Consider the following 57,671-nt stretch of genomic DNA (forward strand, 5'->3'; position numbering starts at 1 on the left):
CCAGCGCCTTGAGCACCGTGCCGACGTTCTTGTCGTGGTCGATCATGGTGTCGTGGTAGGGGCTCTGCCAGCGGCCGGCCTGCCCGATGCTCTCGGGTTTGGTGTGCGTGCGCAGGTGCATGTGGGTGAAGTTCACCCAGAGGAAGACGGGCTTGTCGGCGGCCTTCTGCCGCTTCAGAAAGTCCACCGCTCGCTCGGCGAAGTCGTCGTCGCAGGTTTCCATCCGCTTCTTGGTCAGCGGGCCGGTGTCCTTGATTGTCTGCTTGCCGATCTTGCCGAAGCGCGGATCCACCGTCGGGTCATCTACGTCAGTCGCTTTGCAATCCAGGACACCGCGTGGTCCGTAGTTCGCAAAGAAGTTCGGGAAGTCCTTCGATTTCGGGTAGTCCGGCAGTTCGGGTTCCTCGGAGGCGTTCAGGTGGTAGAGGGCGCCATAGAACTCGTCGAAGCCGTGGACGGTCGGAAGGTGCTCGTTTCGGTCGCCGAGGTGGTTCTTGCCGAACTGGGCCGTGGCGTAGCCCTGTGCCTTGAGCAACTGGGCGATGGTCACATCGCGGGCCTGCAGGCCCTGCGCGGCGCCTGGCATGCCTACCTTGGTGTTGCCCGTGCGGAATCCGCACTGTCCGGTAATGAACGAAGAGCGACCGGCTGTGCAGCTCTGCTCCGCGTATGAGTCGGTGAATCGTATTCCTTCGCTGGCGATGCGGTCGATGTTTGGGGTTCGGTAGCCCATCAGCCCGTCCGAATAGGCACTGATGTTGCTCTGGCCGATGTCGTCGCCCCAGATGATCACGATGTTTGGCTTCTTGCTCATTTTAGTCCTCCGGTTGGCATCAAGTCGTTTCGTGCGAGTCGTGCGGGTCTCTGCGCGAGTTGGTCGCAACGCGTTTCTTCTTTTGCGGAACTTCCCTTGTTGACATCGGCCGCCTCCTGGATCTGCCGTCCGTGGGTTCACCCGAACGGGCCGACCTCGAACAGCATGCTGACGATGGCGAAGATGCCGATCGCCAGCAGAATGATCGCCGTCAGCAACGTGAGTGAAACCGGGAATTTGCTTTCGCCATGCACCAGCCCCCCGGTGATCATGGTTTTTCTCTGCTCGCGCAGGTGCAGCATGAACTGAAGATGATAGGCGATGCCGCCGATCAGCATCACGATGCCGAGCGCAACCAGCGCCACGCCGAAGTTTCGTGGCGCCGCCGCGTGAGCCAGCGTCCCGGCATCCTTCAGCTTCTCGAAGAACTGGAAGATTGTGAAGCCGAAACCGATCAGCGACAGCGAGGTACGGATCACCGACATCAGCGTGCGGTCCGCGCTCATGCGCGTGCGCTGGAATGACATGCCGGTGCGGCGGGATGACAGCTCGACCGACACGTCGTCTGGTGGTGATTTTGCGGCGACAGTGTTCATCCTTCCGGCCCTTTTGAGACAGTGCGCTGACTGCACAGTGCATCGATTGCGATTCTCTGATCAGTAATGCAACGCAGGATCAGAGCAGAAGACTCGCGACAGATTTCCAGATTTCATCGAGGGGGAATGCCAGCAGAACCACCGGCACAAATGGCAGCAGGATTGCCGCCGCAAGCATGATCAGGTCCTTGATGCCCACCGGCACGAAGCGGATGGCGTGAACGTTCGCCACAACCGCATAGAGATCGTTGACGGCGGAGAAATCCGGATTCTCCAGCAGGCTGCCGCGATCGGCTTGCGGCGCCCCGAGCCATTTGTGCTCGAAGGCATGCCCGGCTTCGTCGGCAAGGGCGCCATAGGCGAGCGCACCCCGCCGCCATACGCGCGTCAGCGTCGGCGTAAATACCAGGAGCGGGGCGAGGAACAGCGCCATGAGGCTCAACATCAGGCCAAAGTTGAAGGCGAGTTGCGGCGTTGGCAGTCCGCTGCCGGACAACACCATGTAAGCGGAGCGGCCGGCGGCGACGGCCGCGAGGGCCATCGCAACAGGAGCGAAGGCGCGCAGGGACTGTCCAAGGAAGCCGAGCCCTGCGCAGTGGTCAGGGTGTGACGCCACCAGCCGCAGGTCGAACGTTGAGATCAGCCAGAGCAGCCGCGTCCACACGGCCAGTCGCCACAGCCAGCCGAAGATGAGAACCAGCAGCAACGGCAGGCTGACCAGCATGTGCCACCAGCCGGCGGGAGACAGAAACGGCGTGATGCCGGCCGATACGGCCTAGGCCGGCAAGTCTTCACGCTGATACGAGAGGATCGTCGCCAGCACGATCAGGTAGGCACACACGAATGTGGCGACTTCCGTGCTTCGCGATTGCAGAAGAATGCGCGTGGACGACAGCGCATCCGTGAACCGGCTCTGGTCGTTCGGGCGCACCATGCCGCTTTCGGCGAAGTGCCGCGTTATTGTGTTGATCTGCGGGACACACCACGCTTCCGCCAGCACCAGCAATGGCACGGCGGCGAGATAGCGCGCGTGCACGCCGACCTGGACGAGAAGGGGCGTAACGTGGTCCGCATGCAGCCACAGGCTTTGCGCGATCGCGAACAGGAAAAGCGGCAACCATGCGACCAGGGCGAGCAGCAGGGCGCGCCGTCCGATGTTGAGCGCGTGCGGCTTGGCCAGGCCGAGCCATTGCTGCACCGCCAGCGGCGGCGCCTGTTCGAACAGGGCGGCGTTGTCGCTGCCGCTCATCGGCTGGCTTCTGCCGTCGGTCGTGGAATATGCGAGGGTGGCTGACATCTTTCGACCCTCAGCCCGTTGCCCTGCGCGCGAGCCACCAGCGCGCGAGCATTTCGACGATCCATCGGAAGATGAAATAGGGGATGACTGCGAGCAGGATCGCGATCACCGCCGCCTCCGCCGGATAGAACGCGTCGAGCTCCTTGAATTGGTAGATGACATCCATGCAGATGCCGAGCAGCAGCACGCGTGCAACCGACGTCAGCCCTTCACGCAGGCGGCCGGTTGGTTGTGTGTGATCGAACCACGCCGTCCAGAAGAAGGATTTGTGCCCTTGACGTGCGTCCCTGAGGCCATCGTGGACGGCGGCAAGCGCGGCCATGGTCGGCTGCAGGAAAAAGCGAAAGGTCATCGGCCCACCGAAGCGGGCGAAGATGTCGCCCCAGAAGCGCTGGTGCACATCGAGCGAGAAGCCGTGCATGGCGATGCCAGCGATGAGCAGAGCCGCCGTGAGGCCGACCACTCCCCATGTGAAATAGGAGGCTCTGGGAGAGGGAGTATCGGTGGTCATGCGGCCCGGCCTCCCTTTGCCTACGTCTATCCGCCGTTCCGCTGCCTGAGCACGCAACGGAAGCCGACATGGCTTGTGGATGTGTCCACCGGCTCCGCATGACGCGCGGCCGGTCGATAGCGGCGGCAGTAATTCGGCGCGCACAGGTGCGAGCCGCCTTTCAAAACCTTTCGTGGAATCCTGATCTGCGGCTGACAGGGGTCGTAGCTGTCTTCTTCACGTCCGCCGCGCGGGTTTTCCGGAATGCAGCAGGCCTTCTGCGCGTCGCCTTCATGCTTTGGCGTGTACCAGTCGCTCGTCCACTCCCAGACATTGCCGATCATGTCGTGGATCCCGTAGCCATTCGGCGGGAAGGCGGTGACGGGGGAAGTGCGCGCAAAGCCGTCGCTGCACAGATTCTCCTGCGGGAAGTTGCCCTGCCAGGTGTTGGCCATCTGCTGGCCGTCCGGCGTGAGTTCATCGCCCCAGGCGAACTCCGCCTCTTCCAGTCCGCCGCGTGCCGCGAATTCCCACTCGGCTTCCGTTGGCAGATCCTTGCCAGCCCAGCACGCATAGGCGAGGGCGTCGGAATAGGCGACATGCACGACGGGGTGATTGTCGAGGCCGTTGATGTTGCTCTTGGGTCCGTAGGGATGGCGCCAGTCGGCGCCCTTCAGGAAGGTCCACCACTGCGACCAGTCGCGCAGATCGACAGGATGCTTCGGCGGCGAGAATACCAGCGATCCTGCATACAGCATGTGCGGTAACGCCCCGGGATAGTCCTTCGCGTCCGGCACGATCTCGGCGACCGCGACGTGTCCCGTTGCGCGCACAAAATCTCTGAATTGCCGATTGGTGACAGGCGTGCGGTCGATGAAGAAAGGGTCAACACTGACATGATGAACCGGCGCCTCTTCTGGGTAATGCCGGTCCGAACCCATGCGAAACGTGCCGCCGGGCACAAGGATCATGTTGGAGCGAATGCCGCTCTCACCGTCCGCTCGTTCAACGTTACTGGACTCTGTATTCAGCAGGGTCATTGCAATTGACTTCGCACGCAACAGGACTTCGGCAGCAATAATAAGAATCGAGATGACAACAGGAAACGTCAGAGAAGGGTCGAATGGGTCAGTGTTCCTGACACAGATTTAAATCAAGTGCGGAATACTCACGCATCCGATTGAAGTGCCCACACAAAAAGCTATCATAATTTTTTCTGAACGCTAGCGTTCGCGTGCGATCATGACATCGCTTCCCTTTGTGTCGCGCGTTCACATTTGCGTGTGCGATCAAGTCATCCGCACGCGTAGTGCGTCCCGTATTGACTCGCTGCGGGTACTGACCACCAATTGCGCAACATGATCTGAAACGTCATCGATCACGCCAGCGTGCGCGTCCGGGGAGGGTGAGATGAAATCCATCGCCTCGTTTCTTGCCTCGTTTCTTGCCGCCGCAGTCATTTCAGCAATTTCCAGTTTTCCGGTCCTCGCCCAGAATACCTCCCAGAGCGGAAAGCCGCCGCTGAAGGCCGAGGAGCTTGACCAGTTGGTCTCGCCGATCGCGCTCTATCCGGACAATCTGCTGTCGCAGGTGCTGATCGCGTCGACCTATCCGCTGGAAGTCGTGCAGGCGGATCGCTGGGTGAAGGACAACAAGTCGCTCAAGGGCAGCGCACTGAAGGCGGCCGCCGACAAGCAGGGCTGGGACGACAGCATCAAGTCGCTCACCGCGGTGCCCGATGTGCTGACCATGATGTCCTCGCAGCTCGACTGGACGCAGAAGCTGGGCGATGCCGTTCTCGCACAGCAGCCGGACGTGATGGATGCGGTCCAGCGACTGCGGGCAAAGGCGGATGCGAACGACAAGCTCAAGACCACGCAGCAGCAGAAGGTTTCGAAGAGTTCTCAGGGCGGGAAACAGACGATCGTGATCGAGCCGACGGTGCCGGAGACGCTCTACGTTCCCTATTACGATCCCGGCGTCGTTTATGGGGCGTGGCCCTACGCCGAGTATCCGCCGTACTACTTCCCGGCGCCAGGCTATATCGCCAGCGGGGTGATCGCGACCGGCATTGCCTTCGCAACCGGCGTTGCGGTTGGCGCGTGGGCCGGGCGCGGAAACTGGTGGGGCGGCAGCTTCAACTGGGGCAACAACAACATCAACATCAACAACGATATCGACATCAACAAGCGCAACAACTGGGTTCACAATCCGGATCACCGTCACGGCGTGCGCTACAACAACGATGCGGTGCGCAACAAATTCGCCAAGGGCGATGGCGGCAACCGCGAGAACCGCATGGACTTCCGCGGCCGCGACGGCCAGCAGGTGCTGAAGCCGGACAGCCGCGATCTGAAGCCCGGAGATGCCAAGCCGGGCGCGCGCGATCGGCCGGACACGGGCAAGCGCCCCGGCGGCGGAGATCGGCCGGATGCCGGCAAGCGTCCCGGCGGTGGCCACAAGCAGGCCTCACGCCCCGGCGGAGACAAGGCCGGGCAGCACCGGCCGGATCGTGACCGGCCATCGTCACGCCCGAGCGGAAGTCGCGATGGGGCCATGTCGCATATCGATCGCGGCGCGCATGAGCGCGCCAGCGGCAATCGCGGTCGCGCCAGCGCAGGACACATGGCCGGCGGACCGCGCCCGGGCGGCGGCATTCAACGCGGCGGCGGCCCGCGTCCGGGCGGAGGCATTCACGCTGGCGGACGCCCCGGCGGCGGTGCCGCGCGCGGCGGCGGCGGACGCCGCCGGTGACACAGGACGCGGAGAGCGAGATGCAGACCTTCATCAAGAGTCACATGAGGCCGCTCGCCCTGTGCGCGATCATCGTGCTCACGCTTGTGGGCGGAATGGATATCGCCCAGGCCCAGCAGAAATTCGCATCGCCGGACGAGGCGGTGACCGCGCTGGTCGCGGCCGCGCGCGCCAACAATGACCGCGACGTGGTGCGCATTCTCGGAGACCGCGAGCTCGTTTTTTCCGGCGATCCGGTGGCGGATGGCCAGCGGCGGCAGGCGTTTCTGCTGGCCTATGACGCACGCCATCAGCTCAACAAGCAGGGGGACAGCAAGGCCGAACTCGTCATCGGGCCGAACGACTGGCCGTTCCCGATCCCTCTGGTGGAGAAGAACGGCTCATGGTGGTTCGATACGGCAAGCGGACGTGAGGAGGTTCTCTATCGCCGCATCGGACGCAACGAACTCGCCGCGATCCAGGTCGCGCTCGCCTATGTCGATGCGCAGAACGACTACGCATCCATGAATCCGACCGGCGGGAAAGTCGACAGTTACGCGCAGCGCTTCTTCAGCACGCCGGGAAAGAAAGATGGCCTGTACTGGCCGTCCGCCGCGAATGAACCGCGCAGCCCCCTCGGCGAGACCGTCGTGCTCGCCACCGCCGAAGGCTATCGTTTCGGCGAGGGGCAGATCCCGTATCACGGCTACTACTACAGGATATTGAAGTCACAGGGGCCGAACGCGCCGGGCGGCGCCGTGAACTATGTCGTCAACGGCAACATGATCGGCGGCTTCGCGCTCGTCGCCTATCCGGCCGAATACGGCAATTCCGGCGTGATGACGTTTCTCGTGAACAATGCCGGCGTCGTCTTCCAGAAGGATCTCGGGCCGAAAACGTCGCGGATTGCCTCGCGCATGACCGCCTTCAATCCTGATCACACTTGGCGGAAGGTCTCTGCCGAAGATCTGGCGGTGAGATGAAAGGCGCCGGCGGCTCTCAACGCTTGTTTGGTTCACGCCGCTACGTCAGATCTGTTGCTGGCAGACACCCCAGCATCCGTTGCAAGCTGGAGGGCGGAACGTACCGCGATTGCCCTACCGTCGGTTGCCCGTCTCCGTTCCGCCACACCTCTCCGGAAACACCTGCGGCCCAGTAAGTTCCTGTTAACCACCCCCCGGCCTAATAGAGTAATTGTAGAGTGGGAGGGCGACTCGTGGCCGGCCGCTGGGCTTGCTCCACTCTTTCCATTGCCGCTCTGGTTGCCGGTCTTGCCGGACCGGGGATGCTTGCCCGTGCCCAGGTTTTCGATTCCCTGCCGATCGCGACCGACGCCCGCCTGGCCGGCGACGACAAGGAAACGCGGCTCATCGTCGATCTGACCCGCAAGATGGATGTGCGGGCCTTCACGCTCTCCAATCCCTACCGCGTGGTCGTGGACCTGCCGCAGACCGTCTTCCAGTTGCCTTCGAAAGCCGGTGAGACCGGGCGGGGCCTGATCAAGGCCTTTCGCTACGGCCTGGTGATGGCCGGCGGCTCGCGCATCGTGGTCGATGTCACGAAGCCCGTGCGGTTGGACCGCCTCCATGTGCTGGAGGCGCGGGAAGGGCAGCCCGCCCGTCTGGTCCTCGACCTCGCTGCCACCGACCGCGAAAGCTTCATGCGCAACATGGTCCAGCAGGCCAGGGCCTTGCCGCTGAGCGATCCGCGCAAGACAGACGCGGCGATGCCCAGGCCGGCCGGCGATCCGCGCCCGCTTATCGTCATCGATCCCGGCCATGGCGGCCCCGACACCGGCGCCAAGGTCGCCGACGGCGAGATCATGGAAAAGCACATGGTGCTGGATTTCAGCATCACGCTGCGCGACCAGCTCGAGAAGAGCGGCAAATACCGGGTGGTGATGACCCGCACCGATGACACCTTCATTCCGCTGGCCGAGCGCGTGAAGATCGCGCGCCAGCGGCAGGCCTCACTCTTTATTTCCATCCATGCCGACTCGCTGCCGAAGGCCGAGGGCGACGCACAGGGGGCCACCATCTACACGCTATCCGACAAGCCGTCCGACAGCGACGCCGCCAAGCTCGCCGAAGAGGAAAACCGCTCGGACGTGGTGGCAGGCATCGACCTCTCGCGCGAGCCGGGTGACGTCGCCGATATCCTGATCGATCTCGCCCAGCGCGAGACCAAGGGCTATTCCCATCACTTTGCCCGCACCCTGGTGGGCGAGATGAAAACCGCCATGCGACTCCACAAGAAACCGCTGAAATCGGCGAGTTTTGTGGTGCTCAAGGCGCCGGACGTGCCGTCCGTGCTGGTGGAACTCGGCTATATGACCAACAAGCAGGACCTGAAACTGCTGGTGTCGGAGAACTGGCGCACCAAGGCGGCCGATAGCATGGTACAGGCCGTCGACGCTTTCTTCCGGACCCGGATCGCGGGGGCGGATGCAAGCGCAGCGCGGCGATGATGGGCGGTAAGGGGAGGCGGAAAAGCCTCAGTTTGACCATAAAATCACGCGACGAGGGAGGCTCCGGCGCGTGCGAGCGGCGAGTGGGCTTTTGCCGATAGAGACGATTCACAACGGGGTGCGGCGGGACTTTCAGCGTCCGCCGAAGCGGTCTTAACGTATGAAATTGATGCTCCGCTTTTTCGGGTTTCTGTTCGCCGCCGGAACCATTCTGTTCCTGGTCGGCATTGCCGGCGTCGCCGGCCTGATGTGGCATTTCTCCAAGGACCTGCCGGATTATTCCCAGTTGCAGGATTACGAGCCGCCGGTGATGACCCGGGTGCATGCGGGCGACGGGTCGCTGGTTGCCGAATATGCGCGCGAGCGGCGTCTGTATCTGCCGATCCAGGCGGTGCCGAAACTCGTGATCAATGCCTTCCTCTCGGCCGAGGACAAGAATTTCTACGAGCATGGCGGCCTCGATTTCAACGGCATTGCGCGGGCCGGTATCCTCTATCTGCAGAACCTCGGAAGCAGCCGCCGCCCGCAAGGCGCCTCCACGATCACCCAGCAGGTCGCAAAAAACTTCCTGCTGACGAACGAGTTGTCCTTCACGCGCAAGATCAAGGAAGCGCTGCTCGCGATGAAGATCGAGCGCACCTATACAAAGGACAAGATTCTCGAACTCTATCTGAACGAAATTTATCTGGGTTTTTCCGCCTACGGCGTCGCCGCCGCATCGCTTCTTTATTTCGACAAGTCGGTGCACGAACTGACAGTGCCGGAAGCGGCCTATCTCGCCGCGCTTCCGAAGGCTCCGACCTATCTGCATCCCTTCCGTCAGCGCGAGCGCGCGATCGAGCGGCGCAATTACGTGATCGACCGCATGATCGAGAACGGCTTGGTCAAGCCGGCCGACGGCGAAAAATTCAAGAAAGAGCCGCTCAACGTGACCGCGCGCCCGACCGGTGCGCATATCTTCGCCGCGGAATATTTCGCGGAGGAAGTGCGACGCGAAATCTACGAGCGTTATGGCGAGAAGAAACTTTATGAGGGCGGGCTCTCGGTACGCACCACGCTCGATCCGAAGATGCAGATCCTGGCGCGCCAGGTGCTGGTCGACGGGTTGCTCAAGTACGACGAGAAGCACGGCTATCGCGGGCCGGTGCAGAAGCTCGACATTTCCGGCGACTGGGGCGTCAAGCTCGCCGACGTGAAGGCGCTGAACGATATCGGCTGGAAACTCGCCGTCGTCCTGGAAACGTCCGACCAATCGGCGCGTATCGGTCTGCAGCCCGGGCGCGAGCCGGGCGGGGCGGTGGTGAAGGCGCGCCAGGTCGGATTGATCGGCATCGACGGTGTGAAATGGGCGAAAGCCGCGAGCGGTCCGACCCGCGGCAAGACGCCGACCAAGGTCAGCCAGGTGCTGGAGCCGGGCGATGTCATTTACGTCGATCCGCTCGTCGGGAAGGACGGCAAGGAAGTCGGCGAGAACCAATATCGCCTGCGGCAAGTCCCTGAAATATCCGGTGCCATCACCGTCATGGACCCGTATACCGGCCGCGTTCTGGCGATGGTCGGCGGCTTCTCGTTCGATCAGAGCCAATTCAACCGCGCGACGCAGGCGCTGCGGCAGCCGGGCTCCTCATTCAAGCCGTTTGTCTACGCCGCCGCTCTCGACAACGGTTATACGCCGTCAACGGTTGTCATGGATTCGCCGATCGAAATCGATCAGGGCCCCGGCCTTGGCGTGTGGCGGCCGGAAAACTATTCCGCCGGAAAATATTACGGGCCGCAAACCCTGCGCTTTGGCATCGAGCATTCGCGCAACGTGATGACGGTGCGGTTGGCGCAGGATGTCGGCATGCCGCTGATTGCGGAATATGCCAAGCGCTTCGGCGTCTATGACGATCTGCCGCCGTATCTCTCCTTCGCGCTCGGTGCCGGTGAAACGACGGTGCTGCGCATGACCGCGGCGTATTCAATGTTCGCCAATGGCGGTCGCCGCATCAAGCCGACGTTGATCGACCGCATCCAGGACCGTTACGGCCACACTATCTACAAGCACGACCAGCGCGAATGCCGCGGCTGCAATGCCGATCGCTGGGCAGACCAGCCGGAGCCGACCTTGGTCGACCGGCGCGAGCAGGTCATCGATCCGATGACCGCGTATCAGATCACGTCGATGATGGAAGGCGTGGTTCAGCGCGGCACCGCAACGGTGGTGCGTGAGGTGGGCAAGCCGGTGGCCGGCAAGACCGGCACCACCAACGACGAGAAGGACGTGTGGTTCATCGGCTTCTCGCCCGATCTCGCCGTTGGCGTCTATCTCGGCTACGACAAGCCCAAGCCGCTTGGACGCGGCTCCACGGGCGGCCATATGGCGGCGCCGATCGTGAAGGATTTTCTCAAAGTGGCGCTTGCCGACAAAGCCGCGGTGCCGTTCCGTGTGCCGGCCGGCATCAAGCTGATCCGCATCGATGCCAAGAGCGGCCTGCGTGCCGGTCCGGGATCCGAGCGGGTCATTCTCGAAGCCTTCAAGCCAGGTACCGCGCCGCCCGATTCGTCCTCCGTCATCGGCTACAGCGACGCCGATGGACGTTTCTTCGGTCCTGTCCCGGAAGAATCCGGCCGCGCCGTGCGCTCAGGGACCGGCGGGCTTTACTGACATAGCCGTTGCCATCGCAGGGGCGGCCCGCTACATCCGGGCGGCCTCGTTCCGTGGCTGCAGCGGTTGTCGCTGCACGCATCCTCAAGAATTCCGGTGTCATGCGCGCTGAAGTCGAAAACATTGTCGAAGAGATCAAGCGGTCAGTCGGGCTGCTGAGGAGGCATCTTTGACCTCGATACGGCAAATGTCCGGCTCGCGGAGCTGAATCAGCAGGCGGAAGACCCCGAGCTGTGGAATGATCCGCAGCGCGCCTCCAAGGTCATGCAGGAGCGCAACGCGCTCGAAGACCAGCTCAAATCCATCGGCCGCATCGAACAGGAACTGGACGATCTGGTCACGTTGATGGAGCTTGGCGAAGCCGAGAACGATCAGTCGACCATCGCCGAAGCTGAAGAGGGGCTGCGCAAGCTCAAGGCCGATGCCGCGCGCCGCGAGCTCGAGGCCCTGTTGTCGGGCGAGGCCGATCTGCTCGACACTTATCTTGAAGTCCATGCCGGTGCCGGCGGCACCGAGAGCCAGGATTGGGCCAGCATGCTCATGCGCATGTATACGCGCTGGGCCGAGCAGCACGGCTTCAAGGTCGAGTGGCTGGAAGAGACGGAGGGGGAAGAAGCAGGGATCAAGTCTGCGACGGTCATGATCAAAGGCCGCAATGCCTACGGGTGGTTGAAGACTGAAAGCGGCGTCCACCGGCTGGTGCGCATCTCGCCATTCGATTCGAATGCGCGCCGCCATACCTCGTTTGCGAGCGTTCAGGTCTATCCGGTGATCGACGATCGCATCCAGATCGACATCAACGAAGCCGATGTGCGCATCGACACGCTGCGTGCCTCAGGTGCCGGCGGCCAGCACGTCAACAAGACCGAATCCGCGATCCGGATGACGCATATTCCGACCAACATCGTGGTCTATTGCCAGAACGATCGCTCGCAGCACCGCAATCGCGCACAGGCCTGGGACATGCTGCGCGCCCGGCTCTATGAACGGGAACTGAAGAAGCGCGAGGAAAAGGCCGCCGCTGAACAGGCCGCCAAGACCGATATCGGCTGGGGCCATCAGATCAGGTCTTACGTCCTGCAGCCCTATCAGATGGTCAAGGATTTGCGCACCGGCGTGTCGACATCGAACACGGGCGGCGTGCTCGACGGCGATCTCGATCCCTTCATGGAAGCGGCACTTGCCCAACGCGCCTTTGGCGGCGGACCCGAGCAGGTCGAAGACGTGGACTGATACGTCGAAGACGTCGACTGATAGATCCCCGTCACCGCGCTTATTCTCTGACGACGATAGACATGCCGGGAGGGTCGAAGCGGGGCCTCGCCTCACTGATGCGGCCCCAGGCGACCGCTCCCGGAATGCCGTCCGCGGGTGTAGCCGCTACGTTGAGGCCCGAACGATTGCCGCAACGATTGTCGCGGCATCCTGCATCGGTGGTTCCATTCCAACCTCCGATTTTTCAAGCTACGCCGGTTTGCCGGCAACGCCGCTCCTTGGCAGGATCAGCACAAGAATCGTGTTGCCAGGGACCGGCAGTGTCAAGAGAGGACGTATTCACATCTGATGAATCTGTGGATCAAAGTGCTTATGAATCTGTGGATCAATGTGCGGGGGTATCGGACGCATCGGTTCCAAGGCGCAAAAATTGTTGCTGACGCTGTTGGAATGACGCCGCTATACTTTTTTCAGCGGGTTCCTTTATGCGAATTCTCACCCGGAAGATCGTAGTTTTTGCTGTTGCTGCGATGCTCGCTGTTGCGGGTGGTTTCACGCCGCGACATGCGCAAGCAGGACTGCATGCGCATGCAGCGCCGGTGATGACGGGCAAGACATACCATCATCAGGATGGGCAGACGGCGCATCATCATGGAGAGAAGGTGGAGCACGCGGCAGCTCAGGCGCCTTGCCACAATGACAATCAGGGCACCCAGCCGAATTCACCGCTCCACAATTGCTGCGTGACGTCCTGTTCAGTCGCGGCCTTTATTTTTGCCAGTGTCAGCTTCAATAAGCCGCTTCCGAACGCCGATTACGTTGCCTTTCCTCCAACCCAGCCGACGCGGGCACCGTTGACGTCTGCCGACCCACCGCCTCGCTAAGACGTCGCAGGGGAGGACTCTGTCCGCAGCAGCGCGCTGGCGGCATGCGGCGGCCTCTCCGGCCGTGCAACGTCGCGGGAGCGTATTCTCCGCGGCAAACACGCAAGTGGAACTCAACGTGGTCAAGCCTGGCGCCGGTAACGGCATGGGCGATCGCAAGACATTTTTGATAGGAGAGACATCGATGCGTTCAAACCTTGCAACGGGATTTGTTGTCATGGCGGCAGCTCTTTCTGCCGCGCCAGCCATTGCGGATTCAGGCCACAGCCATGCGGCCTTTTCAGCCGGCGAACCGGGAAATCCGAAGCGGCCCGCCCGTGTTGTGCAGGTCGCCATGGAAGAGGGCGACGGCAAAATGCTTTTCGTTCCCGACCGCGTCGAGGTGAAGCGTGGCGAACAGGTCAGGTTCGTTCTGCGCAACGACGGCGAGCTGGACCATGAATTCGTTCTGGCGACGGCGGAGGAAAATATCAAACATGCAGATCAGATGATGGAGAATCACGAAATGGCGCACACCGATCCGAATGCGCGAAGGCTGGCGCCGAAAAAATCCGACGAAATGGTGTGGCGTTTCACCAAAGCCGGCACATTTGAATTTGGCTGCCTGATTCCCGGCCACCGGGAGGCTGGCATGATCGGCACCATTGTCGTCAAGTAAGCAGATGCCAACCACAACTCGATGAAATGGCGGGGAATTCAGTACGCACCCAGCCTGATGCCTGCGCGCAGATATTTCTGCGGGTCGACCGGATCGCCATCCACGCGCGTCTCATAATGGAGATGCGGGCCGGTGGAGCGGCCGGTCGAACCGATGCGTCCGACGATCTGGCCGATGCGAACGGATTGGCCGGCCTTCACATCGATTGCTGACAGATGGGCGTATCGCGTGGTCAGGCCGTTGCCGTGATCGATCTCCACCATCTTGCCGTAACCACCGTTCGGACCGGCATGCGACACGGTGCCGGTCGCAGTCGCACGCACGGGGTCGCCGGTGTCGCCGCGCATGTCGAGACCGGTATGCATGGCGGGGCTTTTCAGAAACGGATCGGCGCGCATGCCGAATCCGGATGAGAAATCGATCTCGCCATCCACCGGCTTGCGCACCGGTACGGCCGTCAGAGTGCGATTGAGCCGGTCGACATGCCCGCGCGCGATGTTGATCCGGTAAAGCTGTCGCTCGAAGGCCTCCTTGGGCGCATTGGCCGGTACGAACGGCCCGCCTGTTCCCGACGCGGCGGCGGGCATCTTGCCGAGATTGATGCCGAGATCGGCGAGCACGCCGCGGATGCGGCGGGTGCGCGAGTCATAGGAGTCTTCGAGCGCGTTGAGGGCGGCCACCTGTTTCTGCTCGACACGGTCGAGCGCCTCCTGCATCCGCGCCAGCATGCCGTCCATGCCGCCGCGAGTCTTTGCCGCGGTGCGTGCATTCATCACCGGCGTCTGCCGCGATTCCAGGCGCGCTTCCCGGTCGGGCGGTGCGCGGAAGATCACGGTGTCATTGATCGGAGACGGCTTGAGCGGCGCCGCGCGGGTCGGGTCGGCGGTGCCGCGCGCGGGGTGCCGGATCGAGCCGGTCGGCGTCATATCGGGCAGGTTCGACAGCGCGGAGGCGCGTGATTCGAGCGTGGCCTGTTTGCGGGCGATTTGTTCGAGTTTCTGCTCGAATTGTTCCTGATCGAGCAATTGGCGGCTGGTGACTCGGTCAAGCTGGGCGCGCAATTCGGCGATGCGGTCCTCGTAGCCGTATTGCATCTCGGCCTGACGGGCGATCAGCCGTTTGAGGACGTCGTCGTGGAACGCGAAATAGGTGCCGGTCAGCAGGGTCCAGCCGGCCATGATGACCAGCGCACCGACGGCGATCCAGAAAGCGACTGGGCCGAGCCGCACCTGCCGGCCGGCATGCAGGAGGGTATAGTCGGCCGGATTGCGGCCGCGGCGAGGTGTTTGCGCGGTGGCCGGAGCGCGGTGCTGGGCATGTTTGGCAGGCGCGGCGGCATGGGCATGGTGGGCGGGGTATTCATAAGCCCACCCCTCGGGGTAATGGGACGCGTCACGGCGCGGGGGATGGGAACTGGACCGGTAGGACATCGACGCCTTCCTGCCGGACCAGGCGGGCCGGACTGACCCGCCGATTTCAGCCGTCCATGGTTAATTTTCCGCAAATAGTTGCATGTTAAGCGTTATTTCAGCGCCTTCGCAGCTTCGAGAACCTCATCGGCATGCCCCGCGACCCTCACCTTGGACCAGATCCGCTCGATCTTCCTGTCGCGGCCGATCAGCAGGGTGGTGCGCTCGATCCCCATGAATTTCCGCCCGTACATCGACTTCTCGACCCAGACCCCGTAGGCCTTGAGCGTCGTGAGGGCCTCATCCGAGGCGAGGGAAATGCCCAGGCCGTGCTTGTTGCGGAAACTGTCCAGCTTTTTGACCGGGTCGGCCGATATGCCGAGGATATCGGTTCCGGCTTTCCGGAAAGCCTTGGCGAGGTCCGTAAAATCCAGTGCCTCCCGGGTGCAGCCTTCGGTGTCGGCCTTGGGGTAGAAATAGACGATCAGCTTGCGGCCCTTGAAGTCCGACAGCGAAACCTCGCCGCCGCCGGCTTCGGGCAGCGTGAATGCGGGGGCAAGCATGCCGATCTTCACGCCGGCCTTGGTGCCTTGCCTGGGAGGTGCCGGCATATGCCTTCCTTTCGTCGCTTTCAGAGGGTCAACGTAAAAATTCCATACCGCGTGGGGGCACCGGCGGGAGGGCGTCCGCGGGCGCCCATGAGATACTTTAGCCGCGCCGATTGCACCGACGAAATCGTTACGTCGAGGGTCACGGCCCAGGGGACGCCCGCACTGGCATGACCGAACTGAAGCACGGTCCACGATCTGAAGCCCTCCGCGCGCTGGAAGACACTTTCCTCCAGCATTGTTCTGCGCGAGCGAAAACGTCGGAATCGCAGGAGCAAATCCGGCAGCGCCGCGCCGCCTGGTGGCGCATCCGTGGCGGTCTGCATCGTCCGCTGGTCCGCCGCCTGCTGATTGTTGGGAGCGTGTCCATAGCGGTCGCCGGCCTTGCGGTCGGCGGGCTTTGGCTGCGTCTGATGGCAGGCCCGATCGAGATCAATCTCGCGTCTCCCTTCCTCGCCGCTGCGATCGAGGAAAATATCGGGCGCCATCACAACGTTGAGATTGGCGGCACGCAGATCGAGCGCGACGAGAACGGGCGGACGTCGTTGCGCATTCGCGACATCCTGATCCGCGACGCGGACAAGAATATCGTCGCCAGCGCACCGAAAGCCGAGGTGTCGATTTCGGGATCGGCCTTGCTGACCGGACGTGTGCGCGCCAAACGCGTCAGTCTGGTTGGCGCGGAATTGTCCGTCCGCATCGAACAGGATGGTCAGGTCACCATTTCGACGGGCGCGGAGCGGCGCCCGCTTGCCGTCACACCCGCCATCGTGAAACCGGGAACGGCCCTCGCGCCGGAATCGTCCGAGCAGCAGGCCGGGGGCACCGCTGTTCCCAACGGTGCGGAACGCTTTGTCGCTTTTGTCGGATGGGTGGACAGGCTGTCGGCGCTTGGCCTTGACGGCGACGGGCTCGGCGAGATCGGTCTCAAGGACGGCACGCTCAAGGTCGACGATCTGCGTACCGACAAGCACTGGACCTTCGACAAGATCAATTTCAGCGTGAACCGTTTTGGCGGTGGCGCGATCGCGGTTACGCTTGGGTCCGATAACGAGGAACGTCCGTGGCTGCTGACGGCTTCGGTGCGGCCGAGCGGCTTTCAGCGCCGCAACATTCAGATCGAGGCGCGCAAGGTCTCGACCAAGGATTTGTTCTTGGCGACGAGGCTCGATGAAGGCCAGTTCCAGTCCGACATTCCCCTGTCGGGCATTATCCGCGCTGAGATCGGCCCGGATTCCCTGCCGACGATTGTTGAGGGCCGTCTTGTCGCCGAGGCCGGATTGATCGGAGACCCCGCGGATGTCGACGGTTCGTTCCAGATCGACAAGGCTGAGGTTACGCTCGACTGGGACGCCAATCGCAAATCGCTGCTTGCGCCGCTGCAAATCCAGTCCGGCGCCAACCGCATTACGCTGCTGAGCCGCTTTGATGCGCCGGGACAGCCGAATGCGCCCTGGCGCATGACACTGACCGGCGGCTCTGTGGTGCTTGCGGCGAGCCACACCGATCCGCAGCCGCTCGTGCTCAACCGGATTCTGATCCGCGCCAATTGCGATTTTACGCGGCGACGTCTCGAAGTGGTGCAGGGAGACATCGGCGGTTCCGGCGTGCGGGGCGCGCTGAACGGAAGCGTCGACTTTTCCGAAGGCGAGCCGCGGCTTGCCGTCGGACTCGCTCTTACGCCGATGTCCAGCGCGGCTGCGAAAAAAGTCTGGCCGGTCTTCATCGCATCGAAAGTCCGCACCTGGGTGCTGGAAAATCTGCAAAGCGGCGAGATCGAGCGTGTGGATATCGCGACCAATGCGCCGATCGACACGTTGAAGGAGGGCGGTCCGCCCATTCCTGCCGACGGTCTTTCGGTTGAGGTGACCGTGCGCAATGCCGTGATCGCGCCGGTCGACGGATTGCCGGCGATCAGCGAGGCTGATCTGAAGACGCAGATCAAGGGCCGCAATGTGGTCGTCACGGTCAATCGCGGCGTCGTCGAAATGTCGAGCGGCCGCAAGCTCGTTCTCAGCAACGGCGTCTTCGAAATTCCCGATACCCATCCGAAATCGCCGCCGGCGCGGGTGCGGTTTCGGATAGACGGTCCGGTGCAGGCCGCGGCCGAACTGTTGTCGCTTGAGCGGTTGCGCGACCACGCCGGATTGCCGATCGATCCGGCGACCAGCAAGGGCAATGTCAGCGGTCAGGTGACGCTCGGTCTGCCGATCATGAAGGATCCGCCGAAGGGCGCGACCAGCTATGCCATGGCCTTCGACATTGCCGGCTTTGGCGCCGACAAGATGATGATGGGCCAGAAGGTCGAGGCGCAGGCGCTGAAGGTGGCCGCCACCAATCAGGGTTATCAGATCCGCGGCGACGTGCGGATCAACGGAACGCCCGCGGCGCTCGATTTTCGCAAGAATGCCGATTCTTCCGACGCCGAAATCCGCATTCAGGCCATTCTGGACGAGGCCGCGCGTGCACGTCTCGGCTTTGAAAAGGCAGTTGAGTTGAGCGGTCCGGTGCCGGTGAAGATTGCCGGCAAGTATTCCGGCGACAAGGAGATGCGCCTGTCGGTGGAGGCGGACCTCACTCAGGCGAAGATCGACAATTTGCTGCCGGGTTGGGTCAAACCTGCAGGCAAGGCCAATCGTGCGACTTTCACGCTGGTCAGCAAGGAGAAGGCTTTACGATTCGAGGATCTGGTCATCGACGGATCCGGTGCCAATGTGCGCGGCAGCATCGAGCAGGATGCATCGGGCGATCTGGTGAACGCGAATTTTCCGGTCTTTGCGTTGTCGGAGGGCGACAAGACCACAATGCGCTTAGAGCGAACATCTGAGGGGACGCTGCGGGTCGTCATGCGCGGCGAAGTTTATGACGGCCGAAACTTGGTGAAATCGGCCATGGGCAGCAGCGATGCCGAGCGGAAGCCGAAGCGCTCCGGTGACTTCGACCTCGATCTGAAGCTCGGTACTGTTATCGGATTTAACGGCGAAACCTTGCGCGGCGTCGATCTCAAGGTAACGCGCCGGGCCGGACATATTCGCAGCTTCTCGCTGAATTCCAAGATCGGTCGCGATACGCCCTTCACCGGCGATCTGCGTGGTGCGGCGGGGCGCGGCCGCAATGTCCTCTATTTCGAGACGCTGGATGCCGGCGCGCTATTCCGCTTCACCGATACCTATCCGCGCATGTTTGGAGGTCAGATGTGGGTCGCCATGGACCCGCCGACGCCTGATCATGCACCGACCGAAGGCATTCTCAATATTCGCGATTTCAAGATTCGCGGCGAGGCGGCGCTGAGCCGTGTTGTCGGGCAGGCGCAGAATACGTCCGCCGGAGTCGATTTCACGCGCATGCGCGTGGATTTTACCCGCGCGTCAGGCAAGTTGACGGTGAAAGAGGGCGTGGTGCGCGGTCCGACGGTCGGGGCGACCGTCGACGGCCATATTGACTATGCCAACAACGAAGTGCGCATGCGCGGCACCTTCGTTCCGCTCTATGGTCTCAACAACGCCTTCGGCCAATTGCCGATCGTCGGGCTGTTCCTGGGCGGCAGCAACGAAGGCCTGGTCGGCATCACCTATGAGGTGGTTGGCTCGCCCGGCACGCCGGTCTTGCGGGTCAATCCGATTTCGGCTGTCGCACCGGGGCTGTTGCGCAAATTCTTCGAATTTCCGGGCGTCAACACTCCAGCGACGACCAGCACCACCGGTTTCCGCGAGGACATGCCAGCGTCGACAAGTTCGACGCGCTGAGGCTTTAAAGTTGACGCGCGAGCACAGATAATTTTGCGCAATCTGCGCAAGCTTGATTGCTCCGCAAACCCGGTTCCGACTTTTGCTGGTCACGTTATACGGGCTTCAGCAAGGCGTGCCGCTTCTTGCCCAGCGAGAGCTTGATCACGCCCGCGGGTGTCAGATCTTTTCCCGACAGCGCCATCTTCTCGTCGACGACCGTTGCGTCGTTGACCTTCAACCCGCCGCTCTTGATCTGACGCCGCGCTTCGCTCGTGGAGGTGACGAAGCCCGCTTGTACGAAGGCCGTGAGCACGCCGATGCCGTTGTCGAGTTCGGCTTTTCCGATCGCGATGGTCGGCAGCGTTTCGGCGAGTGCGCCTTCCTCGAAGGTGCGGCGCGCCGTTTCCGCCGCCTGTTCGGCAAGCTCGCGCCCGTGCATCAAGGCCGTGGCTTCGGTCGCGAGAATTTTCTTTGCCTCGTTCAACTCCTGTCCCTTCAGCGCGCCGAGGCGGGCAATCTCGTCCAGCGGCAGCAAGGTGAACAGCTTGAGGAAGCGTTCGACGTCGCCGTCCTCGGTGTTGCGCCAGAATTGCCAGTAATCGTAAACCGGCAGCATGTCGGCGTTCAGCCACACCGCGCCGGCCGCGGTCTTGCCCATCTTGGCGCCGGAGGACGTCGTCAGCAGCGGGCAGGTCAGCGCATAGAGCTGATGCGTGCCCATGCGGCGGCCAAGATCGATGCCGTTGACGATATTGCCCCACTGATCCGAACCGCCCATCTGCAGATTGCAGCTATAGCGCCTGGCCAGTTCGACGAAGTCGTAGGACTGGAGGATCATGTAGTTGAATTCGATGAACGACAATTCCTGCTCGCGCTCGAGGCGCAGCTTCACCGAATCCATCGTCAGCATGCGGTTGATCGAAAAGTGACGGCCGACCTCGCGCAGCATCTCGATATAGTTGAGCGTCGTCAGCCATTCGGCATTGTCGGCCATCACCGCGTCACGTTTGCCGGAACCGAATTTCAGGAACTTCGAAAAAGTCGCCTTGATCGATTCCTTGTTGGCGTCGATCTGCTCATAGGTGAGGAGCTTGCGCGTCTCGTCACGGCCGGAAGGATCGCCGACCCGCGTCGTGCCGCCGCCCATGAGTGCGATCGGCTTGTTCCCGGTCTGCTGCAGCCAGTGCAGCATCATGATGGAAAGAAGGTGCCCGATATGCAGCGAAGGCGCCGTGCAGTCATACCCGACATAGGCCACGACCTCCGACCGTACCGCGAGCGCATCAAGCCCCTCGGCGTCGGAAATCTGATGGATGAAGCCGCGGCGCGACAGGATATTGAGGAAATCGGATTTGAAGGCAGTCATCGGCGTACAGGAAAAGTGTAGGGGGCCGGGCTCGCTCGCCCGGGCCTGGTGGTGTAACAGGTCCGGCGAGGGATTCAAACTGCGGGGGCAGAGTGGCACTTTTCCGGGCGATCGGGCTGATGAGCGGGACGTCGATGGACGGAATCGACGTGGCGGTGCTGGAAACGGACGGTGAGAGCCATCTGCGCTTCGGCCCCTCGGCGCTGCATTTTTACCGCGACGAAGACGAGGTGTTGCTGCGCAAGGCCATGGAGGCCGCGCGCACGCAGACCGACCGCAATGCGCGCCCCGGCATCATCGCCGACGCGGAACAGAGACTGACCTCATTGCATGCCGAGGCGGTGCGGGCATTTCTTGACACCAATGCCATTGATCCGGGAACGATCGACGTTGTCGGCTTTCACGGACAGACCGTCCTGCACAAGCCCGAGCGCAAGCTGACCATCCAGATCGGCGACGGACCGGCGCTGGCGAAACAGCTTGGGCGTCCTGTGGTGTATGATTTTCGCGCCGCCGATGTCGCCGCCGGCGGGCAGGGTGCGCCGCTGGTCCCGGTCTATCACCGCGCGCTGACCGAGGGGCTCGACCGGCCACGTCCGGTGGCGGTGCTCAATGTCGGCGGCGTCGCCAATATCACTTATATCGACGACATTCCCGATCCCTTCGCCTGCGACACCGGTCCGGGCAACGCGCTGATCAATGATTTCATGCGCGCGCGTGCCGGACATGCTTTCGATGCAGCGGGTGTGAATGCGGCCCAGGGACGCGTCGATGACGACGCCGTCGCGCGCGTTCTGGCGCATCCGTTCTTTACGCAAAAGCCGCCGAAATCGCTGGATCGCAATGAGTTCCGGAGCTTTGTCGCCAAGGAGGCCGCGCTTGCCGACAAAAGCCTTGAAGACGGCGCGGCGACCCTGACGGCGATCACAGCGGGGTCGGTTGCGGCGATCGTCGGATTGCTGCCCGAGCCGCCGAGGACCTGGATCGTGGCCGGCGGTGGCGTGCACAACATCACGCTGATCCGCATGCTGGCGGAAAGACTCGCGCCTGCAAAGGTGGAAACTGCCGACACGGTCGGGTGGAACGCCGACGCCATTGAAGCGCAGGCATTTGCCTATATGGCGGTGCGCAGATTGCGCGGTTTGCCGATTACCTTTCCGACGACGACGGGCGTTGCGAAGCCGATCTGCGGTGGCGTGCTGGTGAAGCCGTAGCGTGCGCGGGATCTGCATTCTGTCATGCCCGCGCAAGCGGGGCATCCGGTGATTGTTGACAGCCAAAAGGTGCTGGGTCGTCCGCTTCGCGACGATGACATCGTCTATTGTTGCACCAAATCCCGGATCACCCGCTCCATGCCTTTGACGACGCGCGCGAGCTTCTCGTAGTCGATCTTGTCCGGTGTGTCGGTCGGCCGGTGGTAATGCGGATAGCGGAACGGCGCGGTGTCGGTGACCATCACCGCCTGGAATCCGTATTGCGCAAAGGACCAGTGATCCGACCATGCAATGCCTGGAATAAAGCCGGGCGACACGCCGCCAATAGTCGGAAACGAGGTGTGCGAGCGGAAGGAGCGCATGGTGTCCTGCACCAGCGGGCGCGAATTCAGCATGCCGACGAAGCAGATGAAATCGCCCTTGTCGGCGAAGAATGTCCCAAAAGGTTTTGGATATTTCTGGCTGCCGGGCTGGTCGGAATAATAACCGATTGTTTCCAGCGAATACATTGCGACCACACCTTCGCCGCGCTCATGCAGCAGGCGGGCGAAATTCAGACTGCCCATCTCCGGCGTGCCGTAATACGGGCGCTCTTCGTTGACGAAGAGGACAAGGCGGATGCGCTTCGCAGCGCTGTCCTTCAGGTCATGCAGCAGGCGGGCGAGTTCCAGCACCGCGGCTGTGCCGGTCGCATTGTCATTGGCGCCCGGTGTTCCCTGCACGCTGTCGTAGTGTGCACCGATAACAATGACATCGATATCCTTCTTCGGCGCTTCCAGCACAACGTCGATATTGCGCACGTCCTTGCCGCGCGAACGAAAGACCTGACGGGTGACAGGATAGCCATAGGATTCGAGTACGCCTTCGATGTAACGCGCGGCTTTTTCGAGCTCGTCATAATGCTCGACATTGTGTTCGGCGGCCGCAACCACCTCGACATGCCGTCGCAAGCGTGCCGCAAGGTCGCGTTCCTCAGGCGTGAGCGGCGGCAGCGCGCCCTGATGCGGCGTGCCCGGAACACTCAGCATGTAGTGATAGGCGCCGTAAACGACGGCCAGGAGCAGGACAAGGGTGAGGGCGATCGTCAGCACAGATCGCCTCACCATCGCGGGTTACGCCGCCGTGGTCTTGATCTTCAGGCGCTTGTCGAGATAGCCGTTGACCGACTGCATCAGCGTTTCGATCTTGCCGTCGAAGAAGTGGTTGGCACCCGGCACGACTTTTTGCTCGATCACGATGCCTTTCTGTGTCTTCAGCTTGTCGACGAGGCCGGTGACGTCCTTGTAGGGAACCACCGCGTCCTTGTCGCCGTGGATGATCAGACCCGACGATGGACACGGCGCGAGGAACGAGAAGTCATACAGGTTCGCGGGCGGCGCGACCGAAATGAAGCCTTCGACTTCCGGACGCCGCATCAGCAATTGCATGCCGATCCAGGCGCCGAACGAGAAACCGGCAATCCAGCAGGAACGCGCTTCCGGATTGATGGTCTGGGCCCAGTCGAGCGCGGCAGCGGCGTCCGACAATTCTCCGACGCCGTGATCAAAGGTGCCCTGGCTGCGGCCGACGCCGCGGAAATTGAACCGCAGCACCGAAAAATTCCGATGCACGAAGGAGTAGTACATCTGGTAGGTGATCTGGTGATTCATCGTCCCGCCGAATTGGGGATGCGGATGCAGGATCAGCGCCAGAGGCGCGTTTTTCTGGGACGCGGGATGGTAGCGGCCTTCGATCCGTCCGGCGGGGCCTGCGAAGATAACCTCGGGCATGTCGGCTTAGTGTCCTCGACTGGCGCTGCGCGCGATGGGACGCGTGGCAGCCTCAGAGTGCGCTTGACGGCAGCGGCGAGCGCGCGTAACTATTTGGAACCATTCTAAATTATGGGAGCGGCTTCCGGCACCGGCCGCCGCAAAGGGCCGAAAGGACGCGACGAAAGGCTTTCTACCACAATTGCCGGGGCGAATTGCAAGCTTGCCGTGATTGTGTTGGTGGTAGGATCATTCTGCCGTCAGGGGAGACGGTATCGAGGTATTGATGCCTGAGCGGGCCTATCTGGACTGGAATGCCACAGCGCCCCTGCGCCCCGAGGCGCGGGTGGCCTGTATCGAGGCATTGGGTCTGATCGGAAACCCGTCGTCCGTTCATGGTGAGGGCCGTGCGGTCCGTCGGGTGATAGAGGCGGCACGCGCCAAAGTCGCGGTACTTGTCGGCACAGACCCTGCCCAGGTGATTTTCACCTCAGGCGGGACCGAAGCGAACATGCTGGCGCTGACCCCGATGATTGAGGACGGAACCAGCAAGCAGCATCGCGATCTGCTTCTGGTGTCTGCCATCGAGCATCCCTCGGTCAGCCATGGCGGCCGGTTTCCACGCCATCAGGTGGGCGAGGTACCGGTGACGGCAGCCGGCGTGATTGATCTCGACATGTTGCGGCGAATGCTGAAGCCGGGCGCATCCGCGCTGGTGTCGGTCATGCTGGCCAATAACGAGACCGGGGTTATTCAACCGATCCGTGAAGCCGCTGACATTGTGCATGAAGCCGGCGGGCTGCTGCATGTCGACGCCGTTCAGGGACCCGGTCGGATCGCTTTCGACATCAAGGCACTGGGCGCAGACCTTCTGACCCTGTCGGCCCACAAGCTGGGCGGACCCAAGGGGGCCGGGGCGCTGGTCCTGCGCGAGGGCCTGCATATCGCTGATCCGCTGATCCGGGGTGGTGGGCAGGAACGCGGCGCGCGGGCCGGAACCGAAAATGTCGCCGCCCTTGCCGGGTTCGGCGCCGCGGCCGAGGCGGCCGCGGGCTCGCTGGAGGCCGACGCCGTTCGTATGGCGGGATTGCGCGACCAGCTTGAAGCGGGGGTCAGGGCCCGGACGCCCGATGCGGTCATTTTCGGTGCCGACGCTCCAAGGCTGCCGAATACAACCCTGTTTGCCGTTGCCGGCATGAAGGCCGAGACGGCGGTCATCGCCTTTGATTTGGAAGGGGTTGCGGTGTCGTCGGGCGCCGCGTGTTCCTCGGGCAAGGTGCAGCCGTCGCATGTCCTGGCCGCCATGGGGGTCGATAAGACCCTGGCGCGCGGGGCCGTAAGGGTGAGTTTGGGGGCTTTGACCACTGAATCCCAGGTCGGGGCCTTCCTCAAAGCTTGGAATAAGTTATCGGAATCATTAGGTAAGGAGCGACGTGGAATAGCCGCTTGAACAGCCTCAAGGAGGTTCGAGAGGGAACACGACGACACACCATACCGACAGATCCAACCCGCGGTCCTTGAAACCGCGACGGAGGAGAGAATGCCGGCCGTACAAGAGACCGTCGAGCACGTTCGCCGTATCGACGTTGATCAATACAAATACGGGTTCGAAACCCTTATCGAAACCGAAAAAGCCCCCAAGGGCCTGTCCGAAGACATCGTCCGTTTCATTTCGGCAAAGAAGAACGAGCCCGAATGGATGCTCGAGTGGCGGCTTGAGGCCTATCGGCGATGGCTGACCATGCGCGAGCCCACCTGGGCGCGGGTGCGCTATCCGAAAATCGATTTCCAGGACATCTACTATTACGCCGCGCCGAAGAAGTTTAAGGCGCCGAAGTCGCTCGAAGAGGTCGATCCCGAAATCCTGCGCACCTACGAAAAGCTCGGAATTCCGCTGCGCGAGCAGGAAATCCTCGCCGGCGTGTTGCGCGAAGATGGCTCTACGCCCTCGCGCGTCGCCGTTGATGCCGTGTTCGACTCGGTCTCGGTTGCGACCACCTTCAAGGAAGAACTCAAAAAGGCTGGCGTGATCTTCATGCCGATCTCCGAGGCTCTGCGCGAGCATCCGGACCTCGTGAAGAAATATATCGGCTCCGTGGTGCCGATCACCGACAACTTCTATGCGACCCTGAATTCGGCGGTGTTCTCGGACGGCTCCTTTGTCTACGTGCCGCCGGGTGTGCGTTGCCCGATGGAGCTGTCGACCTATTTCCGCATCAACGAGAAGAACACCGGCCAGTTCGAGCGCACGCTGATCATCGCCGACAAGGGCTCGTATGTGAGTTACCTGGAAGGCTGCACCGCGCCAACTCGCGATGAGAACCAGTTGCACGCCGCAGTGGTCGAGCTCGTGGCGCTGGAAGGCGCCGAGATCAAATATTCGACGGTGCAGAACTGGTATCCGGGCGACGCCGAAGGTCGCGGCGGCGTGTTCAACTTCGTCACCAAGCGTGGCGATTGCCGGGAGAAGAACGCGAAGATTTCCTGGACTCAGGTCGAGACCGGTTCGGCAATTACCTGGAAATACCCAAGCGTTATCCTGCGCGGCGACAATTCACGCGGCGAATTCTACTCGATCGCGATTTCGAACGGCTACCAGCAGGTCGATTCCGGCACCAAGATGCTGCATCTGGGCAAGAACACGACCAGCCGCATCATCTCCAAGGGTATTTCCGCCGGCAAGTCGCAGAACACCTATCGCGGTCTCGTTTCGGCTCACCGCAAGGCATCGGGCGCGCGTAACTTTACCAATTGTGATTCTTTGTTGATTGGCAACAAATGCGGCGCCCACACGGTGCCGTATCTTGAAGCAAAGAATTCCTCGGCCGTGTTCGAACACGAAGCCACGACCTCGAAGATTTCCGAGGACATGCTGTTCTATTGCCGCCAGCGCGGGCTGTCCGCCGAAGAGGCAACGGCGCTTGTGGTCAATGGCTTCGTCAAGGACGTGCTGCAGCAATTGCCAATGGAATTTGCCGTCGAGGCGCAGAAGCTGATTTCGATCTCGCTGGAAGGCTCGGTCGGTTAGGACGATTATTATGTCGTTCAAGAAAGATCTGGAAAAGCGACAGAAGGCCGCCGAGGACGCGCTGTCCGAAGACGCGGCGGCGCAGGAGCGTCGCCTGGCCCGTATGGAGGGGCGCGCCATCGATCTGGAAAAGCATCTGAACGGCAAGCGGATCAGGTCGGTGGGCCTCGACATGACGCGGGAAGGGCCCCGCATCGTGCTCAAGCATGATCGTTATCAGATCAATATCGACACTGACGTCGAACACTATGACGTGGCGAAACTGGTGCTCCGGCAGCAGGGCGCCTTCAACCTCATGACCGCGGTGGAGAAGAAGCGGGTGGCGAGCCTGGATGAAGTCGATCAGGCGATCCTCGCAATTCTCGAATCGCAGTGACCAGGAGTGGCTATGTCTTTGCTTGAAGTGAAAAATCTGCATGTCGAAATCGACGGCAAGAAGATCCTCAACGGCCTCGATCTGACGATCGAGAAGGGCAAGGTGCATGCGATCATGGGCCCGAACGGGTCCGGCAAGTCGACGCTCGCCTATGTGCTCGCCGGCAAGGAAGACTATGATGTCACCGAGGGTGACATTCTCTACAACGGCGAGAGCGTCCTTGCGATGGAGCCGGACGAGCGCGCGGCGAAGGGCATTTTCCTCGCCTTCCAATATCCCATCGAGATCCCTGGCGTCGCCACCATGACCTTTCTGCGTACCGCGCTGAACGCGCAGCGCAAGGCGCGCGGCGAGGACGAATTGTCGACGCCGGAATTCCTCAAGCTGGTGCGCGAGAAATCGGGTGAACTTGGCATCAGCCAGGAGATGCTCAAGCGCGCAGTCAATGTCGGATTTTCCGGCGGCGAGAAGAAGCGCAACGAGGTCCTGCAGATGGCGATGCTGCAGCCGAAGCTCGCCGTGCTGGACGAGACCGATTCCGGCCTCGACATCGACGCGCTCAAGATCGTGGCCGATGGCGTCAACCGCCTGCGTTCGCCCGATCGCGGCTTCGTCGTGATCACGCACTATCAACGTCTGCTCGATTACATCGTGCCGGACGTTGTGCACGTCTTGTCGAAGGGCCGGATCGTGAAGACGGGCGGCAAGGACCTGGCGCTTGAGCTCGAAGCCTCCGGCTACTCGCAGTTTCAGCAGGAAGAGGCGGCCTGATGAACGCCGAGATCCGCCAGATCAAGACCGCGGCCGAGCAGGGGCTTGCCGACGCGTTCTCCCGCGTCAGGGCCTCGCTGCCCGGCGCCGGCGCTGTTGCCGCCCTGCGTGAGAAGGCGTTTTCGGACTTCGAGGCGCGCGGCCTGCCTCACCGGCGCGTGGAGGAGTGGAAATATACCGACCTGCGCGCGCTGATGCGCGACGCCAAGCCCTTGGCCGCACCGCCTGACGCGCAGGCCAAAGAGCGCGCAAAACAGGTCGATACTTTGGTTGGCGATATCGATCGCCGCCGCATCGTCTTCGTTGACGGCGTTTTTGCGCCGGACCTGTCCGATTTCTCCGATCTCGAAAGCGGCCTCAGCATCCGTCCGATGGCGGAAGCGCTGGCGCAGGGCGATCCGCTAGTGACGGCTCATCTCGGCAAGGTCGCTGCCAATAACGACGTGGCCGTGGCGCTCAACACCGCCTTCATGGGCGACGGCGCGGTGATCCGCATCGCCGAAGGGATCGTGGTCGAACATCCAATCCATCTTGTGTTCATCACTGCGGGCGAAAAGCCTGCGGCCGCATTCATGCGTTCCCTGGTCGTGGTGGAGCGCGGCGCGCGCGCCATGCTGATGGAAAGCTATGTCGGACCGGCCGCTCCGGACTATCAGATCAATTCCGCGCTGGAACTTGTCATCGCCGACAACGCCCATGTCGATCTCATCAAGCTGATCGGCGAGGGCGCAAATGCCCTGCATATTTCCAGTCTGATGGCCTCGGTCGGTGCGCACGCCCGTTTCAACGATTTCACCTTCACGACGGGCGGCCTGACGGTCCGCAATCAGCTCTTCGTGCAGTTCAACGGCGAGGAGGCCATTGCGCGCGTTCACGGCGCCAATCTGCTCAAGGGCCGTCAGCACGCCGATACGACGCTGGTGGCGACGCACGCCGTCGGCCATTGCCAGAGCCGCGAAATATTCAAGTCCGTGCTGGATGACGAAAGCCGCGGCGTCTTCCAGGGCAAGATCATCGTGCAGCCGCACGCGCAGAAGACCGACGCCAAGATGCTGGCCAATGCGCTGCTCCTGTCGGAGGCCGCCGAGGCGGATGCCAAGCCGGAGTTGGAAATCTTTGCCGACGATGTGGTCTGCGGCCATGGTGCGACCGCCGGTGCACTGGATGAGGACCTGCTGTTCTATCTTCGCGCCCGCGGCATCCCGCCCAAGGAAGCGGAAGCGCTGTTGATCCAGGCCTTTATCGGCGATGCCGTCGAAGGAATCGAGCATGCCGGTCTGCGCGAAGTGCTGATGGAGAGTGTCGTCGCGTGGCTGGCCGCGCGCGGCTAGCGGAACAGATGAACAGGCCCGTGACCATAGACGCCTATGATGTTGCCCGCATCCGGGAGGATTTCCCGGCGCTGGCGCTGCAGGTTTATGGCAAGAAGCTGGTCTATCTCGACAACGCGGCCTCTGCGCAAAAGCCGAAAGCGGTGCTCGACCGCATCCAGCATGCCTATACGCATGAATACGCCAACGTGCATCGCGGCCTGCACTATCTCGCCAATGCCGCGACCGAGGCCTATGAGGGCGCGCGCGGCAAGGTAGCCAAATTCATCAACGCGCCGCGCAAGGAAGATGTGATCTTCACGCGCAATGCGACGGAAGCAATCAATCTGGTTGCCTATACATTTGGGCGCGAGCGCCTGAAGGACGGCGACGAGATCGTGCTCTCGATCATGGAGCACCATTCCAACATCGTGCCCTGGCATTTCCTGCGCGAGCGGCAGGGCGCGGTCATCAAATGGGCGCCGGTCGATGACGATGGCAATTTCCTGATCGACGAGTTCAAAAAACTGCTGACGCCGCGCACGAAGATGGTCGCGATCACGCAAATGTCGAATGCACTTGGCACCATCGTGCCGGTGAAAGAGGTGGTCAAGATCGCCAAGGCGCACGGCATTCCGGTGCTGGTCGATGGCAGCCAGGCGGCGGTGCATCTCGACGTGGACGTGCAGGACATCGGCTGCGATTTCTACGTCTTAACCGGCCACAAGATCTATGGCCCGTCCGGCATTGGTGTGCTCTGGGGGAAGGAAGAGCATCTGCGCACGATGCCGCCATTCAACGGCGGCGGCGAGATGATTCGCGAGGTGTTCGAGGATCGGGTCACCTATGGCGATCCTCCCCACAAATTCGAGGCCGGAACGCCTCCGATCGTACAGGCGATCGGTCTCGGCGCCGCGATCGACTATGTGAACAACATCGGCAAGAGCCGCATCCGGGCACACGAAGACGCTCTGGTGCGCTACGCGCATGAGCGGCTGCGCGAGATCAATTCGATCAAGATCATCGGCACCGCAAAAGAGAAGGGCGCCATCGTGTCCTTTGAGCTGAAGGGTGCGCACCCACACGATGTCGCAACCATCATCGATCGGTCCGGTGTCGCCGTGCGCGCCGGCACCCACTGCGTGATGCCGCTGCTCGCGCGGTTTGGCGTCACTGCCACTTGCCGCGCGTCCTTCGCGCTCTACAACACCAAGGATGAGGTCGATGCGCTGGCGCAGGCTCTCATCAAGGCACAGGATATTTTTGCATGACCGAGAATCCCGCGGCCGAAGCGGCCCTTTCGGAAGAAGAACTGTCACGCCTGACCGACGGCATCGTCTCGGCGCTGAAGACCGTCTACGATCCGGAAATCCCGGCCGACATTTATGAGCTTGGACTCATCTATAAGGTCGACATCAAGAACGACCGCTCGGTCAATGTCGACATGACGCTGACCACGCCGAATTGCCCCTCGGCGGCGGAGCTGCCGCTGATGGTCGAGAACGCGGTGGCAAGCGTCCCCGGCGTCGGCCCGGTGAAGGTTGAGGTGGTGTGGGACCCGCCGTGGGATCCGAGCCGCATGTCGGACGAGGCGAGGGTTGTTCTGAACATGTGGTGAGAAGGCCGGCGATGCCGAAGCTTGATCGCGTGCTTGAGACCGCCCTTTATGTCGATGACCTTGAGCGGGCGGCGAATTTCTACGAACAGGTTTTGGATCTGCCGCTTCTGACCTCGGACGCGCGTTTTCGCGCTTATGACGTGGGCGGCAACAACGTGCTGCTGTTGTTCGCGCGCGGCGCCACCCTCGAAACGGTGCATCTGCCGGGCGGCACGATCCCGCCGCATGATGGTCACGGACCGTTGCACGTGGCTTTTGCGATAGCGGCTGAGGTGCTTCCGAGGTGGGAAGAGCGGCTCGAATCGCAGAATATCGAGATCGAGGGCCGGACCGAATGGCCGCGCGGCGGGCGCAGCATCTATTTTCGCGATCCGGATGGGCATTTGCTGGAACTGGCGACGCCCGGCCTCTGGACGACGTACTGAAAAGCGCATGGCTGGAGTGAATCGTTGGGCTTCACAGCAGGAAATTCGTTGTTATTTTAATGCTATAAAATCTGTTGCCGGACCTTGAATCCGGCGAGAGGAGAATACGGGAATGGCAACTGGGCGGCCAAGACCTCAGGCGATGCGGCTGACTGATGCCGCGGCCGAGCGGATCAAGGATATCATGGCCAAGGCTGACAAGCCTTTCGTGGGCGTGCGGGTCGGTGTGAAGAATGGCGGCTGCGCCGGCATGGCCTACACCCTGGAATATGCCGAGACCGCCAATCCCACCGACGAGGTGGTCGAGGACAAGGGCGTCCGCATTCTGATCGATCCCAAGGCGGTGCTGTTCCTGCTCGGCACCGAGATGGACTACAAGATCGACAAGATGTCCGCGCAGTTCGTGTTCAACAATCCGAATCAGACCTCGGCCTGCGGCTGCGGTGAGTCCGTGCAGCTGACACCGGTTGAGGAGGATCGCGCTGGCGTATATTAGGCCGGCGCTGGCCCAACCGTGGACGGCGAGTTCATCCGCGACATCTTCTCCGCCTTTGGGCCGGTTTCCGTGCGCCGCATGTTTGGCGGCGCGGGCATTTTTGTCGACGATCTCATGTTCGCGCTGATCGCGGACGAGATGATCTATCTGAAGGTTGACGCGGAGAATGCCCGCGACTTCGAGCGGGAAGACCTGCCCCCCTTCACCTATGCCGCGAGGAACAGACGCGTGGAGCTGTCCTATCGCCGCATGCCGGACCGCTTGTATGACGATCGGGAGGAATTGAGGCGTTGGGCGCAGGCATCCCTTGCGGCGGCGCGCCGCGCTCAGGCGACGTCGTCAGGCCGTCGAGCGCGTGCAAAAGCGCGCACCAGAACGCGCCGCTGAATGTGATGGCGAGCCATCTCGCGCTCGAAATCGAATTGCCGCGCCTCGCGCCCACCGCCGAATCGACCGCTATGCGGCCAATCTGATCTGGAAGCCGGTCGAGAATTTGCAGACCGGCGGCGAACTGGGATGGGTGGATTTCGCGCTGCGGACGAACGGCGCCGCAGGCTTCGGATCCGCCCTGGTTAGCTATCTGTTTGCGACCTGGACCTTCTGATCCGGGCTTTGAACTAAGCCACCTGCATGGCGACCGGGGCGAGGAGTTCCGGATCGGTTTCGCAGATCACCCGGTTGCGGCCGTTGCGCTTGGCGGCATAGAGACAGGCATCGGCGCGACTGAGCAAGGACTGCGCCGTGTCACCAGGTCGCGAGACCGCAACTCCGATGGAGATGGTCACGCGGCCAAGGTGCTCGCCGGTCGAGCGTTTCATCAGTTCCTTGCTCATGACCGCGCGGCGGATATGGTCCGCCACCGTCACGCCGGCGCGCAGGGTGGTGTTCGGCAGGATCACTGCAAATTCCTCGCCGCCGTAGCGCGCAGCGATATCCTGGCCCTGCACATTCTGCTTCACCGACAAGGCGACAAGGCGCAGCACCTGGTCGCCGGTCAGATGGCCGAAGGTGTCGTTGAAGGTCTTGAAATGGTCGATGTCGGTCATCAGCAGCGACAGCGTCTCGTTCTGCGCGTTCGCTTCCGCGATGGCATTCGCCAAGGCCTGATCGAAGAATTTTCGGTTCGACAGCGATGTCAGCGGGTCGGTCAGGCTCTCGGTGCGAACGACTTCGAGATTTTCCTGAAGCTGGTTGATCTGCTGCTTCGAGGCGGTCAGCCGCGCTTCCAGCTTGCTGTTGGCAAGCTCCATGTCCTTGGCCGTCTGCACCAGTCCCTCGACGATCGCGCGCAATCCGTCGCGATCGGCCGATCCCAGTTGCTGGCTGACGCCGGCGAGGTTTGCGGAATACGTCGTCGCGTTGCCGACGGCGCTGTCCACCATCGACATGACCTGTTCGATCTCGTCCATGACGCGCGAACTGACCTTGTCGATGCGCTCGGTAAGACGGGTGGGCGAGAGGTAGGTGTTGTAGACCTCCTCGATGTCGCGCTCCGAGAGCGTGCCGTTGCGCGCCAATGTCTCGTTGATCAGTTCGTTCAGCGAGGGATTGTAGCCGGTCGCGTAATTGTACCAGACTTCGTAATTGCGAGGCGTGGCCGGCTGGCGCAAGGCTTTGATCTGACCCAAAGCGATTTCGGCAAACGCCATTGTGCGTTCGTGATCGTCGCCTTGTGTGGTCATTCAGCGCCCCCCCGAATGCTCTACCAAAATCAAAGCGCCGCCCCGGGTGGCTCCGCGTGGCAGCCCTCATTTTGCATGGCGCGGACGGTATTTTGCAGGGATGAAGGCGGAGTAAACGCGGTCGCAGAGTGAGGTGTTAAGATCTGGAAAATATTGGGCAACCAAATGTCCGGTTCATTGCGCAATATCAAAATTCGCCGCCTGTCAGGCTTTCAAACGCACCACCGGACGCAGCAGAAACGCCGGCAAATGCGACATATCGGCCTCTGCGCTGTCATTCGCAGCCGGCTTGTTGCGGCGTGCATCGCTGATCTGCGCGACCGGTGCCTGCTTTTGCGATCTGCCTTTGCGTGTTTCCTGGCGCGTCTCGTCTTGGTTTTCCTGTCGCGATCCGTTGCGGTGACGCGCACGAGACTTGCGCGGGCGGCTGTCGCCCTCTGCTTCGCTCGGCGAGGGCATGTCGCCGGTCCAGGCGATGCTCTGGCCAATCAGCTTCTCAATCGCCGCCAGCGACTTCGTGTCGGCCGGGGCGACGATGGTGATTGCGACGCCGCTCTTGCCGGCGCGACCAGTGCGGCCGATGCGGTGGACATAATCGTCGGCGTGGTGAGGCACGTCGAAATTGAAGACGTGGCTCACATCCGGAATATCGAGGCCGCGCGCGGCAACGTCGGAGGCGACCAGCAGCTTCGCTTCGCCCTGGCGGAATTTGTCGAGCGCCGCCATGCGTGCGGACTGCTCCATGTCGCCGTGCAGACAGACGGCGTTGAAGCCGTGCTTGACTAGCGAACGGTGCAACTGCGCGACCTCGCGCTTGCGGTTGCAGAAGATGATGGCGTTCTTGAAGGGATCTTGCGCGCGGATCAGGCGGCGCAGGGTCTCACGCTTCTCGTGCGGTTCGCGCCCGGTCTTCACCAGCTGCTGGGTGATGGTGGTGGCTGCCGTCGCCGGACGCGACACCTCGACCTTCACCGGCGTGTGCAGGAATTGCTCGGTGATGCGCTGGATTTCCGGCGGCATCGTCGCAGTGAAGAACAGCGTCTGGCGGGTGAACGGCACCAATTTGCAGATGCGTTCGATATCGGGAATGAAGCCCATGTCGAGCATGCGGTCGGCTTCATCGATGACCAGCAATTCAACGCCGGTGAGCAACAGACGTCCGCGTTCGAAGTGATCGAGCAGGCGGCCCGGCGTGGCGATCAGCACATCAACGCCGCGCGTCAGCTTGGAATCCTGATCGTCGAAGGATACGCCGCCGATCAGCAAGGCGACGTTCAGCTTCTGGCCGGCGCCGTATTTCTCGAAATTTTCCTGCACCTGCGCGGCGAGTTCGCGCGTTGGCTCAAGAATCAGCGTGCGCGGCATGCGCGCCCGCGCGCGGCCGCTCTCCAGCATGGTGATCATCGGCAGCGTGAACGCCGCGGTCTTGCCGGTGCCGGTCTGGGCGATGCCGAGTACATCACGCCGCGCCAGAACGTGCGGAATGGCCTGGCTCTGAATGGGTGTGGGTGTCGTATAACCGGCCGCTTGGACAGCGGATAAAACCTTGTCGGACAAGCCGAGTTGAGAGAAGGACATAAAACCTCTAAGCGGTGCCGCCCGGTCTATAGCCGCGCCGGATGAAGGAACGACGACGTTGTCATGCGCGAGGAGGCGGCGACCGAATCCTGTCTGTCGGTCCGTGCCGGGAAGATAGGGCCGGGCGGCCGAAAGTCAATCCTTTCGCAGTGCAGCAAGTTAATAAATAGCTTAACTTTTTCGCGGCCGACGCGGCTTTTCACGAGCTGTGACGCCGGTTGGGGTAGCGGAGGACATGATGCCTGAAGCCTTGCCGATTCTGCTGGTGCCCGGCCTGAATTGCTCGCCACGGCTTTACGCCGCGCAGATGCCGGCCCTTTGGGCCTTCGGGCCGGTCACGGTCGCCGACCACCGCCGCGATGAGACGATGGAGGCCATTGCCGGCCGCATCCTCCGCGACGCGCCGCCGCGTTTCGCCTTGGCCGGGCTGTCCATGGGCGGCTATGTCGCCATGGCGATCCAGCGGACGGCGCCGGAGCGGGTGGCGAAGCTGGCTTTGCTCGATACCGGACCGCGCGCCGACACGCCCCAGCAGACCGAGAACCGCAAGCGTCAGATCGATATCGCCGCGCACGACCGGTTCGCTGAAATTCCCGGCCTGCAATGGCCGATGCTGGTGCACAAGAACCGCCAGCATGACGAGGCGCTGAAGGGGGTCGTGGTTCAGATGGCGGAGGAGACCGGCGCCGATGCCTTCGTGCGCCAGCAGCGCGCCATTATGGCGCGCCCAGATTCGCGTCCGGGCCTGTCGAAGATCGCGTGCCCGACGCTCATTCTCGTGGGCGACGGAGATCAATTAACTCCGCCGGAGCTGTCCGAGGAAATGAACGCACTTATTCCAGGCAGCCGCCTTGTGAAGGTGCCTGATTGCGGGCATCTGTCGACGCTGGAGCGGCCGGACGTCGTGACGCGCGCCCTGGTCAATTGGATGCAGAGCTAGACCGAGAGTTGCAAGTTAGCCAACAGAATGACCTCCATTCTCGATCTCATCGGCGCCACGCCGCTTGTCGAAGTTACTCGCCTCGACACCGGTCCATGCCGCCTGTTTCTCAAGCTCGAAAGCCAGAATCCGTCCGGCTCGATCAAGGACCGGCCGGCGCGCGCCATGATCGAGGCAGCGGAAGCTGACGGGCGTCTGCGGCCAGGCGGCATGATCGTTGAAGCGACCGCCGGCAATACCGGACTTGGTCTCGCCTTCGTCGGTGCGCAGAAGGGCTATCGCACGGTTCTTGTCGTGCCCGACAAGATGTCGCGCGAAAAGATTTTGCACGCGCGCGCGATGGGTGCCGAGGTCATTCTCACCCGCTCTGATGTCGGCAAGGGTCACCCGGATTATTATCAGGATCTCGCCGCCGACATCACGCAGCGCACGAAAGGCGCGATCTACATCAACCAGTTCGCAAATGCAGCCAATCCGCGGGCGCATGAAACAACGACGGCGCCTGAACTGCTGAAGCAGATGGACAACGACATCGACGCGATTGTCGTTGGTGTCGGTTCCGGTGGCACGCTGACGGGCCTCGGTCGCTTCATGAAGCAGCATTCGCCAAAAACCAAAATGATCCTGGCCGATCCGGTCGGCTCGGTGCTGGCGCCACTCGTCAAGACAGGACAGATGACCGAGGCCGGAAGCTGGGCGGTGGAGGGGATCGGCGAGGATTTCGTGCCGCCGAACTGCGATCTGTCGCTGGTCAAAGACGCCCATTCAATTCCCGACCCGGAGAGCTTCGCCGCTGCGCGCGAGCTCTTGCGCATGGAAGGGGTTTTCGGCGGCTCCTCGTCGGGCACGTTGCTGGCCGCGGCGTTGCGCTATTGCCGGGCCCAGACCACGCCAAAACGCGTTGTCACTTTCGTCTGCGATTCCGGCGCCAAATATCTCTCAAAAGTATTCAATGAGACCTATCTGGCGCAGGAAGGCTTTATCGGTGCCGAGCGCACCGGCAAGGTGCGCGATCTTGTCGTTGCCCCGCGAAGCCGCGGCGGGGCTGTGGAAGTGCGGCCGCAGGACAATTTGCGCACGGTGTTTGCGCGCATGCGCGCAGCCGACGTGTCGCAGATGCCGGTCATGGACGGCGACAGTATTGTCGGCCTGGTCGATGAAAGCGATCTTCTGGGGGCATTGCTGACCTTGGGCGAGAGCCAGGCGTTCGACCGCCCGGTCAGCGAGGTGATGGTGACGCGGCTGGAAACAATCGCCGCCGATGCGGCGATCCGCGATCTCGTGCCTTTGTTCAAGAAGGATTTCGTCGCCATCGTGATGGATGACGGCCGCTTTCTCGGTCTCGTCACCCGCATCGATCTCATCAATCATTTCCGGATAGCGATGCAATGAGTTCGAAGACATTTCATTTTCGTCATGGCTGGACCCGGGTGCGGGGCATGACGCAGAGGGAGCATCCATGACCAAACCCAATCGTCCCGGGTTTTCCACGCGCTGCATTCATGCGGGACAGGAACCCGATCCGACCACCGGCGCGGTGATGATGCCGATCTATGCGACCTCCACCTTTGTGCAACAGAGCCCGGGCGTGCACAAAGGGTACGAATATGCGCGCTCTCAAAATCCGACGCGCATGGCCTTCGAGCGTTGCGTGGCTGATCTTGAAAGCGGCAGCAAGGGGTTTGCCTTCGCGTCGGGCCTCGCGGCGATCTCGACGATTTTGGAATGTCTCGATCAGGGCACGCATGTCGTCGCGACCGACGATATCTATGGCGGCACGCGCCGTCTGTTCACGCGCGTACGAAACCGTTCGGCGGGCCTGCAGGTCAGCTACACCGACCTCAGCGATCTTTCGGCGATCGAAAAGGCGATCCGCCCCGACACCAGGATGATCTGGGTGGAGACGCCGACCAATCCGCTGCTCAAGCTCGCGGACCTTCGTGCCATTGCCGAGCTGGCCCGCAAGCGCAACATCATCACCGTCGCCGACAACACCTTTGCGAGTCCTTATCTGCAGCGGCCGCTGGAATTCGGCTTCGACATCGTGGTGCATTCCACGACCAAATATCTCAATGGCCATTCCGACATGGTCGGCGGCATCGCGGTGGCGGGCGAGAATGCCGAACTGCGCGAACGTCTTGGCTTCTTGCAGAATGCGGTCGGCGCGATTCAGGGGCCGTTCGATTCCTTCCTGGCCTTGCGCGGCGTCAAGACACTGGCGCTGCGCATGGAGCGGCAATCTGCGTCGGCGCTGAAGATCGCCGAGTGGCTCGAAAAGCACCCCAAGGTCGGCAAGGTTATCTATCCCGGCCTGCCGAGCCATCCCCAGCACACACTGGCCAAATCGCAGATGCGCGCCTTCGGCGGAATGATCACGGCGGAATTGAAGACGGACCTTCCCGGCGCGCGCGCCTTTCTGGAGCGCTGCGAAGTGTTCGCTTTGGCCGAAAGTCTGGGCGCGGTCGAAAGCCTGATCGAGCATCCCGGCATCATGACGCATGGCTCGGTGCCGCCTGACGTGCGGGCGGAACTGGGCATCACCGACGGCCTGATCCGCCTCTCGGTCGGGATCGAGGATGTTGAGGACCTGATCATCGACCTCCAGAATGCCTTCGCAGCCCTGAAATAGTCGGCATTCTCCGGTGTTTATGACAATCCGGGTGCCATCCGCGTCAGATCCTTTTGGGAGAAAAAGTATGCAGTCGTCTCTTCCCCGCGCGCTCGCCATTTCCTCTCTTGCGCTTGTATTCTCTGTGCAAGTCACGCTGTCCGGTGCGCTGGCGCAATCGGCGTCCAAGGAGTTCAAGCCAGAAGTCGGCCAGGCCGGCAAGGATGTGATCTGGGTGCCGACCGCCCAGGCTTTGGTCGACAAGATGCTGGACATGGCCAAGGTGACCCCGGCCGATTCCGTGATCGATCTTGGCTCCGGCGACGGCCGCACCGTCATCACGGCGGCGAAGCGCGGCGCCACCGCCATGGGCATTGAATACAATCCCGACATGGTCGCGCTGTCGAAGGCCAACGCCGAAAAAGAGGGTGTCGGCGGCAAGGCGACGTTCGTCCAGGGCGATATTTTCCAGACCGATTTTTCCAAGGCGACGGTCCTCACCATGTTTCTGTTGTCAACGCTCAATCTCAAGCTGCGTCCGACCATCCTCAACATGAAGCCCGGCACCCGCGTTGTTTCGAATACCTTCGACATGGGCGACTGGACGCCGGACGAGACGGTGACGATCACTGAGAATTGCACTTCGCATTGCCGTGCGCATTTCTGGCTGGTGCCGGCGAAAGTGGAGGGCACCTGGAAAGTGGGCGAGGGCGAACTAGTTCTGAAACAGGAATTTCAGATGCTCTCGGGCACGCTGAAGAACGGCAATGTCTCGGCGATCGTGATCAACGGCAAGATGGCAGGCGACCAGATCACCTTCACGGCCGGCAACACGCAATATACCGGCAAGGTGAGCGGCAATATGATCGAAGGGACCGCGAAGACCGGCGACAAGGAAACGAAATGGCAGGCGACGCGCTCCTGACGCAGCGCCTGCGTAAAATACCATAGTCAGTTGATTGGAGAAATGCATGAAGGCGTTGAAGTTGCTAGCAGGTGCTGCGGTTATTCCCGCTGTGGCCGCGGCATTGGTTCTGAATCCGTTCAGCCCGTCGCCGGGTTTGGCCAATGGCGCAGCAGCGACCGCTGCCCAGCCTGACAAGCCCAGGACCGCCCAACTCTCCGAGTATGAGCCGACCGTCGGCCAGGAAGGCAAGGATGTGGTCTGGGTGCCGACCGCGCAGTCGCTGGTCAACAAGATGCTCGACATGGCCAAGCTCACGCCGTCCGATTATCTGGTCGATCTCGGCTCCGGCGATGGCCGCACCGTCATCACCGCAGCGAAGCGCGGCGCCACCGCGCACGGCATCGAATACAATCCGAAGATGGTGGAGTTGTCGAAGCGCAATGCCGAGAAGGAAGGCGTGAGCGCGAAAGCGACATTTGCGCAGGCCGACATTTTCGAAAGCGATTTCTCCAAGGCGGATGTCGTCACCATGTTCCTGTTGCCGGAACTGAATTTGCGACTGCGTCCGAACATCCTGAAGATGAAGCCGGGCACGCGCATTGTCACCAATTCGTTCAGCATGGGCGACTGGACCGCCGACCAGACTGAAAGCGTGAACGAGGATTGCCGCTCCTATTGCACCGCATTTCTCTGGATCGTGCCGGCCAATGCTGCGGGCAGCTGGAAACTGCCGCAGGGCGAGGTGACGCTGGAGCAGAAATTCCAGGTGGTGTCGGGCAATCTGAAGAGCGGCAGCAATTCCACCGCCGTGACCGAGGGCAGGCTCAACGGCGAGCAGATTGTGTTCAAGGCCGGCGGCACCGAATATTCCGGCAGGGTTGCTGGCGACACCATGGAGGGCGTTGCCAAGACCGGCGGCAAGGAAGAGAAATTCCAGGCGACGCGGGTGAAGTAGGTCTGCCTCCTCCTCAGGCCTTCTCCAACTGCTTGAAATGCGATTCTTTCGTCATGGCCGGGCATAGCCCGTCACTGCAAAAGCCTGATTCATTGGCCGCATTTTGGGTCAGACTCTCGGCATGAGGCCGATCAGGGCTGGAAAACGGTTCGAGCCGGCGTTAATCCCACTCTAACGCTCCCGCCGTAAAACCGCGGCATGTCGTTTGTTGAGTATATTCGCGTACCCGATCCGACGACCGTCGAACTGCTGACCATTCCGGTCCTGTTTCTGGTCGTGCTGTTTCTGACGACGCTGGCGGGCTTCCGCGGGCGCGCCGCCTTGGTCGTGACCGCCTGCGTTCTGGCGATCTGCGTCATGGCCCTCGCAACGCGCCAGGACATCTACACCCACGAAACCAAGATCGGCATGGCCGTCGCCACCATGCTGCTGGTGATTTTCTGGAAGTTGCGGGCGCGCAAGGCGTAGCGGGCCTTATCACCACGGCTCTTTGAACTCATCCCCAGGCCCGTGCGACTATCGTCTGGGGCGGATCTGCAACGGGCCCGGCAGGGATCGCGGATTCAGCGGGTTTTTCAGGGGGATTTCCGATGCGACAGTTTGCGCAACGCCTGGCCCTGGTGCTGGCCGCCCTGATTCCGGGCGCGCTCATGGTTTTTGCCCCGGCGCCCGCTCATGCGCAGAAGAAGGTGGCGCTGGTCATCGGCAACGATGATTACAAGAACATTCCCGCGCTGAAGAAAGCCGGCAACGATGCCCGCAGGATGGGCGAGACTCTCAAGGCCCTCGGCTTTCAGGTGATCGAGGCGCACAATCAGACCCGCCGACAGATGAGCGAAACCTTGCTCTCCTTCGACCGCGCGCTGGCGCAGGGCGACACCGCGTTCTTCTTTTTTGCCGGCCACGGCTTTGAAATCCAGGGCGACAATTATCTGTTGCCGGTCGACGTGCCGGAGGCAACGGAAGGGCAGGAGGAGCTTGTCCGCGATGCGTCTTTCGCAGCTCAGCGCGTGATCGAACGTTTGCAGGCGCGCGGCGTGCGCACCTCGATCATCGTGCTCGATGCCTGCCGCAATAATCCGTTCGAGCGGCCGGGCAAGCGTTCGGTGCGCGGTTCGGCCGGTCTCGCGCCGATGACACCGAACGAGGGCGTGTTCGTGGTCTTCTCCGCCGGCGCGAAACAGGCCGCGCTCGACCGTTATTCGGAAGACGACAAGGACCCGAATTCGGTCTTCACCCGCTATTTTGTGAAGGAGCTCAGCACGCCCGGCCTGACCTTGGTTCAGGTCGCCAAGCGCACGCAGTCGGAAGTAAAATTGCTCGCAGCGAAGTGGCGACACGATCAGACTCCCGCCTATTACGACCAGATCGTCGGCGACGTGGTGCTGAACGGGACACTCGATCCCAAGCGCCAGATCGAGGTGCTGCCGCAGATCGCTTCTTTGCCGGCGCAGCCCCTCGGTCCGCGCGAGCGCATCACCACGCATCCCGATGATCTCAATGCGCCGATCGCGAATTTCATGCGCCACAATGGCGGCTGGTCGGTGACGCTGTCCTTCGCCGATCCGGTCACCGCGATTTCCTGGCGCATGGGCGAGAGCGGCAATTTCAAGGAAACCGGCTTCCTCGACACGCTCGACCCGCGCACCCGCAAGCGCATGCCCAATCCGTCGATCCAGCTCGATGCCGACACGCCGGAGGGCACCATTTACGTCCGATCGGCCGATCTGCGCGGCAACTGGAGCGAGCCGCTGCCTGTGAAGTTCAATCCGGTGGAGGCGCTGGAAAGGAGCCAGCGGCAGATCCTGGAAATGACCAGCGGTTCCTGGCTGTCGTTCCGCGAATACAATGGCCTGCTGGTCTATTGGACGCATCTTGCGTCTTACCGCTGCGCCATCCGCGAGGTGAAGGTCGGTATCGATTCCACCGTGCCCGACCGCAAGATCGCACTGCCGCCCTGCGACATGCGCGATCCGGTGGCGATTCCGCACAATGCGCAGACCTATCTGAAGCTGCCGGCGGCGACCAAATTCATGTCGGTCGAGCTGACCTATAGGGACGGCTCGGTGTCGGAAACAAAGACATTTCGTGCGGATACCCGCAGGAACTGAGGGGCGCGATCTCGCAGGGCGAGACGGCACGCCACTCCGATACCGCTGCCGGGATTGATAGGGCTTGCGCGAAGCAGCGAAACAATATGACATGCCTTCATGGCGGAGATCGCACGCTTGCGTCCTGGGGGCCAAGGCGAGATGACCAAGCAGGCCCAACCCGCCATTCGCAGGTTCCCGATCATTTTGATCAAGCCGTCGCATTACGATGCTGACGGCTATGTCATCCAATGGTGGCGTTCGACGATTCCGTCGAACAGCCTTGCCAGCGTCTACGGGTTGCTTGACGAATGCGCGCAGGCGAAGGTGCTCGGCCCCGATGTCGACATCGAGATCGAGGCCTATGACGAATGCAACACCGTCATCGACGTTAAGCGCACAATCCGCGCGATCAGCACCGCCGGTGCCGGTTTCGTCGGGCTCGTCGGCGTGCAGTCCAATCAGTTTCCGCGTGCGCTCGATCTCGCGCGGCAGTTCCGCGCCGCCGATATTCCGGTTGTGATCGGCGGCTTCCATGTCAGCGGCTGTATCTCGATGCTTCCGGAATTGCCGCCTGATCTGAAGGAGGCGCGGGATCTCGGTGTCATCCTCTATGCAGGCGAGAGCGAGGGCCGTATGGAGGGCCTGCTGCGGGAAATGGCTGCAGGCACTGCAAAGCCGGTCTACAATTACCTGAAAGACATGCCAGACATGACCGCGGCGACATTTCCGATGTTGCCACGCAAGGTGGTGACGCGTGTCGCCGGTCACTATGCGAGCTTCGATGCCGGGCGCGGCTGCCCGTTCCAGTGCAGCTTCTGCACCATCATCAATGTGCAGGGGCGCAAGTCGCGCTACCGTACGGCCGATGATGTGGAAGGCATTGTCCGCGCCAATGCGAAGCAGAACATCACGCGCTTCTTCATCACCGACGACAATTATGCCCGCAACAAGAACTGGGAAGCGATACTCGATCGCCTGATCGAGTTGCGTGAAAAGGAAAACTTCAAGATCAGGCTGCTGCTGCAGGTTGATACGCTTTGCCACCGTATTCCGGGATTCATTGAAAAGGCGGCGCGCGCGGGCTGCACCGCGGTCTTTGTTGGACTTGAAAATATCAACCCTGAATCCCTGATGGGCGCGAAGAAACGCCAGAACAAGATCTGGGAATATCAGGAGATGTTTCACGCCTGGCGCAAGGCCAAGGTGATGACCTTTGCCGGCTATATTCTCGGCTTTCCGACCGACACGCCCGAGTCGATCGCGCGCGATATTGAGATCATCAAGAAGGAATTGCCGGTCGATATCCTGGAATTCTTTTATCTCACCCCGCTGCCGGGTTCGGAAGACCATAAGACCCTGCTCATGAACGGCATTCCGATGGATCCGGACATGAACAAGTATGATCTTGAACATGCTTGCACGGCGCATGCCACCATGTCGAAAGAGACTTGGGAGAATGTCTATCGCAGCGCCTGGACGCGCTATTACAGCGACGATCATGTCGAGACGATCATGAAGCGCGCCGCTGTTACCGGTTTGAACAAGACCAAGGTGCTGGACGCGATCACGCTGTTTTCGGGCGCGTCGCGTATCGAAGGCGTGCACCCGCTGCAATTCGGGTTTGTCCGCCGAAAAATCCGCACCCAGCGACGCTACGGGATGCCAGTGGTCAATCCGCTGATCTTCTATCCCTGGCGCGTCTATGATTTTGGCAAGGTCGCGTTCCGCTGGATCAAGCTGGTGCGGCGCTATCGCACAATGATGAAGCAGGTCCTTTCCGATCCTGCGATCAAGTCCTACTCCGATCACGCGCTTGATCCGCCGGCAGGTCACAATGCGCCGATGTCGGATTTCGTGAAAGCATATGCCGACAAGATACCGCACACCCACGGCGCGCCGGTGCAGGAAGCTGTGCTGAACTGACCTCGTCAGGCATAGACCTCAGTCTGCGCCGCTGGTGGCTTTCGGCAAGCAGGGTCGTGGGAATGCTATTTCCCGCGCTTTCCGTCCCCAGGCCCGCGCCATGACTGCCAGCGCCCTTCATCCTTGACCAGCAGCAGTATCGTTTCGATGCCGCGCGTTGTCGTGATGCCGTTCTCGGTCATTTCGCAAGCGGCCAGGACAACCGCAAAATCGCGCGGATGCCGGCGCCGAGTGCGGCGAAGTCTTGCCAGTTTGGCTGCTTGGGTCGGTGACCATGCGAGGCTTCCGACCCGGCGTTCGATGATTGCGCGCGTGGCCGGTGCGTCGTCCTTGTCGCGGGTTTCGGCGAATGCCCATATTCAATGAGGCGCATCTAACAGGGCCGGCCGGACTTCCGGAAAAATCCTATTCGATCCGGCAATCGTCCCTTTTCCGGCCGACAGGCGCCTTGTAGGGGATACAAAACAACAATGGGACCAGGAGGAAATAATGCGGACCCAGGTGGGCATTATCGGCGCAGGCCCGGCGGGCCTGATGCTCTCGCATCTGTTGCATCTTGCCGGCATTGACTCGATCATCATCGAGAACCGCAGCCGCGATTATATCGAAAACCGCATCCGCGCCGGCCTGATCGAGCAATGGGCGACCGACATGCTGGTGGAGACCGGGGTCGGCGCGCGCATGCAGCGCGAGGGGATGTTCCACGACGGCAACTATCTCTGCTTCAATGGCGAGCTGCACCGCATCAATTTCCGCAAGCTCGTCGGCAAGGGCATCACCATCTACGGCCAGCAGGAAGTGGTGAAGGACCTGGTGGAGCGGCGGCTCGCCGATGGCGGCCAGATCCTGTTCGAGGTTGACAACGTCTCGGTGCACGACGTCGAGAGCAAATCGCCGAGAATCAGCTTCACCCATGAGGGACAACAGAAGGACATCGCCTGCGATTTCATTGGCGGTTGCGACGGTTTTCACGGCATATGCCGGCCGTCATTCCCGGCAGAATTGCTTCGCGTCTATGAGCGCGAATATCCGTTCGGCTGGCTCGGCATTCTGTCCGAATCCCCGCCGCCGAAGGACGAACTGATTTACTCCTATCACGACAACGGCTTCGCGCTTTACACCATGCGCTCGCCGACATTGGCGCGCCTCTACCTCCAGGTCGACCATAACGAAGACATCAAGAATTGGCCGGACAGCCGCATCTGGGAAGAACTGCATGTCCGTCTCGGTGGCACCTGCCCGTTGCAGGAAGGTCGGATGCTGCAGAAGAGCATCACGCCGATGCGCTCTTTTGTCTGCGAGCCGATGCAGCATGGGCGGTTGTTCCTCGCAGGAGATGCTGCCCACATCGTGCCGCCGACCGGCGCCAAGGGAATGAATCTGGCGCTCGCCGACGTGCGCGTCCTCGCGCGCGCGATCGACGAGTTCTACAAGTCGGGCCGGACCGAAAAGCTCGACAGCTATTCTGCGACCTGCCTCGGGCGGATCTGGAAAGCCCAGCGATTCTCCTGGTGGATGACGCAGATATTCCACCGCTTCCCGGACGAACTGCCTTTCGATCACCGCCGGCAACTGGCGGAGCTGGACTATGTCGCCACGTCGACGGCGGCGGCGACCGCGCTGGCGGAGAATTACGCGGGGCTGCCAATTGATTGAGGCGGCTATCCCGGACGCACGTCGTCTAGGGATCCGTAATGGATCAACCAGAGTTCAAGCAGGGCAAGATAGGCAACGACGATGCCGACGCCGATACTGATCTTCATCGACGCCGCCTGCGGAAAGCCGAGCAGCCAAGGCGCCGCGATCAGCCACAGCCCGAGGAACAGGGTGATCCATTCCTCCCACTCGGAAAAGACCATGATCGCGGCAATGGCCACGGCCACCAGAAGAAATCCGCTTGCCCAGCTCTCCAGGCGGGCAGGCTCGTAGCTGAAGGCGAACAGCCACGGCGACAGGAACAGGAACAGGCCAAGTGCCAAATTGTAGGTGTCAAAAATCGCCTCTCTGCGCCATTTGAGCATGACAGCCTCCCTATATCTGGTTTTGGCCTTGGCACTCTCCGGGCTGGTATGGTCGCTCATCATCGCCGTCGCAACGATGCTCAAGAACGTGCAGGCCGCGATTTACAGCGCGATTGCCGTTGATATTGCCCGGACGGCCAAGGCCGCCGACGATGAATCACTGGCCATGGGTGTTTCTCCTGACGGTCGCTGTCAAACAGCGCGACATTATCGTGTTGGTTCTCATAAACGCGTGCGGCGAGGCAGCGGTTCGCCCCGCACGTCGCCAATACCGCACGGATCGACATTAAATTTTGGACATCGACGGCGGCGACCGCGCTGGCGGAAAATTACACGGGCCTTCCCAGCGATTGACCAGTCCGGCCGGATAATTTTGCTTCCGTCTTCTTCCGCTGACCCCTTATTCTCCTGGGCTAAGGGCGCCGGCGGCGACTCCAGGCCGCATGCAATGCGCCCGCTTGGAGGAAACGATGGGTGGAATCGGGCTTGCCCGCCTTGTGCGGGGCGTAACGCTATTTGTGTTGATGTCCACAGGCTTGGGTCTGCAATCCGCTCAGGCGCAGAGCGACTATCCAACCAAGCCGATCCGTCTGGTTGTCGGCTTCGCTGCCGGCGGCGGCAACGACATTTTTGCCCGTCTGATTGGTAACAAGCTACAGGAAAAGCTGGGCTGGACCGTCGTCATCGAGAATCGGCCGGGGGCGGGCGGACGGACTGCGGCGGAATTCGTCGCGCGCGAGCCGGCGGACGGCTACACGGTCCTGATCGGCGCCAGCGGGGCCATGGCCATCGGGCCGGTGATCTACAAGACCGGCTACGACACCCTGAAAAGCTTCATCCCGGTGACCATGATCGGCGACTATGCGCTATTCCTCGTCGTTAAGGCCGATCATCCTGCCAAGACCGTCGCCGAACTCGTCGCCTGGACCAAGGCGAATCCGGACAAGTCAAATTACGCAAGCTCCTCGCCCGCCTTCACGCTGCCGATCGAGTTGTTCAAGCTGCGCACCGGCGCGCAGGGGACCGCTATTCCCTTCAAGAGCAGTGGCGAATCGATCCTCAACATCATCTCCGGCAACGCCATGATGACGATCGTCGATCCGCCGCCGGCGGTGCCGCAAGTGCAGGGGGGCAAGCTGCGCGCGCTGGCGGTGACGGGGTCGTCGCGGTCGCCAGCCCTGCCGAACGTGCCGACCATGACGGAGGCCGGCGTGAAGGGCATGGATGTCGCACTCTGGAGCGGCCTCTTCGTCCCGGCCGGCACGCCGAAGCCGATTGTCGACAAGCTTGCAAGAGAAGTGCGCGAGGTATTGCTCAACACCGACGTGAAGGAAAAACTCGCGGCCCTCGCCACCGCCGCATCGGGCATGCCGCCGGAGGCTTTCGCGCGTCACATCGATGCGGAGATCAGGATGTGGAGGTCGGTGGTGAAGGAGGGGAATTTGAAATTCGGGCAATAGAGGGAGGCTTGCCCCGATTTGTCTCCGTCACCCCGAGGTGCTCACGCGCCGATCTCGTGTTTGCTCGAGATCGGTATTCTTGAACTTCGCAAGTCGGCTGCGCAGGCCTCACACATCCAGCATTTCATCCGACGCGAATTCTGCGCGTTCCTGGATGAAGGCGAAGCGCGCCTCGGGCTTCGTACCCATGAGGTGATCCACCGATTTCGATGTTTTCGCGCGCTCGGTGTCGACCAGGACGACCCGCAGCAATGTGCGTTTCGCCGGATCCATGGTCGTTTCCTTCAGCTGGCTGGGCAGCATTTCGCCGAGGCCCTTGAAGCGTCCGACCTCGACCTTGGCGTTGGCGTGAAATTCCTTCTTCAGCAGAATCTCTTTGTGCTTGTCGTCGCGCGCATAGAACGTCTTGCCGCCATGGCTGAGACGATAGAGCGGGGGCACGGCGAGATAGAGATGCCCGTTCTCGATCAGCCGCGGCATCTGCCGGTAGAAGAAGGTGATGAGCAGTGAGGCGATATGGGCGCCGTCGACATCTGCGTCGGTCATGATGATGACCTTGTCGTAGCGCAGGCCGCTGTCGCTGTAATGCGTGCCGGCGCCGCAGCCCAGCGCCTGGATCAGATCGGCGAGTTGCTGGTTCTGCGCCAGCTTGTCTTTGCCGGCGGAGGCGACGTTGAGGATTTTGCCGCGCAGCGGAAGGATCGCTTGCAATTTGCGGTCGCGCGCCTGTTTCGCCGAGCCGCCGGCGCTGTCGCCCTCGACGATGAAAATTTCCGAACCCTGCGCCGCCGTGTTTGAACAATCGGCGAGCTTGCCGGGCAGGCGCAGCTTGCGCGAGGCGGTCTTGCGCGAGACTTCCTTCTCCTGCTTGCGGCGCAGCCGCTCTTCCGCGCGCTCGATCACGAAATCGAGCAGCTTGTTGGCCTGCAGCGGATTGCCGGCAAGCCAGTGATCGAAGGGGTCTTTCACTGCCTGTTCGACGACGCGCGCGGCTTCCGGCGAGGCGAGGCGGTCCTTGGTCTGGCCCTGGAATTCCGGCTCGCGGATGAAGACCGAGATCATCGAGGCTGCGCCCGACATCACGTCGTCGCTGGTGACGATCGCGGCGCGCTTCTCCTGGCCGACACGCGCGGCGTGATCACGCAGTCCCTTGAACAGGGCCGTCCGCAGGCCGCTTTCGTGCGTGCCACCGTCATGCGTCGGGATGGTGTTGCAATAGGAGGAGGAGAACGGATCGACGTCGGCGACAAAGGCCACCGCCCATTCCGCCGAACCATGCCCGCCCTTCTTTTCCGAACGCCCGAAAAAGATATCGGGATGCACCAGGGTCGCGCCGTTGATGCTGGCGGCGAGATAATCCTTCAGCCCGCCGGGGAAATGCAGCGTCGCTTCCGCCGGCACGTCGCTGCCCGGCTTGATCAGGGAAGCATCGCAGCTCCACCGGATTTCCACGCCGCCGAAGAGGTACGCTTTCGCGCGCGTCATGCGGAACAGGCGCGCCGGATCGAAATGCGCCTTCTCGCCGAAAATCTGCGGGTCCGGCTTGAAACGCACCTGTGTGCCGCGCCGGTTCGGAACGCGCCCGAGCTTTTCCAGCCCGCCTTTCGGTTTGCCGCGCTGGAACGTCATTTTGTAAAGCTGCTCCCCGCGCGCGACTTCGACTTCCAGCTTTTCCGACAGCGCATTCACCACCGACACGCCGACACCGTGCAGACCGCCCGAAGTCTCGTACACCTTGGAGTCGAATTTGCCGCCCGCATGCAGCGTGCACATGATGATTTCGAGCGCGGATTTTCTCGGGAATTTGGGATGCGGATCGACCGGAATGCCGCGCCCGTTGTCGGTCACGCTCAGATATCCGTCGGTGCCGAGATGCACCTCGATGAAGCTGGCATGGCCGGCCAGCGCCTCGTCCATCGCATTGTCGATGACTTCGGCGAACAGATGATGCAGCGCCTTCTCGTCGGTGCCGCCGATATACATGCCGGGCCGGCGGCGCACCGGCTCCAGTCCTTCCAGCACCTCGATGTCATGCGCGGTATAGCCTTCGCCGGTCGGGCGGGCCGAAGCCTTTGCGCCGCGCACCGGTTTGCCGCGCGCCGGCATGTCAAACAGGTCGGCCGTCTTTTTCTCGGCTTTGGCGGCCGATTTGACGGTCTTGGTCGGCGCTTTGGGAGGCGTTTTCTTGGCGGGTGAGGGCTTCTTGGTCTTTTTGGCCATGAGGATCGCAGGACAGGTGTGAAACCAGGGGCTCGAATCGGATGTGCCGAACTATGCCATGCTGGGCACAAATCAAGATGGCAAAAGCATGAATGGGCGTTCAAGGACAGGCTGATGAATCAGGCAGTTGAACACTGGCGCGGCGCGCGCCGCCGGGCTAGACCTGTGGCCCCGCCGGGCCCGCCTTTTCCATGTTTCAGGACTACACCCAGATCGTCATGGACTTCGTGCGCCACAATCACATGTGGGCGCTGCCGATCGTCTTCGTTCTGGCCTTCGGCGAGTCGCTGGCCTTCATCTCGCTGTTTCTGCCGGCCTGGGCCATGCTGGTGGCGATCGGCGCGCTGATCAACGCCTCGGGCATCCCGTTCTGGCCGATCTGGGCGGCGGCGGCGTTGGGGGCGGCCGCCGGCGACTGGCTGTCCTACTGGATCGGCTTCAAGTTCAAGGACCGGGTCGCGCATATGTGGCCGCTGACCAAGCATCCGGACCTGCTGCCGCGCGGCCACGCCTTCGTGGAGAAATGGGGCGTCCCCGGCATCTTCATCGGCCGCTTCTTCGGCCCGTTGCGCGCCGCCGTGCCGCTGATCGCCGGTATCCTGGAAATGGAGTATTGGCATTTCCAGATCGCCAACGTCACCTCGGCTTTTGTCTGGGCTTTCGTGCTGCTGAAATTCGGCGATTTCGGTTTCGACATCTGGAAATGGTTCACCTGACGTGAGCGAGCCACGCGTCCCGAATTTTCGTCAACCGGTCGGCGCGTTGGAGCAGCGTTGGCGCCGGGCCTATGTCAGCCTCATGCGCGCGCTCGGTGTCAAATCCTTCACGACGCGGGCGAAGGGCGCGCGCTTTGTTGTCAACACCATCGATTTCATCGACCGTGAACTCGCGCTCAAGGGCGTCTGGGAAGGCGAGCAGCTCGAGGATTTCGCCGCCATCTGCCGCGCGCACCACGTCGACTATTTTCTCGACATCGGCGCCAATGCCGGCGTCTACAGCGTGCTGTTCGCGACGCATCATCTAGGCGGCGACATTATCGCCTTTGAACCCGATCCCGGCAATCATGCGCGGCTGATCGCCAATCTGCAAGCGAACGACCTCCTCTCGACCGTGCGGGTGATGCAGGTTGCAGTCGGCAGCACGGCCGGCGAGATGACCCTGATGGAGGCAGGCGCCCACAACCGCGGCGAATCCTGGATCGTGCATCCTGATCAGCCGCCGGAAGAAGCGCCCGGCGTTGCGACCCATATCGTGAAACAGATCCGCTTCGACGATGAATTCAAGATCGCGGGCAAGACCATCCTTGTGAAGATGGATGTCGAAGGCTCGGAATTCCATGCGCTGGCCGGCATGGAGCGCACCTTGCGCGACAATCAATGCTATCTGCAGGTCGAGCTTTATTCAGACCGGTTCGAGGAATTGAAATCGCTGTTCGCGCGGCTCGGCTATCGCTATCTGAAGACCAATTACATCGATCACTATTTCACGAATATGCCGGGCGTCACCTGAGTCCGGAGCGGCGGCGAGGCTCCGCCGTGGCGGGCAACGGAGCCTCGGTTCGCAATGTCTGTTTAATCGTGACGTCTATTTGAGCGTATCGGCGCCGGCCTTGCAGGCGACGTTGTCCTGCGCGCCGGTGCCGCCGCTGCAGCCAATGGCGCCAATCACCTTGCCGCCTTCGATCAGCGGAACACCGCCGGGCGAGGCAACGATGGTGGGGTCGAGGGTCGGAATATAGGCGCCGGCCGGGTTCTGCATGGCGTTGAACAAGGCCTCGGTCGGCCGGCGGAAGCGCGCCGCGGTCCGCGCCTTGCCTTGCGAGATCGCGACAGAAGCGATCTGCGTCTGCTCCATTCTGTGGAAATAAACGAGGTCGCCGTTGGTATCGACCACGGCGATCGCCAGCTTCCAGTTGCGCGGCGATTTCTTCCCCTCGGCGACGGCAGCGGCGACAACCTGCGCCGCGCGGTCGGCGGTGATCGAGGTGCCATAGGGAACGTCAAAGGGCATCTGATCCGGCACCTGTGCAGGGGCGGCCGTCGCGGACAAGACAGCGGCCAGAATGAAAGACGCAAATGTCGTGAATGGACGCATCAAATCCTCCCAGGTTGATTGAGTGAATGTGATGATTGTCAGCGCCGCGGCACGCATGGATCGCCGCCGGCGACCAGCAGTCTATCGGCAGCGGATATCTTGCGCCATTATGGCCCGGCCATCCGGTTCTGAATATTTCCGGCCGGCCCGCCTTTTGCTGGGGGAATAAATCTGACCGTACGGTGTTTCGTTGAAATCGCCGTCATGATCGTACCGACTGGCGATACAGTTCTCACATGGTGGTATTGCCGGACGCCAACGTTTCGGCCGCTCTTTGAGGGAGGATTTAGATGAGTGAATTGACACGCCGCACTTTGCTGACGGCGACTGCTGCAACGGCAGCCGCCGGTGCGATGGGTCCGCTGATTTCTGCGCAGCCGGCGAGGGCGCAGGGCGCCGCCGGCCAGCAGGTCGCGAGCTGGTATCGCTACAAGGTCGGCGACATCGAGGTGACGGCGGTGACCGACGGCGTCTCGCGCTTCAAATTTCCCGATGCCTTCGTGTCCAATAAGAAACGCGAGGACGTGAACAAGGCGTTGGAAGCCGCATTCATGGACAAGGATATGATGGCGATCCCTTATACGCCGATCGTCGTCAAGAACGGCGGCAAGTATACGGTCATCGACACCGGCACCGGCGAAGCGAATTTCACCAACAGCAAAGGCTCGGCCGGCCAGTTCCATCGCAATCTCGCCGCCTCCGGGATCGACGCCAAGGATGTCGCGACCGTCATCATCTCGCATTATCACGGCGACCACATCAACGGATTGCTGAAAGCCGACGGCTCGCTGGCCTTCCCGAATGCGGAAATTTTGGTGCCGGCCGCCGAGCACAAATATTTCATGGACGATGCCGAAATGAACAAGCAGACCAACGAGCGCATGGTCGGCGTGTTCAAGAATCAGCGCCGCGTGTTCGGCAATGCCGAAGTCGCCAAGCGCGTGAAGCCCTATGAGGCCGGCAAGGAAGTGGTGCCCGGCATCAACGCGGTCGCGACGCATGGCCACACGCCCGGCCACACCTCGCATGTGATCTCGTCGGGCGGAAAGTCCGTCTTCGCGCAGGCCGATGTCACCAATGTGCCGTTCCTGTTCGCGCGCAATCCCGGCTGGCATCTGATGTTCGATCAGATTCCCGACATGGCGGAAGGCACGCGCCGCAAAGTCTACGACATGCTGGCGGCTGAAAGAATGATGGTGCAGGGATTCCATTATCCGTTCCCGGCCGTGGCCCATGTCGAGAAAACTGCGACCGGCTATCGCGAAGTGCCGATGCCCTGGAGCCCGACGCTCTGATCTGTCGCTTGCACGGCAGTCTGAACAAAAAGGCCGCACCGGACCCGGTGCGGCCTTTGCGTTGTCTGGCCGCAACGCGCGTGCCTGCAGCCTCCGGCCGCTTTGGCTGGATGATGCTTGCCGCGATCGACAGGAGCGCCGACAAGCTCCTGCGTGTCATCCGCACGGGATGCGCTTGAGTTTTATGCTCACGAGAAGGCCGGTTACAAACGTAAAATTCTCCTTCGACGGGTTCAAAGAGATCTTTGTTTCAAATTTGCAAAGCGACCTCGCCGATTGTCCGAAAGCAATCAGGTCGATGCCGAGATGTGACATTGATGCGCAACCGAAGTCGCCAATCGGAATGTTCGGCACCGTGAGACAAGGAGCAATGGCGTATGGCTGGATGGTTCAAAGATAACGCGCAGTCGATCGGCCACACCCCGCTGGTTCGCCTCAACCGCGTCGCGGGCAATACCAGGGCCACGGTCTTGGCCAAGATCGAAGGGCGCAATCCCGCCTATTCGGTCAAGTGTCGCATCGGCGCGGCGATGGTTCAGGATGCGGAGAGGCGTAACCTGCTTGGTCCCGGCAAGGAGCTGATCGAGCCGACCAGTGGCAATACGGGGATCGCACTGGCTTTCGTCGCGGCGGCGCGTGGCATCCCGCTCACTTTGACCATGCCCGAGACCATGAGCATCGAACGCCGCAAACTGCTGACGGCCTTTGGGGCGAAGCTTGTCCTTACCGATGGAGCGCGCGGCATGCCGGGCGCGATCGCCAAGGCCGAGGAACTGGTAGCGTCGAATCCCGATCGCTACGTGCTGCTGCAGCAATTCAGAAATCCGGCCAATCCCTTGATTCACGAGCAGACGACGGGCCCGGAAATCTGGAACGACACGGACGGGGCGATTGATATCTTGGTCTCCGGCGTCGGGACCGGTGGCACCATCACGGGGGTGTCGCGACACATCAAACGAACCCGCGGCAAAAACATTCTGTCTGTCGCCGTCGAGCCGGCCGCAAGCCCGGTTCTGAGCCAGAAGCGTGCCAATCAGCCGCTGAAGCCCGGACCTCACAAGATTCAGGGGATCGGCGCAGGCTTCGTTCCCGACGTGCTCGACCTGTCGCTGGTCGATGCGATCGAGCAGGTCTCGAACGAGGAGTCTATCGAGTTTGCGCGGCGTCTTGCGCGTGAAGAGGGGCTTCTTTCGGGAATTTCGAGCGGTGCGGCAACCGCCGTCGCAGTGCGTTTAGCCCAGCAGGCCGAGAATAGCGGCAAGACGATCGTGGTGGTGCTGCCGGATTCCGGCGAACGGTATCTTTCAACGGTCCTGTTCGAAGGGATGTTCGACGCCCAGGGACTGGCAGCCTGAATAGGGGCGGCGAGGCCGCAAGTCTGGCCATTGCTCAGACGAGAGGTGACTGAACGAAGGCCGCACCGGACCGGGCGGCCTTCGCGTTGTCTTTTCCGGCATACCGTGTTGCAACGGGCGAGCCTGCAGCTTCCGGTCACTTCATGCGCGGATCGTCGGCGGGCTCGACATAGGTCACATCAAACGGACCTGTGCCATTGATCTGCACGATCGTTTCCTCCTCGGCTATCGCATAGTGCGGCATGCCTGCGGGTAGGTGAAAGAAGCTCGCGGGCGGCAGCGGCTTGATCGCTGAGCGGTCCACCTTCTCGCCGGAGGTGATCGAGAAGCGCCCCGAAATGACGGTGACGAACTCGTCCTTGGAATGCCGATGCGGCGGGACGACAAAGTTTGCGGGGAATTTGAGCCGCAAAACGAACGGGCCCTCCTTGCCGGGGTTGCCGAGCAGCACGGCGGCCTGCGCGCCGGGCGGAAGCGAGGGCGGCGCCTTGCCCCATGTGATGGCGTCGGCAGACACCACGGTGTGATGGGAGTCACTCGCGTGCAGCATCGATGCTCCGACGAATGCGGGGCTTAATGCGAGTGCGAGAGCAATCAAGCGCGACATGGACGTCATGGCATTGTTCCTTTCGTGCGTTACGGGGGAAAATTACGCGGCGTCAGCGCCGCGTAACGACGATCTCGAGATACTCGCCGGGCACCACCATCGTGCCGTCGTCGGCGCGATTGAATTTCGCGATGAGGCCGTGCAGATCTGCGATCAGCGCCTTGCGCCTGGTCTCGTGCAAGGCCGCCAGCGCCTTCAGCACAGGGCCATAATAGGTCGCGAACACATCGAGGAAATGCGTGGGGGAGCGATAGCGGAAGACAAAGTTGCGCGGCTCCGCGACGATCGATGCGGCCTCATTGCCGAACAGTTCAGTGAGCCGTTCGCGTGTACCCCAGAGGGCGGGCGACTTAACTCCTTCCGGCGGCGGCAGATGTGCGCCAAGCGTCTTGAACATCTGGCCGATGAATCCCTGCGGCGTCCAGTTGGCCATGCCGATCTTGCCGCCGCGCTTGCACACGCGGAGCATTTCGGCGGCGGCCTTGTCCTGGTCCGGCGTGAACATCACCCCGAAGGACGACACGACGGCGTCGAAGCTTCCGTCTGCAAACGGAAGCCTTTCCGCGTCCGCCTCCTTGAAGGACATGTCGAGCCGCTCGGCCTCGGCGCGCTCGCGCGCGCGTCCGAGCAGGGCGGGCACGTAATCCGTCGCAACCACGTCGCACCAGCGTCGCGCGGCGGCGAGCGAGACGTTGCCATTGCCGGCAGCGACGTCGAGCACGCGCTGTCCGGCGCGAAGATCGAGCGCCTCGCACAGCGTTTCGCCGACGATCTGCAGGGTTGTGCCGACGACCGCATAGTCGCCCGACGACCAGGCGGCCTGCTGGCGCGTTTTGACGGCGGCAAGATCGGGGGCGGGAGGGGCTACTACAGCTTGGGCCTGAGCCATGATATGATCTCCAAAATGCGCCGGCGGGATCGCCGGCTTGCCGCTCTACTGGCCTTTCGACCGGAACGCTGCTATGCAGCGCCCGCAGCGACATGCAGAAACCGCAATCGGATTGAATTTTTTTGCGATTGCGCGGCGCGAACCGTTGGGCGGCGCCGGGACACGAAGACTTTAGGCAGCGTCGAAAGCTAAGGACTTTTCGGGAGGTCCGATGGGCCAGCAGTGGAATGCCCTTGAGCATGACGGCCTGACGCCGCGCGAGCGCGCGGCGCTGCCGGAAAGCGTCACGCGCGCGCTGAACTGGCTCAATGCGCGGCTGGACGAGCCTGTCGCGCTCGACGATCTCGCCGCAGTCGCCGGCGTGCGGCCGCGCACGCTGGAAGCGCATTTCAAGATGCATCTCGGCACGACGCCGCTTGGCTGGGTACGCAGAACGCGGCTTGCGCGCGCGCGCCAGCAATTGCTGGCGTCGGGCGGCGAAGCGAATATCACCGACATTGCCAGCGCCAACGGTTTCAGCGAGCTTGGTCGCTTCGCCGGGCAATACCGGAAACAATTCGGCGAATTGCCGTCGCAGACCTTGAAAGCGGCGCGGGGCGACACTCCGAATGACGAGATCGACGATGAAGCGCTGCGTCTGAGCTGGCGCGCGCTTTCGTCCGCATTCATGGTCGGGCCGGAATCGAATCGTGCGGCACTCGACGATGTCGAACGCGCGCAGGAGATTGCCCCACATTACGCCTTGCCGAAGGCGATTGCGGCCTGGTGCTGGGCGCAGCGCGCCGCACACGGGTTCAGCGACACGCCGCAGCTCGATCGCGCGCATGCGCTGAAGCTCGCCGACGAGACGGCGCGGCTCGCGCCGCACGATGCGCTCGCGCTCAGTCTTTGCAGCGGTGCGCTCACGCTGGCGCGCCGCTTGTCGGAGGCCGACCGCTTGATCGAGCGTTCGCTTGCGATGGAGCCGTGGTCACCCTGGGCCTGGATCAGGCGCGCCTGGCTGTCCGCCTATCAGGGCGATGACGAAGCGGCGCTGCGCGAGATGCAGATGACGCTGCGGGTGATGCCGTTCGAGCCGATGCGGCATCTCGCTTTCATCGGCATGGGCTGCGCGCATTTCAACGCCGGTCGCTATGACCGCGCGGC

The 57,671-nt window shown here is 62.0% G+C and carries 53 protein-coding genes (2 of these 53 only partly in view); 35 read left to right on the plus strand and 18 right to left on the minus strand.

The window, feature by feature from the left end:
- From RO009_15100 to RO009_15125, 6 genes are all read right to left on the minus strand, one after another.
- Positions 1-814, minus strand: partial view of an arylsulfatase gene (locus RO009_15100; protein MDT3686361.1) — the 5' portion only. The gene continues 728 nt to the left of window position 1, outside the view; the window shows 814 of its 1,542 coding nt (coding positions 1-814); the start codon lies at positions 812-814; its stop codon lies beyond the left edge, outside the window.
- A gap of 137 nt (positions 815-951) precedes the next feature.
- Complete coding sequence (locus RO009_15105) at positions 952-1,410, minus strand: DUF202 domain-containing protein (GenBank protein MDT3686362.1); 459 nt, start codon at positions 1,408-1,410, stop codon at positions 952-954.
- 79 nt (positions 1,411-1,489) lie between these two features.
- Positions 1,490-2,134, minus strand: coding sequence for a hypothetical protein (locus RO009_15110; GenBank protein ID MDT3686363.1), 645 nt, complete (start codon positions 2,132-2,134; stop codon positions 1,490-1,492).
- A gap of 51 nt (positions 2,135-2,185) precedes the next feature.
- A complete protein-coding gene (locus tag RO009_15115; GenBank protein ID MDT3686364.1) occupies positions 2,186-2,707 on the minus strand; it encodes a hypothetical protein in 522 nt (173 codons plus the stop codon).
- Between the two features lie 10 nt (positions 2,708-2,717).
- The gene (locus tag RO009_15120) at positions 2,718-3,218 is read right to left on the minus strand and encodes a hypothetical protein (GenBank protein ID MDT3686365.1); all 501 of its coding nucleotides are present in this window, start codon (positions 3,216-3,218) and stop codon (positions 2,718-2,720) included.
- A gap of 26 nt (positions 3,219-3,244) precedes the next feature.
- A complete protein-coding gene (locus tag RO009_15125) occupies positions 3,245-4,237 on the minus strand; it encodes a formylglycine-generating enzyme family protein (protein ID MDT3686366.1) in 993 nt (330 codons plus the stop codon).
- A gap of 370 nt (positions 4,238-4,607) precedes the next feature.
- Between RO009_15125 and RO009_15130 the strand changes: the two genes are divergently transcribed.
- The 7 genes from RO009_15130 to RO009_15160 all read left to right on the plus strand — a co-directional run bounded on the left by RO009_15130 (position 4,608) and on the right by RO009_15160 (position 13,801).
- Positions 4,608-5,951: a DUF3300 domain-containing protein gene (locus tag RO009_15130; GenBank protein MDT3686367.1), complete on the plus strand. Its 1,344-nt coding sequence runs from the start codon at positions 4,608-4,610 to the stop codon at positions 5,949-5,951.
- A complete protein-coding gene (locus tag RO009_15135; GenBank protein MDT3686368.1) occupies positions 5,948-6,913 on the plus strand; it encodes a DUF2950 domain-containing protein in 966 nt (321 codons plus the stop codon). Before RO009_15130 ends, RO009_15135 begins: the two co-directional genes overlap by 4 nt.
- 233 nt (positions 6,914-7,146) lie before the next feature.
- On the plus strand, positions 7,147-8,397 hold the full coding sequence (locus tag RO009_15140) for an N-acetylmuramoyl-L-alanine amidase (GenBank protein MDT3686369.1): 1,251 nt from the start codon (positions 7,147-7,149) through the stop codon (positions 8,395-8,397).
- Between the two features lie 160 nt (positions 8,398-8,557).
- The gene (locus RO009_15145; GenBank protein ID MDT3686370.1) at positions 8,558-11,044 is read left to right on the plus strand and encodes a penicillin-binding protein 1A; all 2,487 of its coding nucleotides are present in this window, start codon (positions 8,558-8,560) and stop codon (positions 11,042-11,044) included.
- Positions 11,045-11,145: 101 nt separating this feature from the next.
- A protein-coding gene (gene prfB, locus RO009_15150; GenBank protein MDT3686371.1) for a peptide chain release factor 2 occupies positions 11,146-12,277 on the plus strand; the annotation gives its coding sequence in 2 pieces (ribosomal slippage) (positions 11,146-11,214 and positions 11,216-12,277; 1,131 coding nt in all).
- 467 nt (positions 12,278-12,744) lie between these two features.
- Complete coding sequence (locus RO009_15155) at positions 12,745-13,143, plus strand: hypothetical protein (protein ID MDT3686372.1); 399 nt, start codon at positions 12,745-12,747, stop codon at positions 13,141-13,143.
- Positions 13,144-13,360: 217 nt separating this feature from the next.
- Positions 13,361-13,801 carry a cupredoxin family protein gene (locus tag RO009_15160; GenBank protein ID MDT3686373.1) on the plus strand — a complete coding sequence of 147 codons (441 nt, stop codon included), beginning with the start codon at positions 13,361-13,363 and terminating at the stop codon, positions 13,799-13,801.
- Positions 13,802-13,839: 38 nt separating this feature from the next.
- Here RO009_15160 and RO009_15165 read toward each other — a convergent pair whose 3' ends face one another.
- Together RO009_15165 and RO009_15170 are read right to left on the minus strand one after the other, a co-directional pair.
- Entirely contained in the window at positions 13,840-15,231 is a 1,392-nt protein-coding gene (locus RO009_15165; GenBank protein MDT3686374.1) for a M23 family metallopeptidase, read from the minus strand.
- A 92-nt stretch (positions 15,232-15,323) separates the two neighbouring features.
- Entirely contained in the window at positions 15,324-15,821 is a 498-nt protein-coding gene (locus RO009_15170) for a peroxiredoxin (GenBank protein ID MDT3686375.1), read from the minus strand.
- 167 nt (positions 15,822-15,988) lie between these two features.
- Between RO009_15170 and RO009_15175 the strand changes: the two genes are divergently transcribed.
- Positions 15,989-19,564: a DUF3971 domain-containing protein gene (locus tag RO009_15175; GenBank protein ID MDT3686376.1), complete on the plus strand. Its 3,576-nt coding sequence runs from the start codon at positions 15,989-15,991 to the stop codon at positions 19,562-19,564.
- A 94-nt stretch (positions 19,565-19,658) separates the two neighbouring features.
- On the opposite strand, the gene tyrS is transcribed toward RO009_15175, so the two are convergent.
- Positions 19,659-20,912 (minus strand): tyrosine--tRNA ligase, encoded by a 1,254-nt coding sequence (gene tyrS / locus RO009_15180; GenBank protein MDT3686377.1) that lies wholly within the window; start codon positions 20,910-20,912, stop codon positions 19,659-19,661.
- Between the two features lie 92 nt (positions 20,913-21,004).
- Between tyrS and RO009_15185 the strand changes: the two genes are divergently transcribed.
- Positions 21,005-22,126 (plus strand): anhydro-N-acetylmuramic acid kinase, encoded by a 1,122-nt coding sequence (locus RO009_15185; protein MDT3686378.1) that lies wholly within the window; start codon positions 21,005-21,007, stop codon positions 22,124-22,126.
- Positions 22,127-22,230: 104 nt separating this feature from the next.
- Here RO009_15185 and RO009_15190 read toward each other — a convergent pair whose 3' ends face one another.
- Positions 22,231-23,217: a M28 family peptidase gene (locus RO009_15190; GenBank protein MDT3686379.1), complete on the minus strand. Its 987-nt coding sequence runs from the start codon at positions 23,215-23,217 to the stop codon at positions 22,231-22,233.
- 21 nt (positions 23,218-23,238) lie between these two features.
- On the minus strand, positions 23,239-23,895 hold the full coding sequence (locus tag RO009_15195; GenBank protein MDT3686380.1) for an alpha/beta hydrolase: 657 nt from the start codon (positions 23,893-23,895) through the stop codon (positions 23,239-23,241).
- A gap of 265 nt (positions 23,896-24,160) precedes the next feature.
- Here RO009_15195 and RO009_15200 point away from each other — a divergent pair, with 265 nt between their 5' ends.
- The 11 genes from RO009_15200 (at position 24,161) to RO009_15250 (ending at position 32,502) form a co-directional block, all read left to right on the plus strand.
- Positions 24,161-25,324, plus strand: a complete 1,164-nt coding sequence (locus RO009_15200) for a cysteine desulfurase family protein (protein ID MDT3686381.1) — start codon at positions 24,161-24,163, stop codon at positions 25,322-25,324.
- A 90-nt stretch (positions 25,325-25,414) separates the two neighbouring features.
- Entirely contained in the window at positions 25,415-26,902 is a 1,488-nt protein-coding gene (sufB, locus tag RO009_15205) for a Fe-S cluster assembly protein SufB (GenBank protein MDT3686382.1), read from the plus strand.
- Positions 26,903-26,912: 10 nt separating this feature from the next.
- A complete protein-coding gene (locus RO009_15210) occupies positions 26,913-27,278 on the plus strand; it encodes a hypothetical protein (protein ID MDT3686383.1) in 366 nt (121 codons plus the stop codon).
- A gap of 12 nt (positions 27,279-27,290) precedes the next feature.
- Positions 27,291-28,049, plus strand: a complete 759-nt coding sequence (gene sufC / locus RO009_15215; GenBank protein MDT3686384.1) for a Fe-S cluster assembly ATPase SufC — start codon at positions 27,291-27,293, stop codon at positions 28,047-28,049.
- On the plus strand, positions 28,049-29,380 hold the full coding sequence (gene sufD / locus RO009_15220; GenBank protein ID MDT3686385.1) for a Fe-S cluster assembly protein SufD: 1,332 nt from the start codon (positions 28,049-28,051) through the stop codon (positions 29,378-29,380). The genes sufC and sufD overlap by 1 nt, the downstream gene beginning before the upstream one ends.
- Positions 29,381-29,388: 8 nt before the next feature.
- Entirely contained in the window at positions 29,389-30,630 is a 1,242-nt protein-coding gene (locus tag RO009_15225) for a cysteine desulfurase (GenBank protein ID MDT3686386.1), read from the plus strand.
- Positions 30,627-30,977: an SUF system Fe-S cluster assembly protein gene (locus RO009_15230; GenBank protein MDT3686387.1), complete on the plus strand. Its 351-nt coding sequence runs from the start codon at positions 30,627-30,629 to the stop codon at positions 30,975-30,977. The genes RO009_15225 and RO009_15230 overlap by 4 nt, the downstream gene beginning before the upstream one ends.
- Before the next feature lie 11 nt (positions 30,978-30,988).
- Positions 30,989-31,402: a VOC family protein gene (locus RO009_15235; protein MDT3686388.1), complete on the plus strand. Its 414-nt coding sequence runs from the start codon at positions 30,989-30,991 to the stop codon at positions 31,400-31,402.
- 112 nt (positions 31,403-31,514) lie between these two features.
- Positions 31,515-31,898, plus strand: a complete 384-nt coding sequence (locus tag RO009_15240; GenBank protein ID MDT3686389.1) for an iron-sulfur cluster assembly accessory protein — start codon at positions 31,515-31,517, stop codon at positions 31,896-31,898.
- 18 nt (positions 31,899-31,916) lie between these two features.
- A complete protein-coding gene (locus tag RO009_15245; GenBank protein ID MDT3686390.1) occupies positions 31,917-32,285 on the plus strand; it encodes a TfoX/Sxy family protein in 369 nt (122 codons plus the stop codon).
- Entirely contained in the window at positions 32,254-32,502 is a 249-nt protein-coding gene (locus RO009_15250) for a hypothetical protein (protein MDT3686391.1), read from the plus strand. The genes RO009_15245 and RO009_15250 overlap by 32 nt, the downstream gene beginning before the upstream one ends.
- 13 nt (positions 32,503-32,515) lie before the next feature.
- On the opposite strand, the gene RO009_15255 is transcribed toward RO009_15250, so the two are convergent.
- Positions 32,516-33,580, minus strand: a complete 1,065-nt coding sequence (locus tag RO009_15255; protein MDT3686392.1) for a diguanylate cyclase — start codon at positions 33,578-33,580, stop codon at positions 32,516-32,518.
- Between the two features lie 204 nt (positions 33,581-33,784).
- Positions 33,785-35,158 carry a DEAD/DEAH box helicase gene (locus tag RO009_15260; GenBank protein ID MDT3686393.1) on the minus strand — a complete coding sequence of 458 codons (1,374 nt, stop codon included), beginning with the start codon at positions 35,156-35,158 and terminating at the stop codon, positions 33,785-33,787.
- Positions 35,159-35,396: 238 nt separating this feature from the next.
- Between RO009_15260 and RO009_15265 the strand changes: the two genes are divergently transcribed.
- The 9 genes from RO009_15265 to pobA all read left to right on the plus strand — a co-directional run bounded on the left by RO009_15265 (position 35,397) and on the right by pobA (position 46,240).
- Positions 35,397-36,098: an alpha/beta fold hydrolase gene (locus tag RO009_15265; GenBank protein MDT3686394.1), complete on the plus strand. Its 702-nt coding sequence runs from the start codon at positions 35,397-35,399 to the stop codon at positions 36,096-36,098.
- A gap of 27 nt (positions 36,099-36,125) precedes the next feature.
- Positions 36,126-37,490, plus strand: a complete 1,365-nt coding sequence (locus RO009_15270; protein ID MDT3686395.1) for a pyridoxal-phosphate dependent enzyme — start codon at positions 36,126-36,128, stop codon at positions 37,488-37,490.
- A 67-nt stretch (positions 37,491-37,557) separates the two neighbouring features.
- Complete coding sequence (locus RO009_15275) at positions 37,558-38,727, plus strand: PLP-dependent aspartate aminotransferase family protein (protein MDT3686396.1); 1,170 nt, start codon at positions 37,558-37,560, stop codon at positions 38,725-38,727.
- A 67-nt stretch (positions 38,728-38,794) separates the two neighbouring features.
- Entirely contained in the window at positions 38,795-39,631 is an 837-nt protein-coding gene (locus RO009_15280) for a class I SAM-dependent methyltransferase (protein ID MDT3686397.1), read from the plus strand.
- Positions 39,632-39,677: 46 nt separating this feature from the next.
- Entirely contained in the window at positions 39,678-40,568 is an 891-nt protein-coding gene (locus RO009_15285; GenBank protein MDT3686398.1) for a methyltransferase domain-containing protein, read from the plus strand.
- Positions 40,569-40,766: 198 nt separating this feature from the next.
- Positions 40,767-41,036 (plus strand): hypothetical protein, encoded by a 270-nt coding sequence (locus tag RO009_15290; GenBank protein MDT3686399.1) that lies wholly within the window; start codon positions 40,767-40,769, stop codon positions 41,034-41,036.
- Between the two features lie 122 nt (positions 41,037-41,158).
- Entirely contained in the window at positions 41,159-42,679 is a 1,521-nt protein-coding gene (locus RO009_15295) for a caspase family protein (protein MDT3686400.1), read from the plus strand.
- Positions 42,680-42,820: 141 nt separating this feature from the next.
- Complete coding sequence (locus RO009_15300; GenBank protein ID MDT3686401.1) at positions 42,821-44,584, plus strand: radical SAM protein; 1,764 nt, start codon at positions 42,821-42,823, stop codon at positions 44,582-44,584.
- A gap of 489 nt (positions 44,585-45,073) precedes the next feature.
- On the plus strand, positions 45,074-46,240 hold the full coding sequence (gene pobA / locus RO009_15305) for a 4-hydroxybenzoate 3-monooxygenase (GenBank protein ID MDT3686402.1): 1,167 nt from the start codon (positions 45,074-45,076) through the stop codon (positions 46,238-46,240).
- A 5-nt stretch (positions 46,241-46,245) separates the two neighbouring features.
- Here the strand turns inward: pobA and RO009_15310 are convergent, their stop codons facing one another.
- Complete coding sequence (locus tag RO009_15310; GenBank protein MDT3686403.1) at positions 46,246-46,605, minus strand: SPW repeat protein; 360 nt, start codon at positions 46,603-46,605, stop codon at positions 46,246-46,248.
- 470 nt (positions 46,606-47,075) lie between these two features.
- Here RO009_15310 and RO009_15315 point away from each other — a divergent pair, with 470 nt between their 5' ends.
- On the plus strand, positions 47,076-48,065 hold the full coding sequence (locus RO009_15315) for a tripartite tricarboxylate transporter substrate binding protein (GenBank protein MDT3686404.1): 990 nt from the start codon (positions 47,076-47,078) through the stop codon (positions 48,063-48,065).
- Positions 48,066-48,173: 108 nt separating this feature from the next.
- Here RO009_15315 and parE read toward each other — a convergent pair whose 3' ends face one another.
- The gene (gene parE / locus RO009_15320; GenBank protein ID MDT3686405.1) at positions 48,174-50,171 is read right to left on the minus strand and encodes a DNA topoisomerase IV subunit B; all 1,998 of its coding nucleotides are present in this window, start codon (positions 50,169-50,171) and stop codon (positions 48,174-48,176) included.
- Between the two features lie 305 nt (positions 50,172-50,476).
- Between parE and RO009_15325 the strand changes: the two genes are divergently transcribed.
- Positions 50,477-51,001, plus strand: coding sequence for a DedA family protein (locus RO009_15325; GenBank protein MDT3686406.1), 525 nt, complete (start codon positions 50,477-50,479; stop codon positions 50,999-51,001).
- Between the two features lies 1 nt (position 51,002).
- Positions 51,003-51,794: an FkbM family methyltransferase gene (locus RO009_15330; protein ID MDT3686407.1), complete on the plus strand. Its 792-nt coding sequence runs from the start codon at positions 51,003-51,005 to the stop codon at positions 51,792-51,794.
- Positions 51,795-51,869: 75 nt separating this feature from the next.
- Here RO009_15330 and RO009_15335 read toward each other — a convergent pair whose 3' ends face one another.
- Entirely contained in the window at positions 51,870-52,379 is a 510-nt protein-coding gene (locus RO009_15335; GenBank protein ID MDT3686408.1) for a heme-binding protein, read from the minus strand.
- Positions 52,380-52,669: 290 nt separating this feature from the next.
- Between RO009_15335 and RO009_15340 the strand changes: the two genes are divergently transcribed.
- Together RO009_15340 and cysK are read left to right on the plus strand one after the other, a co-directional pair.
- Positions 52,670-53,674: an MBL fold metallo-hydrolase gene (locus RO009_15340; GenBank protein ID MDT3686409.1), complete on the plus strand. Its 1,005-nt coding sequence runs from the start codon at positions 52,670-52,672 to the stop codon at positions 53,672-53,674.
- 377 nt (positions 53,675-54,051) lie between these two features.
- Positions 54,052-55,029, plus strand: a complete 978-nt coding sequence (gene cysK / locus RO009_15345) for a cysteine synthase A (protein MDT3686410.1) — start codon at positions 54,052-54,054, stop codon at positions 55,027-55,029.
- Between the two features lie 136 nt (positions 55,030-55,165).
- Here the strand turns inward: cysK and RO009_15350 are convergent, their stop codons facing one another.
- Together RO009_15350 and RO009_15355 are read right to left on the minus strand one after the other, a co-directional pair.
- Positions 55,166-55,579 carry a cupin domain-containing protein gene (locus RO009_15350; GenBank protein MDT3686411.1) on the minus strand — a complete coding sequence of 138 codons (414 nt, stop codon included), beginning with the start codon at positions 55,577-55,579 and terminating at the stop codon, positions 55,166-55,168.
- Between the two features lie 109 nt (positions 55,580-55,688).
- Positions 55,689-56,525, minus strand: a complete 837-nt coding sequence (locus RO009_15355) for a methyltransferase domain-containing protein (GenBank protein MDT3686412.1) — start codon at positions 56,523-56,525, stop codon at positions 55,689-55,691.
- Positions 56,526-56,736: 211 nt separating this feature from the next.
- On the opposite strand from RO009_15355, the gene RO009_15360 reads away from it, so the two are divergent.
- Positions 56,737-57,671, plus strand: the 5' portion of a protein-coding gene (locus RO009_15360; GenBank protein MDT3686413.1) for an AraC family transcriptional regulator. It continues 238 nt past the right edge of the window; 935 of the gene's 1,173 nt are visible here — the first part of the coding sequence; its start codon is at positions 56,737-56,739; its stop codon lies beyond the right edge, outside the window.

Origin of the sequence: Pseudorhodoplanes sp. (assembly GCA_032027085.1) — a bacterium.
GTDB lineage: Bacteria > Pseudomonadota > Alphaproteobacteria > Rhizobiales > Xanthobacteraceae > Pseudorhodoplanes.

Bases quoted from the DNA above. Each gene is read 5' to 3' on its own strand.
- RO009_15125 (MDT3686366.1), bottom strand. From the start codon at position 4,237: ATGACCCTGCTGAATACAGAGTCCAGTAACGTTGAACGAGCGGACGGT.
- RO009_15210 (MDT3686383.1), top strand. From the start codon at position 26,913: ATGTCGTTCAAGAAAGATCTGGAAAAGCGACAGAAGGCCGCCGAGGAC.
- RO009_15335 (MDT3686408.1), bottom strand. From the start codon at position 52,379: ATGCGTCCATTCACGACATTTGCGTCTTTCATTCTGGCCGCTGTCTTG.
- pobA (MDT3686402.1), top strand. From the start codon at position 45,074: ATGCGGACCCAGGTGGGCATTATCGGCGCAGGCCCGGCGGGCCTGATG.
- cysK (MDT3686410.1), top strand. From the start codon at position 54,052: ATGGCTGGATGGTTCAAAGATAACGCGCAGTCGATCGGCCACACCCCG.
- RO009_15295 (MDT3686400.1), top strand. From the start codon at position 41,159: ATGCGACAGTTTGCGCAACGCCTGGCCCTGGTGCTGGCCGCCCTGATT.
- RO009_15160 (MDT3686373.1), top strand. From the start codon at position 13,361: ATGGCGGCAGCTCTTTCTGCCGCGCCAGCCATTGCGGATTCAGGCCAC.
- RO009_15105 (MDT3686362.1), bottom strand. From the start codon at position 1,410: ATGAACACTGTCGCCGCAAAATCACCACCAGACGACGTGTCGGTCGAG.
- RO009_15260 (MDT3686393.1), bottom strand. From the start codon at position 35,158: ATGTCCTTCTCTCAACTCGGCTTGTCCGACAAGGTTTTATCCGCTGTC.
- RO009_15200 (MDT3686381.1), top strand. From the start codon at position 24,161: ATGCCTGAGCGGGCCTATCTGGACTGGAATGCCACAGCGCCCCTGCGC.
- RO009_15120 (MDT3686365.1), bottom strand. From the start codon at position 3,218: ATGACCACCGATACTCCCTCTCCCAGAGCCTCCTATTTCACATGGGGA.
- sufB (MDT3686382.1), top strand. From the start codon at position 25,415: ATGCCGGCCGTACAAGAGACCGTCGAGCACGTTCGCCGTATCGACGTT.
- RO009_15230 (MDT3686387.1), top strand. From the start codon at position 30,627: ATGACCGAGAATCCCGCGGCCGAAGCGGCCCTTTCGGAAGAAGAACTG.
- RO009_15290 (MDT3686399.1), top strand. From the start codon at position 40,767: ATGTCGTTTGTTGAGTATATTCGCGTACCCGATCCGACGACCGTCGAA.
- RO009_15170 (MDT3686375.1), bottom strand. From the start codon at position 15,821: ATGCCGGCACCTCCCAGGCAAGGCACCAAGGCCGGCGTGAAGATCGGC.
- RO009_15300 (MDT3686401.1), top strand. From the start codon at position 42,821: ATGACCAAGCAGGCCCAACCCGCCATTCGCAGGTTCCCGATCATTTTG.
- RO009_15255 (MDT3686392.1), bottom strand. From the start codon at position 33,580: ATGACCACACAAGGCGACGATCACGAACGCACAATGGCGTTTGCCGAA.
- RO009_15225 (MDT3686386.1), top strand. From the start codon at position 29,389: ATGAACAGGCCCGTGACCATAGACGCCTATGATGTTGCCCGCATCCGG.
- RO009_15355 (MDT3686412.1), bottom strand. From the start codon at position 56,525: ATGGCTCAGGCCCAAGCTGTAGTAGCCCCTCCCGCCCCCGATCTTGCC.
- RO009_15270 (MDT3686395.1), top strand. From the start codon at position 36,126: ATGACCTCCATTCTCGATCTCATCGGCGCCACGCCGCTTGTCGAAGTT.
- RO009_15115 (MDT3686364.1), bottom strand. From the start codon at position 2,707: ATGTCAGCCACCCTCGCATATTCCACGACCGACGGCAGAAGCCAGCCG.
- RO009_15165 (MDT3686374.1), bottom strand. From the start codon at position 15,231: ATGTCCTACCGGTCCAGTTCCCATCCCCCGCGCCGTGACGCGTCCCAT.
- RO009_15340 (MDT3686409.1), top strand. From the start codon at position 52,670: ATGAGTGAATTGACACGCCGCACTTTGCTGACGGCGACTGCTGCAACG.
- RO009_15350 (MDT3686411.1), bottom strand. From the start codon at position 55,579: ATGCTGCACGCGAGTGACTCCCATCACACCGTGGTGTCTGCCGACGCC.
- RO009_15130 (MDT3686367.1), top strand. From the start codon at position 4,608: ATGAAATCCATCGCCTCGTTTCTTGCCTCGTTTCTTGCCGCCGCAGTC.
- RO009_15145 (MDT3686370.1), top strand. From the start codon at position 8,558: ATGAAATTGATGCTCCGCTTTTTCGGGTTTCTGTTCGCCGCCGGAACC.
- RO009_15240 (MDT3686389.1), top strand. From the start codon at position 31,515: ATGGCAACTGGGCGGCCAAGACCTCAGGCGATGCGGCTGACTGATGCC.
- RO009_15175 (MDT3686376.1), top strand. From the start codon at position 15,989: ATGACCGAACTGAAGCACGGTCCACGATCTGAAGCCCTCCGCGCGCTG.
- RO009_15310 (MDT3686403.1), bottom strand. From the start codon at position 46,605: ATGCTCAAATGGCGCAGAGAGGCGATTTTTGACACCTACAATTTGGCA.
- RO009_15155 (MDT3686372.1), top strand. From the start codon at position 12,745: ATGCGAATTCTCACCCGGAAGATCGTAGTTTTTGCTGTTGCTGCGATG.
- sufC (MDT3686384.1), top strand. From the start codon at position 27,291: ATGTCTTTGCTTGAAGTGAAAAATCTGCATGTCGAAATCGACGGCAAG.
- RO009_15280 (MDT3686397.1), top strand. From the start codon at position 38,795: ATGCAGTCGTCTCTTCCCCGCGCGCTCGCCATTTCCTCTCTTGCGCTT.
- RO009_15315 (MDT3686404.1), top strand. From the start codon at position 47,076: ATGGGTGGAATCGGGCTTGCCCGCCTTGTGCGGGGCGTAACGCTATTT.
- RO009_15110 (MDT3686363.1), bottom strand. From the start codon at position 2,134: ATGCTGGTCAGCCTGCCGTTGCTGCTGGTTCTCATCTTCGGCTGGCTG.
- sufD (MDT3686385.1), top strand. From the start codon at position 28,049: ATGAACGCCGAGATCCGCCAGATCAAGACCGCGGCCGAGCAGGGGCTT.
- RO009_15265 (MDT3686394.1), top strand. From the start codon at position 35,397: ATGCCTGAAGCCTTGCCGATTCTGCTGGTGCCCGGCCTGAATTGCTCG.
- RO009_15285 (MDT3686398.1), top strand. From the start codon at position 39,678: ATGAAGGCGTTGAAGTTGCTAGCAGGTGCTGCGGTTATTCCCGCTGTG.
- RO009_15325 (MDT3686406.1), top strand. From the start codon at position 50,477: ATGTTTCAGGACTACACCCAGATCGTCATGGACTTCGTGCGCCACAAT.
- RO009_15195 (MDT3686380.1), bottom strand. From the start codon at position 23,895: ATGCCCGAGGTTATCTTCGCAGGCCCCGCCGGACGGATCGAAGGCCGC.
- parE (MDT3686405.1), bottom strand. From the start codon at position 50,171: ATGCCGGCGCGCGGCAAACCGGTGCGCGGCGCAAAGGCTTCGGCCCGC.
- tyrS (MDT3686377.1), bottom strand. From the start codon at position 20,912: ATGACTGCCTTCAAATCCGATTTCCTCAATATCCTGTCGCGCCGCGGC.
- RO009_15235 (MDT3686388.1), top strand. From the start codon at position 30,989: ATGCCGAAGCTTGATCGCGTGCTTGAGACCGCCCTTTATGTCGATGAC.
- RO009_15275 (MDT3686396.1), top strand. From the start codon at position 37,558: ATGACCAAACCCAATCGTCCCGGGTTTTCCACGCGCTGCATTCATGCG.